Raw genomic sequence first — 56,819 nt, 5'->3', positions numbered from 1 at the left:
TCGCTGTTCGCGCAGTTGTTCAGTGGTGCGGTGCACGGCTTCGGCGAACCAGCGCTTGGCGTTCGGGGTGGCCTCGATGAGGATCCTGCGAATGTAGGCCGCCAGCATGGGGTTATCGGTCATGAGATCGTCGAAACCGGCGAGCTCCGGGCGTCCGGCATCGAATTGCGCAACGCCGACGGCTTCGGCGGCAGCCACCAGCCGCGCCAGCACCCACCCACGAACATCGTCGGCCAGATCGGCCTTCGTCTTGTAGTGGTGTTGCACGACCCCGACGGAGACCCCGGCGCGTGCCGCCACCTGCCGGATGGTCGTTGCATCCAGCCCCTGCTCGCCGACCAGAGCCAGTGCGGCCGCACGGACTCTGGCCTTGGTAGTCAGGTCGCTTTCGTCGATTGTCGCCATGGTTCTGCTCCCGTTTCTAATCCGCCACCCGCACAACGATCTTGCCGCTGTGTTTCATGGAGTCCAGTAACGCGACGGCGTCGTGCACGTGGCCGAAGTCCAGTTGGTGGCCGACGCGCGGACGCAGCCGTTTCGCGGCTATGCCGTCGCGGATGAATTTCTGTGCGCGCTCATCGCGGTCCGGTTGTTCGCCGAGCAGCATGGCGTAGCAGGCGAACGTCAGATTTTTGTTGACCGCCGCGATGACGGGCAGCTCGGTGGTTTCGGGCGACGTCGCCCCGTACAGGATGATCGTGCCGTGCGGCGCGGCTGCTTGGGCGAGCAGTCCGAAACCGGGCCCGCCGATGGGGTCGAAGATGTAGTGCGCGCCCGCACCGCCGGTGATGTCGGTGATCCGGGCGACCAAATCCTCGTCCTCGGTGACGATGACCTCCGTGGCGCCCGCCTCGCGGACTGCGGCTGCCTTCGCCCGGGTTTGGGTCACGCCGATGGGTTTGGCCCCGATCGCCAGGCAGATCTGCATCGCGGCATTGGCGACGCTGGACGATGCGGCGGTACAGAGCACCCATTGACCTGCTTCGATGGTGACCAGCTCGACGAGAGCGCCGTAGGCGGTCATAAAACTTGCCCACAGCGCGGTCGACTCTGCCGGACCCAGCTCGGCGGGACTGGGCACTACCAACCGGGCGGGAATCGTCATGGCTTCGCCGTAGCCGCCGTAGCGGTTGACCTCCATCACCGGAAGTGTCGCCACCCGGTCGCCGACGGCAAAACCGGTCACCTCGTCGCCGATCGCCACCACCCGCCCCGCCGCCTCGTATCCGATCCGGGACGGGAACACGGGTTTGATCGGATGCCACCCCTCGCGAAAGAACGTGTCGGCGCGGTTGAGCGCGAAAGCCTCGACGGCGATGGTGAGTTCACCGGGGGCGGGGTCGGGCACCGTAACCGATTCGACTTTCAGGACTTCCGGTCCGCCGTGTCGATAAAACCGGACGGCTTGGGCTTTCATGATCCGCGGTCCGGACCCGCGTAGTCGAACAAGGCCGACAACGAGCGGCGCGGCCGCTCGCCGTCCCATCCGTCATGGGCTTGCGACAGCGTGGCCAGCAGCGGCTCGAATGTCACGTGCAAATCGACCACCTCGAGGAATCCGCCGTTGAGTGCGGTGGTGTCGAACAACACGGTGCGCTCGCCGAACGCTGTCGTCAGTTCGAGCGCCTTGCCGAAACCGGCCTGCTCGCAACGCGTGACGCCCTTTTCGTACGGCTCGCGCCGCACGATGTGATGGAATCCCGGCCCCCGCGCAGCCAACGCTTCACTGAAGACCGAGCGGTCGCCGTCCAGCGGCTGGATCAGCTCGATCAGCAGCCCGCCCGAAAAACCGAACCCGACATCGATGGCCAGCGGGGCCTCTTTCCCCCGGTAGTGATGACCGGTCGGGAACCGCATCGGCGCGCTGTAAAACGGTCCGGCGCCCCATAATTCGATGAACTGCCCGATCGCGGCGTCGAGGTCGTCGACCACATGCGCGATCTCGATGACGGATCCGGGGGGCTGCAGCATGTCAACTCCTCAGAACGCGCTGCGGTGCGACCCGCCGTCGACGTTGATGAATTCGCCGTTGATGTAGCCACCGAGGTCGGAGGCGAGATAGACCACCAGGCTGGCCTCCTCCTCGGGGCGGCCGACCCGGCCGGCGGGGATGTCGGCGGTCACCCCGCCGAGTACCTGCTCGGGCGGGATGTTGCGTTCGGCGGCCACCTTGCTGACGTACTCGTGCATGCGTTCGGTGCCTATCCAGCCGGTGGCGACGGTGTTGACCGTGATGCCGTACCTGCCGAGCTCGTTGGCCATCGACTTGTTCAGCCCGACCGCGGCCGCGCGGGTGCTGTTGGCGAGCATGTGGCGCAACCCGGGCGGCGGCTCTTTGGCCGCGCCCGAGCCGACGTTGACCAGGCGGCCCCACCGTTGTTGCTTCATGTGCGGCAAGCACGCGCGTGCCATGTACACCAGGCTGATGGTCATGCGCTGGAAGGCGTCGATGAGGTTCTCATCGGTCAGATCGTCGAAGCTCGCCGGGCCCGGTCCGTGCACGTTGGATACCGCGATGTCGGGCGGACCGAATGCCTCGGTCGCCTCGGCCACCGCGCGCACCACGTCGGCTTCGACGGTGAGGTCCGCGGCCACCCCGATGGCCGCACCGCCGGCCCCCCGTATCGCGGCCACCGTCTCATCGAGCGCCTCCTTGCCGCGCGCGACGACGGCGACCTTGCATCCTTCCTCGGCGAACATCTCGGCGGCCTTGCGACCCACGCCGCGGCTCCCACCGGAGACCAGCGCGACTTTGCCGGCGATTCCCAGATCCATTTTTCTTCTCCGTTACTGTGTCGGTGCGGTGGCGCTGCGCGGCGACGTTGTCACCGGTTCCGGTGCGCCCATCGCGAAGCGTCCCTGGTGAACTCGGTCGCGGTACAGACTGAACGACCAGGCATCCTGGTCCTGGCCGTAGAAGGACGTGTCGCGGTCCTCCCACCGGCCCTCCCAGTGCATCGCGGTCACCCAGGAGAACAGGTTGGGTCTGGCGTGAAACGGTGCACCGTTGAGGGCTTCGCCGGTGACATCTAGGGTGCGCCCGGTCGCGTCGGTGCCCGTCACCCGCACCACCTCGGGACGGCCGCTGCTGTGCCGGCGCACCACTTCGCGGGTGGCGCCGGCGAGGCGACGCACTTCGCCGTCGACAAGTAGCACCCCGCCCACGCAGCGATAGTCGTCCTCGGATGAACCGGCACACATGAGGTGCCAGGCGAGCCCGCGGGAGGCGACGCCGAGTGTCGTCGTGGCATATCCCATGCCGTCGCCCAGATCGGGCCGCGGCCCCCAGGAGCGGTCGCGGCCCACGTACGAGTCGACGACGTGACGTTCGTCGTCGATCTGCAGCCACCCCCGGGCATGCCCGAGCTGGTCGTAATGGCCCTTGCCTAAAAACCGCAGCTCATGGTTGAGCACCTCGTAAGGCGGCGCGATGCCCTCCCACGTCACATCGAATGCCGTCTGCTGGCGCATCGAGGCGGGGGAGCGATACCGCAGCCGATATGTCATCAGCGGCTGCAGGCATTCGATGCTGACGCCGTTGGCGAACGTCACGTTGGGAAGCTCGCCCTCGGGCATCGGCAACTGCTGCTGCCAGTCATAGAGCCGCATCTGAAACGGCGACGTGGCGAAGCCCTGCCACACCGCCACCCCGCAGGTGGCCACTCCCAGATTGGCGCGCAGCCAGGGATAGACGATGCACGACAGGCCGGCCGCGGGCGCATCGAAATTGAAGTAGTAGGTCTCCGACCACCAGAAGTCATCTGAGACAGGCACATGCAGGGCATCGTCGGCGCTGGTGATCACCGTTTGCGTCCCGGCTCATTCGCTCGCACAAGCCGACCCTCTCACCCATCGTCCGGCATGTCAATGTTAATGTATCGAAATCAATACAAACACATCGTCGGGCGGTATGCTCGCATGGAGGCGGTTCACGAAAGGACGACGATGGCTATTGCCGATGCGGTCACCGAAGACGACAACCCGGTGCACGGGAATAGCGCACCGGACGCGTTTTGGAGTTCGTCGAACATCGGGGAGGCGATGCCCGGCGTGATGACGCCGTTGAGTTGGTCGATCTGGAGCGAGCCCGCTGAATGCAGCATGCGGGAACCCTTCGTTTCCATGGGAGTGCTGCCGCGGCGTGAACGCGGGGTACCGGCCGATCCGGCGGAGCGGACCGTCAACATCTTCTTCGGCCGGGTGGCCGGCCGCGTGGATTTCCTTACCCGGATGGGCGATTCGCTGCCGGGAACCTCGGGCGCACGGCTGGCCGAACGAATCTATGGCATCGTCCCGCCCAACTACCGGCCGCGCCGGCGCCGGCGCCGCTACCCGCTGATCGCGGTGCGCTCCACCACGGCCTTCCTGCGATTGCCCGCGCAACTGCGCGCCAACCAACGGGCGGTGGATCGCTGGTGGCGGGGGCGGATCCGGTCGGTGGCGACGATGAGTCTCACCGAGGCCATCGCCCAGCTGGCCGACGCGCGGGAACACTTCCGGCGCAGCGTGATTCTCGATGGGCAGGCGGTCGCCTGCGTCGTACAGCCGGCGTTCGAAGCGCTGTCGGCCCTGGTGGCCCGCACCGGCGTGGGCGATATGACCGACTTCATGAGCGGCTATGGCGAGCACGCCGAAACCGCGATGGTCCACGACCTGTGGGCGGCCTCGCGCGACAAGCTGACCGTCGACGAGCTGGTGGCCCGGCACGGCTACCACGGACCCAACGAAGGGGAGCTGTCCGGCCGGGTCTGGCGCGAAGACCAGGGCCCGCTGCGCAACGCGCTTGCCGGCTGGGCGGCGATGGCCGATGACGCCGATCCGCTCACCGCCGAGCAGCGCAAACGCGCGGAACGCCTCGAGCTCGAGGCGCGCCTGCTGGCCCGTCTGCCGGCCTGGCAGCGCCCGCTGGCACACGTGGTCCTGTGGATGGCGGCACGGGGAATCCCGATGCGCGGCGTCGCAAAGGCGGCGTTCCTGCAATCACTTGACATGGCGCGCGCGTGCGCCCGCCGAATCGGGACCTGCCTGGCCGAGCAGGGCGCGCTGGACGACCCCGAGGACGTGTTCTTCCTTACCGTCGAGGAGATCGCCTCGAGGCAGAGGGCCGACTGGACCGCCCTGGTGGCCCGCCGCCGGGAGCGGCACCGCCAATACCAGGCGATGGAATTGCCGCCGACCTGGCTGGGCATGCCGACGCCGCGCACCCACACGCCGGTCGATGACATCACCCAGTTGCAGGGGGTGGGAGCCAGCGCGGGCGTGGTCGAAGGGCCGGTGCGTGTCATCTTGGACGCGGCCGATCCGGACGCCGAGATCGAACCCGGGGAAATCCTTGTCACCCGGATGACCGACCCGAGCTGGGCTTCGCTGATGTTTTTGTCCAGCGCGCTGGTGGTCGACATCGGCGGGACGTTCAACCACGCCGCGATCATCGCCCGGGAGTTGGGGATTCCCTGCATCGTCAACACCAAGCATGGATCGCGGGCGCTGCACACCGGCGACTACTGTCGCATCGACGGCACCGCCGGTACGGTGCAGATCCTGCAGCGCGCGCAGCAGGGCGTGCCGGAGGCCTGAGCACGCCGGTCACGCATGGCCGGCGGTGGCTTCGTCCTCGCGCGTCAGCCCGCTCGCCGCGATGAGTTCTTCGTGCAGCTCGAACCACACGGTGTGATAGGAGTCGGCGACCGGGCGCGCCAGCCAGGTGGTGTCCCCGGCGCGGACTTTATCCAGTGCACCGCTTAACTTTTCGCCGTAGCGCGCCAGGCGCGGGAGCTGCGTTGCCGCCGCGGCGATGACCGGCAGGGCGCGCGCATGTACGTCCTCGAGCCGCGCCAGCACCGCCGCGTCGTAGTCGGCGTCGTCGTGCATGTTCGGCGAGCCGTCCCTGAGCTGCCAATCCGCTACCAAAGCTTTGAATTCGGCGTTGACAGACCGGAATTCGTCATAGGCGGCCGCCACGGCCGGCACATCGAGTTCTGTGCGCTCCTGTGTCAGCAGCTCGTTAAGCCGTGCGCGGCCGTCGGCGCTGAGCCGCAGCGAGCCTTCGCCGGACACCAACCCCGATTGCTTCAGCGAGGCGATGGCCTCCGCTACGGCGGCAGCGTCGCCGCCGACGGTGTCTTGCAAGTCGGCCGGCGCGATGCGGCCCTTGAGCCGAACCGCTTGCAATACTTGAAGTTCGAGCATGGCTTCGCCTCGAATCATCTCGTGAGGTGTATCGCCGTCAACATCGTGATCAATGGTGTCGGCGAGCAGACGTCGGACAGTCCGTCGGCCAGCGCGTCGCGGACTGCTGCCTCTGAGTCGTCACGCAGGCAAGGGTGATTGCCGCCGGCGTGCGCACGCAGAGGGCTGTGCCGGTAGGCGATCTCGGTCAGCGCGGCCAGGTCGGGGGAGTCGCTCTCTGACCACGCGGTCAGCTCGAGGGCGCCCTCCCGGACCTCGCCCTGCGTGCCATCGACGGTGATCAACGTCCCCGCGAGTCGCTCGACCAGTCCGCGTCCGCAGCCAACGACCGATGGACGACCCAGTTCGCGGCCGACCACCGCGGCATGGCTGGTTGCGCCGCCTATCTCGGTCACGATGCCGCGCGCGGCCAGCATGCCCTGCACGTCGTCGGGACTGGTGGCGGTGCGGAGGAGGATGACGTCTTCGCCGCGTTCGGCGGCATCGATGGCATCGTCGACATCGGTGTAGGCCCGGCCCGCCGCCACGCCGGGACAGGCGGCCAGGCCGGTGGCCAGCAACCGTGCCGCAAGACGTGTTTCGGGCTGCAGCGCCGGCAGCACAAGCGTGCGCACATGGTCAGGCGTCACCCGCCGCAGCGTTTCATCATCGTCGATGAGGCCCTCACGGCGCAGCGCGAGCGCCAGCCGCACCGCGGCTTGTGCGGAGCGTTTGGCTGTTCGGGTCTGCAGCAGCCAAAGCCGGCCATCTTCGACGGTGAACTCGATGTCCTGCACGTCGCCGGTGACCTCTTCCAGGGTGCGCGCCGCCCGCATGAGCTCGGCGTGCACCGACGGAAGCCGCTGCGCGAGTATCGCGATCGGTTCGACGTCAGCAACGCCCGATACGACGTCCTCGCCCTGCCCGCCGGCGAGCCATTCGCCGAATGCGGTGTTGGCGCCCGTCCTCGGATCGCGGGAGAACAAAACGCCGGTTCCGGAGTTTTTGTCCTTGTTGCCGAAAACCATGGCCTGTACCACGACCGCGGTGCCGGCAAGGTCATCCAGGCCGCGGTGGCGGCGGTAGACGATCGCGCGCTCGCTGGTCCACGACCGGAAGACCGCCTCGATGGCTCCCCGCAATTGCTGATGCGGGTCGTCAGGGATGCGCTCGTCGCCGCCGCAGAGCACAATGCTGCGGTACATCCGCAAGAATCGGTCCCGTGTGTCATGGGCGAATGCCGGTGAGAACTCTTGGGCCAGCGCGCTTTCCACTGCGTCGTCGATGCCGAGGTTGAGGATGGTGTCGAGCATTCCCGGCATGGATTGAGCGGCGCCGCTGCGCACGCTGACCAGCAGCGGCCGTGGCCCGGCGCCGAAGCTGCGCGATGTTTCGGCCTCCAGCCACGCCACCTTCTCGCACACGTGCGGCCAGATTCGTTCCACGGTGGTGTCGGGATCGTCGAACCAGCGGGCACACACGTCGGTGGTGATACAGAATGCCGGGGGTACCGGAAGGCCACGGCGACGCATCGTGTTGATGCCAAATCCCTTGTTTCCCAGCACGTCCGGCGACTGGCAGGCGGAGCCGTCGAGCAAGACCACGTCAGAGTCGCGACTGGGAAGATCGTTGGGGACGCGCGTCGTGATCGGCCCGTCCATCGCCGGGAAAATCGGTCCGACCTCACCTTCTGTAACATTACGATGTGTTTGTATCTAAAACCAATACAAGCACATCGTGCGCTGCCGGGGCAAGCGTATGCGGACAGCTATCCGGCCACGCGAGGACGAGGGCGAATTACTGTGGAGGCACACCGGGTGCCGACACGGCCTCCGACCACCAGGAAAGACGCTGACACCGCAGATGGCAGACCACACCGCAGCGCCTCACCGCGCCCCGGCGGCGGAGTCGTCGCCCCGGGAGCGGATCCGTCACGCGGCGATGGAGCTGTATGCCGAGCGAGGCCAGCGGGGACCCACGCTGAAGGCGGTCGCCGAACGCGCCGATGTTTCACCGGGATTGGTCCAACATCACTACAAGACCAAGCACCGGTTGCTGGCCGAGGTGCAGTCCTGGGTGTCGGAGCAACTGGCCGGCATCAGCGCCACGGACGGCTCGGCGCCGGGATCATTTGCCGGTCATCTGGCCCGCTACGACGAGTTCCTGGCTGCCAATCCCGTCGTTGCCGCGTACCTACGGCGCGGGCTGCTCGAATCGGCTGCGCCCGCGGACTGGTTCCGCGACGCGATCGAACATCGATGTGCACAATTCGCCGACGACGGCTCGCCGGACTCTGCTGTCGCGGCAGCCATGAGCACGCTGGTCGAAGTGGCGCCCGTGCTGCTGGGACCACTGCTTGAGCATGCACTCAAATGCCCCACGGCCGAACTGAATACACGGTGGCGCCGGGTCGAACGCACGGTGCTTGGCTTGGCGTTCGACCGCCCGAGCGAAAATGCAGGTCCCGACGATCTGACGGCCGAGCCGACACGGTGAGCTGATTCGGCTGGACGCGCACGGTAGCTAATTTGCGTAAATACGTCGTACCATAGTGACATGATTACGACAGCAGCTGAGCTTCATGACCTGCTCGGGCGGGTGAATGAAGCGACCAAGCTGTTACAGCGCTCTAAGACGGTTCCCGACGAGGTAGCCCGGCTCGTGGACAGCCTGGAACCGACGCTGGGCGCGGCGACGCCGTTGCGATTGCAGGCCGACCCCTACCTGATGACAACGCTGTGGGCAGCGGCATTTCGCGCAGAAAAAGCACTCCGCCATGACAATGACACCGACCAGCGCCGCGATATTCGGGTAGCCCTCGAACAATTCCGCCATGCCTTGCGCGACATCACCGAAAACCAGCCATACGGCGACGATGCTCCGGTGCGCGACGTACTTGGCCGTACGGCCGAAATCCTCGCGGCTCCGCAGAAGACACTCGCGGATCTGCTGGGCGTTTCGGTGCGCCAGCTTCAGCGCTGGCTCGCTTCGGACGGACCGCAGCCGGCCGCAGATGACGCCGCGCGTATCCGCATTCTCGGGCAGGTCGTGAACCAGTTACGCCACTCGTTCACGGGTCCGGGAGTCGTGGCCTGGTTTCACCGGGAGCACCCGGTGCTCGCCCGGCGCCCCATCGACCTGCTCGATGATCCGCTGTGCTACCCGAACCTTCTGGGCGCCGCCACCGGGGCTCGTGCCATGACGGGATGAGACTGACGGCATTTCGCCACGCGTCCTACGACTCGCCGTGGTGGGCGTTCCCGAGCTCGCGCTCCGGCCGTTTCAGTCGTGCACGAAGCGACACAATCCAATACCTGTGTCTTCATCCGCTCGGCCCTGCCGCCGAAATGCTTCGCCACAACGTCGGTAGCAGTGGCAATCCCGACGACGTCGTCCTGAATTTGTGGACGGCAGTGCTCGACGTCGATGGCGTCATCCACGTCGACTTCGACGATTGCTCCCGATACGGGCTCACCGCTGATGAGCTGGTCGGCGATGACTATGCCCCTACGCAGGTATTGGCCGATGTCGTTCGTGACAGCGGAGCAACCGCAATGATCGTGCCCTCGGCTGCGCTGCCCGGGACCCACAACGTGATCTTGTTCGGAGCCCGAGTCCTTAACCCCTTTCTGGGCGCACCGCTTACGCCTGAGGAAATCCCAACCGGGCACCTTACCGACGCAGCACGCGCCCCGGCCGAGGTCGCTTCGTACGTCCGATGGTTCGGCGCTCCGCACAAGGCGCTCGAGCAATGGAAGTGCACCGGCAAATACGACCTATTCGACGATCCCCTGGCGTCACGCTGGTAATCGAGTACAGCGTCGCTCTCGCAAGCTCGTCGGCTCAACAACGGCTTGCCGGTCGTCCCTGGGCACGGTTGAAGGAGTAGCGCAGGACCGGTACGTCGGCTGTCTGGTAGGAGTGGCCGCCGACGCCCGTTGTATGCGTTAGTCAATCAATGATTGACTAACTGCCCAGCGCTGCCTAATGTGACCTGCGTCTCTTTGCCGCAGAGGGTAGGGGTGCGCATATGCACGTGACGATCGAGAAGGCCTCCGCGTGGTTGGGGCTGGCCATGGTCGGCGCATTCCTGGTCATGTTCTGGTTCATTGCCGGTGTCATCCCGCCGATGCGGCCCAGTGACAGCGCTGAGCAGATCGCGGCGATCTATGCGCACAAAAGTTGGCGTATCCGAATCGGTTTGGCGTTGATGATCTTCTTCGCGTTCCTGTTCGCGCCGTTCTTCGCACTGTTGTCTCGCCAAGTCCGGCGCATCGAGGGCTACTGGGGCGTGATGTCGCTTACCCAGGTGATGTTGAGCGTGACGTTCCCGTTCGGCTTCTCACTGTGCGCGATTTTCGCGGTCGCGGCCGCGTATCGCCCCGAGCGCGCACCCGATGTGACGCAGGCACTCAACGACGTCTTCTGGTTCATCTTCGTAGGGCTCGTCGGCCCGCTGATCACGCAAGTGGTCATCCTGGCCTTCTGTGTGTTCATCGACAAGCGCGAACGGCCGAGCTTCCCACGCTGGTTCGGCTACTTCAACATCTGGTACGCGGTGCTGGGCGTGCCCGGCTGCGCGATCTATCTGTTCAAGACCGGGCCGTTGGCCTGGAACGGGATGTTCGCCTTCTGGATTCCGCTGACCGTCTTCTGCATCTGGATGATCGTCGTGACGGTGATGCTCACGAAGGCTGTCGACGTCGAAGCGGCTGAACGCGCGGAACGCGCGGAGCGCCGGGAGTGGGAACCGGCGGCGTGACCCAGATGGTCCTTCGATCGGTCGGCGATGGCGATCGGTCCTCGACGGCTAAGACCGCCCGCCACGTGCCGGGCGAGCCCGGCGTGTGGATCTTCCTGTTCGGCGACATGGTGGTGTTCGGTGTTTTCTTCGGCACCTTCATGTACCAGCGTGCACAGGCACCCGAGTTGTTCGATCACTCGCGCCACACCCTGAGCATGGGCATCGGTCTGGCCAACACGCTGATCTTGCTGACCAGCTCACTGCTCGTGGTGACCGCCATCCGGGCGATCCGGTCATCGCAGCGCGGCGCCGCGCAGGCACTGCTCGCGGGAGCCCTGATTTGCGGGCTGGCGTTCATCGGGCTGAAATCCGTCGAGTACACCGCCAAAGTCGCTGAGGGCCACGTGCCGACGCAGAACGACTTCTACCTCTATTTCTTCATTCTCACCGGCCTGCACCTATTCCACGTGTTGATCGGCGTAGTAGTGCTGCTGCTGCTGTTGACCCAGGCCCGGCGCACCGAACTGAGCGCGACCAGAATGGCCGTTGTCGAAGGCGGGGGATGCTTCTGGCATCTGGTCGACCTGCTCTGGATCGTCTTGTTCGCGCTGCTGTATCTGGTGAGTTGATCGATGACACTTCCATTGCTGCTGCGGGCCCGGTCGACACTGGTGTGGCTGGGACTTGTCATCGTCACGTTGGTGTCGTGGACGGTGGGCGCCGAGCACGGGGTCGGATCAGGTGTCGGCGTGCTGGTGTTGGCACTGGCGGCGATCAAGGTGCGTTTCGTCGGCCTCGACTTCATGGAGTTGCGCACGGCGCCCTACATCCTGCGCGGCATCTTCGAGGCATACTGCATCACGTTGTGGGTGGTTCTCGCCGGTATGTATCTCTGGCTCTGAGGCTTCGGTATGGCAGGTCAAGGCCGACGTGTTCGGCGCGGCAGTGCTCCCGGATTGCTCGAGGCGGCCGCCCGGGAGGTTTTCGCAGAGCGTGGCTACGGCGCCACAACACGCGAAATCGCCTCGCGCGCGGGCGTTTCGCACGACCTCATTTTTCGGTACTTCGACACCAAAGAGAAATTGTTCTTCGATGCCGTCGTGGCGCCGCTGCTCGACGCGGTCGGCGGGCTGCACCAGAGCTGGCTCGAAGATCCCGCGCTGGCCACGATGGATCACGACCGCCTGATCCGCCGCTTCACCACGGTGTTCTACGGGTTCATGGCGTCAAATCAGTCGATCGCCCGGGCGATGGTGCACGTGTTCGCCGACGAGTCATCTGGTGGTGAGCTCGACCGGGTGCGTAACCAAATCAGCGCGACGCTCGAGCCGTTGATAGCCCCAATGGAACGCTACGTGGCCGCCCAGGGCCTGCGGCACTCGTCGGCGGGGCTGCAGCTGCGACTGCTGATGTTGTTCGTCGGTACATCGGCGACGTTTCTGCGCAATACCTATCGCTGCGATGACGATGTTCCCGACGCCGACGCGATCGTCGAGGAATTGTCACTGATCATCGCGACCGGGTTGCAAAGGCCGGTTCAGGACTGAAGCCGATCGCCTCAGGCGTGCAGTAGGCAGCGCTGCAGCAGCGTGTCCGCCAGCCAGTCCGGTCGGCTGATCATCAGATCGTGGCAGGTGTCGACCGGGATGATCGTGTGGACACCGCCCAGTGCGGCGATGCTCTTCTGTTGAGCGCGCTGGGTCAAGATGCGGTCGCGCCGGGTGAGAATCCACGTGCGCGGGATGTCGGTGGGCATGGCAGTGCGGTCAACTTTGTCGTTGTAGAGCCGAACGGAATCGCGATATCTGTGCGACAGCATGAATTGCCGTTGCTCGCAGGTCATGCCGTTGCAGAACGCCAGTCGCGCGACAAGTCCTGGCATGCGGAAGGGCTTGGTGGCGCGCGCGCTGTATGGGGCAAAGATCGACAGCGGCCCGCCGATGGCGTCCAAGATGCTGGCCCCCTGCGGCGGGACATGACAGGCGGCGAAGATCATCTCGCGCACTCGCGCAGAGCCGAGGGCACTAGCCACTCCGGGAACCGTTACGCCAGCGATGGAATGCCCGACGATCACCACCTCGGATAGATCAGCATCGTTGGTGTCGGCGACGACGGATGCCACGGCCGCAGCGATATCCAGGCCGCGCAGATCCCCGGGTTTGCCCCGGCGCCCCGGCAGGTCGACGGCCAGGACCTGCAGCCGCGGTTCGCGCGCCGCCAGTTCGGCCACCGTCAAATCCCAGCAGTCACCCGCATGTTCACCACCGTGGATGAGGACCAGTGCGGGCAGCGCCATCAGCCGACAATGCCTTCCGCGCACTCGCTCGGATCACCGACGCCGATCATGGTTCCTTCCAGGACAGGACAGTCTTCGGTAGGGGCGACGGGTCGCGTTCGCTGCGGCTTGCCGGCTCGGACCGCCATCCAATCACTACTTCAGCATTGTCTCAGCGGCTAGGGGCACATCGAGCCCGGCTTCCCGACGGGCTGCCTGCGCTCGGTCGCTGTCGGGTGGACGGCGCGCGCCCGGGCACGTTTGAAGGTCAGTCCGGGCTTTCTGCGCGGAAAGCTTGCCGGGATTCTTGTCGCCGAAAAACGTGCGCAACCGGGTGCAACGGTCTTGCTACGGTAAATATCGACAAACCGTAGCAAGGAGACGTATTCGATGCAGTCCGGGGTGCAAGACGTCGTGCTAGAGCGAGCGAGTATCGGGCAGCCGGTCGACCAGTACGCCGCCAGGCGCGGCGTTGGTGACCTCGGCGCCGCCCATAACCACGCGACGCTCTCGGAGCTGATGGCCGCCAACGTCGACGGCGCGCGGTGATGCAACCACCTCGCCGGCTGCGGGCAGCCCGGAAGGCGGCGTCAATCGCGTGCACGACGGCACTCGTCTGGTCCGTCGCAGCGTGCTTGTTCGCCGATCACCGACATGACGCCGAGGCGATCAAAAAGCAGATAAGTGCGATGCCAGGCGTTTTCGCCACCGATATGACCTACAACAGCGGCATCGGTGTAGGTAAACGCTTCGACATTGCGGTCAGGTTGGAGCGGGCGACGACCGCGGACAAAGCCGTGGCGATCGGCCGGACTTTCACCGATCAGCGACTGCGCCGCGGCTTAGGCGATTACGACGGGTCCTTGTTCGTGTATTACCCGACGGCCGGCACATTGCCCAAGGTTCCAGGAGACGAGGAGTCCGTCGCGTTGTTCGGTTTCGGGCATTCCGACGGCTATCCCGATCCCGCCGTCGACGATGTCGCGGCGAGCATCGCTGCGTGGATGCATGCCGTCCATTCGCCGGTCGCCGAACGCGTGAACCTGAACCAGCCCACCGAGGATGATCCCGCGAGCCGGGCGATTACCGTCACGCTCGCCCGCGACGCGACGCAAGCAAGCGCCACCGCGCTGCAGCGCAGTGACCCCGCACTCGACGATGCCTTGTGGACGTTGAGCCTGGTGGTCTCCGACGTCGGCACCACCCACAACTACAGCACCAGCCCAATGCCGCCGAGCGATACCGAACGTGCGTTGTGGTCCGATATCAGCGCGGTGATCGGCCGCTACTACGACGCCGACGGAAAGACCCACCCCCGCGGCAAGACCGATCAGACTGAGACGCACATCGAAATCAACATCGATCAGAGTCCCGAGGCCGCCGAAAACATCCAACGCATCGGACGCGGGGTGGCGGCGCTGCTGCCCAGGTTTGGCCATCCCGCCGCGATGGTGGTGCAGACTCCCGATGGTCCGATCGAAATCCTGGTTGGCGGCTGCTACCGGCACCAGCCCGACCATCGCCGGCTGCCGCTCGAGCTCGAGTTGTCGAAGCTCTACGAAAAGTGTTGAGCCACTGCGGTTTAGCGATACGCTTGGTAAGCGTCTGGGAAGCTGCATCAGCAATCGGCGCTGGTACGGGCATGACCGCCGGACTTGCGACCGGGACAGGTGCCCCCGATCCTTGCGCGTCCGGCTGCCCGGTGTGTGCGCACAGCGCCCCGCCGCTACCCCTCGAACCTGCGGCGGGGCGCTGATGCTTATGCGGGAACCAAGGCGACTTTCTGGTCCCGTACGGGATAACCGTTGCGCTCGGCGAGGGAGCGCAACTGACGCAGCGCGAAAGTGCGCGCCCGACCCGATTCGGGGATCACCACCCCGGCCCACAGACCTTCCGTGCCCGGCAGCTCGCAGGCTTCCCGAGCACACAGCCACCGCCGGGGACATGCCCGGCAAATCGTCTTGGCTTCGTCGTCGGCAGCCGTCGTCCACCGTTCCGGGTCCCGTGTGCAGGCACCCAGCGGGGGCTCATAACGAGCGGTTGCAGCCATCTCCGTTTGTTCCTCCAGTGAGGCTGCAATCCGCAGCCCCGATGGGCAGAAGACTACAGCACAAACTACAGCATTTCAACACCAGGCGCTGCACTATGGATCGGGTTGTCACCGCTTCACTTGAGAGCGGGGAACCGTGTGTCGTGTCTGCCCGGTGGAATAGGTCAGCCCGCTTGATGGCGATGGTTTGGGCTGAGCTCGTCCGCCCGCGCTATCTATCACCGCAGCTCATATGGATTCGTCACACAGATTCGCGCGGCTGGTCAGGCGGCGGCTGATTCGGTAGGGCGACGTGCCACCGCGTACGAGCAGTCATCGGCGAACCGTGCTCGCCGCGACGCTTGCCGCTCCGGAACTTCCGACACGGAACGTTGGAGACGGCGCGTCCCATATCCCGGCTGGTATGTTGTTTTTAGCCGGAGACGGTAGTCATGGCATAGCGTGCTGCAGCGCGCAACGGTTAAGATTGGTGCGGCAGCTCACGCAACCCGTTCGAAGGAATCGCCGGAGATGACCAACGTCGAGTCGACTGCCGAGCCTGCCCCGCCTTCCGGCCGCACCGTAGTGGCCATCGGTGAAGGCCCCCGGCCGACTGTGCGGATCGACGACTCACCAATCTCGCGAGGTGTTGCGGCTGTCGATGAGCCGCGGCGGGTAATTGGCGGCAGCCCGAGCGGCGTGCCGGGCCGAGGTGTGCGCACTGGTTCGGTGATCATCACCGGCAATCCGCTGCCAAATTGGGCGTTCCCACGGAGGGTGGCGCACTGATGTCTGATGAGTTGGCACCGACGCAATCCGTGGATCAGCAGCGATCGAACGGGTCAGAGGACCTCGACGTCACCACCACCTGGCAGATCGATGAGGAGCTCGACCCAGGTGTGCTCCGCGCCGGGGCGGCAGCCGCAGCGCGGCGCCGCGAACTCGACATCAGTCAGCGCAGCCTTGCGGCAGACGGCGTCATCAACGCCGGAGCTCTCATCGATTTCGAGAAAGGTCGCAGTTGGCCGCGCGAACGCACCCGGGCCAAACTCGAAGAAGTGCTGCGCTGGCCTCCCGGCACAATCGCTCGCATCCGCGAGGGGGCACCCGTCCCCGGAGAAGAAGCCACCGAAGTCCTCTCCGCTGAGGATCACGTGCCGTTGATCGCGCAGGCCGTCATCGCCGCAGCCGACAGCTGCAGCCACGCCGTCGCCGCGCTGCCACCGGTCAAAGATCCCGAGTTCACCCGGGCGGCGGCACCGATCCTGGCCGATTTGCGCCGGGTAGAGGCGGTCGCTGTCCGGGCAACCGAGATCGCCCGGGTCACCCCGGCGCTGATCCGGGCACTGAGCACGGTGCGCCACCACTATGACGACTTAATGATGCGGGGGGCGCTGGCGCCGGGCGCGTCGCTGGGTCAGCGCCTCTACGCCGCGCGCCGGCAGGCCAACTTGTCGGTGTCGGAAACCGCGCGGGCAGCCGGCGTGGCAGAAGACATGATCGTGCGCGCCGAAGCCGAAGATGCACTGCCTGCCGCCACCGCCGAGGCGATCGAATCACTGATCAGCCAGATCAGCTGGCGTTAACGGCTGGACTTTCCCACGGTCCTGCGTGCTCGCAGGGATGCCTGGAGCGGTCTCAGCGCGCGTACTCGGTAATCACGGCGCGTATCCGTCGAGGACGACCTCGCCGTCGGCGGTGAGAGACCTGACCAGCGTGACCCCGGGCGCGCCCATGAGGTCGAGCGTGTTCCACGGGTCTGGCAGGGTTGCCACGGTGGCGCAGGTGGCGCGGTCGGTGACGCGCAGAAAAATATCGTGGTGTTCGGAAGCGAGGTAGACGAATTGATGCCCCAGCCACGCCACCGCGGGCTGGGCGACGGCGTGCATGTTGCTCAGTCGCGCGCTGCCAGGCACATCGCAGCGTGGGCGGCCGTCCGGCCCGTACAGGATGACCCGATCCGGCGAGCCGGCGTCGGCCACCAGGTCACCAACCCGTCGGAGTTGCTTGAGGGGGAAGGTGCCGCTGACATCGGCGACCTGGCCGGTCGCCGCATTGATGTAGGTCTTGACGCTGTTGCTGCCGAAGCGGCCCACGTCAAGCAGGATGCCTTCGCTGCTCACTACTTTCACAAAGGCAAAGTCCACCTTCGGCTGGGTCAGGATCAGGCGGTTGGCCTGCACCTGTCCGGTGCGGGGATCGACGGTGACCAGCCGGAAACTGGGATGCTGATCGGCGTCGCATTCTTCGATGCCGGCCAACCGGCTCGCGGTGTCGGCGTCCCAGCCGCCTCCGCATCCGAGCGGATTGGGTATCTGCCAGATCTGCCGTCCGGTGCGGGCGTCAAAGCCGATCCAGTCAGGTTTGTTGCGGGCCACCAGAAACGGTGACGGCGTCCAGTAGCCACCGCTGTCGAACGCGTCGGCCAGCGCGGCGCCGCTGTGCGACCACAGCTGCGCTCCGGTGAGTGCATCCAGGCCCACCAGGGTGGGAGTTTGGGTTTGGCTCTGCGATCCACTCCAGTTGGAGCTGAGTTTGAGTACCACGGTTTTGCCCTGGTCGTAGAGGTGAACCTGGACGATGCGGACCTTGGCCGGGCCGGTGCGCCGATAATGCCAGCGTTCCTGCCCGGCCCCGTCATAGCCGAACACGCCATCGGCGGCGGTGCGCCACACCACGAAACCCGCCCCGCCGGCAAATACCGGCGCGTACTGGAAGGACTCCGCTGCGTGTTCATCGTATGGGGAGAGCCCTCGGGCGAGGCTGAGATGAAAGCGCTGGTGTCCCAACGTATCCGGCACCGCCGGCACAGCCACCGGTGCCGCGGTGGTCGCCTCGACGTAGCGGGCATCGTCACCGGCCCGCACCGCCGCCGTGCTCGCCGTCACGCCGACCAGCACCGCCAACACGGCACCGGCTGCCGCGGGCCATCGCTGTCCACCGCGCGCCAGCGCGCCGGCACCAAGCCCCGCCGCGACGGCCCCCGCCGCCGCCAACGCCACGGCGACAACTGCGGTCGGCAGCTGATCAGTCACGGTGAAGTCCGTCATCGCGCGGCGGTAGAGCGTCACCAGCTTGGTCAGGCTCAGGTTCGACGTTTCGGGCAGCACCAGCAGCGCCACCAGTGCCCAGACCAGCAGCAGCACGACCCAAGCGCCCATCGGTCCACCGGCAAAGCCCCCGCCCCGGCGGCGCGCTCTGACGTATACCAGCACGGCCACCATCAGCGCGGCACAGCCAACCGCAACCCACGCCTCACCCACAGCGACATGCTCGGCCGCGGCAGCGCCTGCGTAGTAGTCCCCACACTTCCCGCACGGGATGCGTTGCGCGACAAGTGCGCTGTAGAGTCCCACGCCGATCGCCCACACCAGCAGCACCGCCCCGAACGCCGCGGCAGCGGCGCGCAGCCACGCAAACCGCGAACTTTCCTGCTCGGTTGCCACGCGATCATCCTCGCAGGTCAAATAATGCTCCACCCGCACTAATTTTTGAGGCCCCGGGCCCCCAGCGTGACTGTTTGCCCGGCGCAGCGGCGCCTGCCTACGATCTCAAAAACCCGGCGCGACAACGCCCGAGGTATCACTTGGGGTAGGGATGACTGATCAGGTTGTGGGGTTGGTGGCGCGGGTGGTGAGCGCGGTGGGTGGCGGCGCTCGGCCGGGGGAGGTGGTGGTGGCGGTTCGGGGTGGCCGGGAGACCTACATCGCGTTTGGTGATCAGCCGATCGGCGCGGGTGAGACGGTGTTGATTGTCGGGGTGCGTGCTGGTCGGCAGGTGGAGGTGGTGCCCTGGCCGGCAGCACCCGATGGTGTCGACCCGCTGAGTGGTTAGGAGGGCTACTGGTGCTTGCCACGTCGCCCAAGGCCTATCCATCCTGAACACCTGCGAGGCAACCTCGGCTCAGCCAACTACAATCCCGACACCGCCACGACGAATCGAAGCGGCCAACGGCGGATCCTGCCGCGCTACTTAGCCTGCATCACAACGGTTTCGATCGGCAGTCTGCAGTCGCTCAGTGGAAGGCGTTGCCGGCCAGGTGTATTGGCGACCCATGATCGAACTGCTCGCGGCAGAACCGGGGACGTCGGCGCTGCGGCCGGGCTGAGCAATCAATTCCTAGGATGTGCGAATGGTGGAATTTCGCGATGATCAGGGCGCCGGATGGTCGGTTCAGCGGTGCTGGTGGCCGTCGCCGGGGTCTCCCGATCTCGGGGGCCTTGACGTCGAAGGTTTCTTACTGGGTCTTGCGTTGTGGCTGGCTGCATTGGTGTGGTGGCCGCTGTGGTTCCTGGCCAAGTGGTGCGGTGTGCGGTGGAAGATTGTGGTCAGACACGAGGGCCAGATGGTCCGCACCGAAAAGGTCCGCGGCTGGGACACTTCGCAGCACCGCATCGAAGAAATCGCCCTGAGTCTGCGCGCCGGAGTCGTGGCTCACCGCCTGATCAGTCCGGACGCTCAAGTGGCAAACCCGCAGCGGTGAGATGAGCGATCCCTCCGCAGACCCGCCGCGCCGCGCCCACGCGAGGTTTATGCGACGGCCCGAAATACTGCACAAGCACCCGCTGGGGCGGCTTTAGGGTCGGTGTATGCCCGATCGCCGCGACGACAAGTTCGACGAAGTGCGTCGCGCCTGGATCGCCCGCCATCAAGGATGGTCGATGATTCAGCGCCGCCGGGCCGAGATGCTGGGTCGCAAAGTCCGTGCCCGCCAACGCGAATTGGCCGCTGCCGTCCCAGATCCGCACGACGACACACTGATTCCACCGCTGTGGCTGCGCACCACGAAATCACCGGCATCGCAGGTGGAGCTGCTGGCAGTTTCGGTGGCCGTGCTGGCGGCCCCAGTGGGTTGGCTGGCCGGGTTTGTGCTCAAACGCGTTGTCACCCAACTGGTCCCGGGAACACTACGGGCCTACCCGATCGCGATGCTGTTGTGGTCCGGTGCGGCGCTGGGCCTGGTCATCGTGCTGCTCTACGACCCGGCTCCCACGCTGGGCCAAACCGTGATGATGCCGTGGATCTGCCTTCAGGTCGCTGCCGCACCGGTGGTGGCCGGCATCTACGGCATCGTCGAAGGCTGGCCGGCGGTGTCTGGATCGGATCGGTGGTGGCCGCTGACGCCGCCCAAGCGGGCCGTCACACCCGAGGATGCCGCGCTGATTCTCGGGCCTGACGACACCACGGGTCCGGGGCTGATCGATCCGCACCCGCTGCCCCGACACGGCGAACGGTCCCAGCCGTGGTGAGCACGCCGACGCCGCTAGGCGCCCGCCTCGGCGACCGCGTCATCGAAATCCTGCAGCAGCTGGCCATCGACCATAAACTCCCCGACCAGCCGGCTGTGAATGGTGCGCAGCCGCCGCATGCGTTCCTCCAGTTCGTTCAGGTCGCGGCAGGTGCGGTTGATCTCGTCCCGGAGCTGGTCGAGCAGTCGCGTCACCACTTCATCGGCGGTCATGGGTTTGGCGGCTTGTTCTTTGGCGCGAACGCTTTTGGTGGTGCGCGCGGTGATGCTCAACGGGTTGCCGCCCAACAAGACGACGGCCGCCGAGCCGGGCTGCCAACCCAGCGTGCGGTCGATGCGCAGCAGTGTGCGCACCGTGGGGGTGTTTTGGGTGTCACGGTCGCGGACCTTGGCCAGGGTGCTCGGGTTGGGGAAGCCGCGCCGCGACGCTTCCTCCTTGCTGATGCGCAACTGATCCAGGCGGGCGTCGACGAAGTGCATCAACCGGGGGACGCCGTCGGCGGGCACGTGCATGTCCCGTACCCTACCTCCCCCGATGCGCCAAGTCGGCACACAGATTGCTGCGGCCGACATCTGTCATACCCCGGCGCTAGCTTCGCCGCATGAGAACACTTATGGGCTTTTTGGCCGTGGGCACCCTCGTGGTGCTGCTGATCGTGGGCGCGATCGTGCAGCTGCTGGTCCAGCTCATCCCCTATGTGGTGCTGGGCGCCGGGATCATCGTTGCCGCCCGTGCGCTGCATCGCCGCGCCGGTCCCCGCAATCCGTACCGCGCGCCGGCCAGCGGCCGGGGCCAGCGCAGCGGTGCCTCGCGGGGCCCGAGGGGTCAGGAAACCGCTTTGCCGCAGGGCTGGGTGATGGTGCCGGTGTGGGTGGGCCCGCGGCCGGCGCATCCGGTGATCGACGGCGAGGTCATCGAGGACGACGACCGTGGGTGGTGAGAGCAGCACACCCGTGGATGTGGAGCGGGACTGGGCGGCCGAAATGCTGTTCGGCCCTGAGCCTTCGGCGGCCCCGCCCACCCGAGCCGTGACGAAAAGCGACGACGCCGACTTCACGCACCGCGCTGCAGAAACCGCCGCAGACGGTGAGTACCGCGCCACTGGAGCAGAAGGTGACGAGGCTTCGGCGCCCCGCGACGATGGCGATGAACCGGTCGAGCTCGACCGCCCAGACTCGGCCTCGCCACAGCCGCGCACCGACCAGCCCGACGATGTCAACGCCGGGGCAAAGAAAACCGCCTGGATACTCGGCGCCGCGGTAGCGGCCGCTGCGATGGCCATCACGGCCGGGCTGGTGACATTCAGCGACCATCCCGCGTCACCGCCACCGTTGCCATCCGTGGCGCCGCCGGCCCCTGCGGTGCCGGCGTCCACCGGCACCACCGCACCGACACGCGACCAGGCCATCCCGTTCACCGCCAGCGCCCCGGGCTGTCCCACCGCCGGCTCCACCCCTGCGCAAGCATTGACCGACACGACCACCGACTCGGCCTGGGTGTGCGTGCGCGGCATACCCGGAGCCGAGGTAGACGGACAGGTGCTCTACATCGATTTCGGCAAAACCTACAAAGTGTCGGCCATCTCGGTCACTCCCGGTTGGATTGCGAAAACCCCTGGGGGAAAGGACGAATGGTTAGCACATCGAGTGGTGAGCAGGCTGCAGTACAACTTCAACGACGATGACCACACCATCTTCGTCCAAGACACCGGCAACGTCCACGGCCCTGTCACAAACCCGCTGAACCGGCCCATCCTGGCGTCCCGGGTGACTGTGATCGTGCGGCAAACGTCGCGCCCGCCCGCCGGCCCGGCGACCAGTTCAAGCCCGGTCCCAGCCGAGCAGCCGGGCTTCGTCGATTCTGTGCTCGGCGCCGGCGCCGCGCCGGCACCCGCCGACAGCACGACGACCACCGGGCCCGCAGCCCCTGCCGAGCAGCCAGGCGACCCTGTCGACTACACCTTCGCGGTCAGCGCAATGAAATTCCTTGGATACCAACCCTAGTGAGCAATGGTTATGGCGCTTTCGAAAACCTGGGAGGACCGGCTGCGGCGGCTGCGCAGCGCCAGCCGCACGGCCGGGCGGGCCGCGATCGCCGTGGGCGCGCTGCTGGGCGCCATCGCCGCGTGCCAGGTGTTCATCACCCCGCAGCGCCCTGACATCGCCGGGATCGCCCGGCAGACCGACAACCAGGCCGCCCAGGTGGGTTCGTTCGCCAAGGATTTCATCGTCACCTGGCTGACTGCCACCGCTGCCGATCGCGCAGCGCTGCAACGGTTTATCACGATCCCGGCCGAGAAGGCCCTGCCCAGCACGCCGCCATACGTGGTTACATCCCCGAACTGCCATATGGTGGCGGCACCGGACACGGTCGGAGACATGTCGATCTATACGGCGATCGTGTCGGTGATGCAACGCCCCTACGCCTCAGCACCACCCACGCTGGCGTTCTATCAGGTCCCGATCTCGATGTGGCATCGCCGCCTGCGGGTCATCGGCACCCCGACCGCCAGAAACGACCCCGGCCCGGGGGCAGACATCAAAACCGCCTACACCAATGCGCTAAGCAGCGACAGCCCGCTGTATTCGCTGGTGTCAGGGTTCGTCGCGGCCTATCTGACGTCGACGAGTGGACTGGACCGCTACGTGACCGCGGGATCGGGGCTGGCCCCGATCGGGGGTTACCAGACCGCGGTGGTGACCTCGGCGGCCACCGACCGCCGCATCCCCGAACATCCGGCGCCAAAAGAGCGTATTCACCTGCAAGCACGCGTCTCCGCACAAACGAGCCAGTTCGCCGCGATCGATTTCTCCTATCCGCTGACGGTCGAAAATAGTGACGGAACCTGGATGGTGGCGGCCATAGACTTATCACCACAGATCAGTCCGGATACTGAACCCAAACCCGTATCAGCAGGCCATAGCTGAAATGTCTGGAGTTAAACGATGATCGAGACAATTACCGCCGACGAGCAAACCTTGGCGGTGGCGGGATTGTTCTCATCCGGCAAAGGGCTTGGCCTGGCAGCGGTATGTTTTCTGGCGGTGGTTGCGCTGGTGGTCGGGACCGCCCACTCAGTCAAGGCGCACACCAGCCACGGAGCGGGGTCGGGGATCACCGGGCAAATCGGCACGATCATCCATGTGGTACTGATCGTGTTGTCGTTGGGCATCGCCGCGGCGGTCGTGGCCGAGGCCAGACACCACGGCATCCAAAACCCGATCAACGTGGAAACTCCCTGGGGCCCCTGACATGCTCGACGATGCACCGGCCGCCAAGATCTACTCCGATCAGCGCAGCCTGCCGATTTATCTGGGTGACTCCGGGGATGGGTTCACGCTGCCGTTCAAAGACAAATGGCGTGCCCCTGACGCCCTTGCCTTCGTCATCGGTTTCGTCGTCACCGGCTCGGCGGTCACGGCGAACATCACCAGCGGCCACGCCTTGCGAACCCTGGCCATCGGTGTCGTACTGACGGCGGCGGCGGTGTGGCTGCTGGGCAAACTGCCCGCGCTGCGTCCATCGCTGTCCACCCGCGCGGCCTGGCTGTGGCAGAACAGCTTCCCCAGGGTGCGCTGCTCGCATCGGCTGCGCCGCTAACGGGGCGCTGTGATGTCGTCACTGGCTCCGCTGCGCGTCGTCGGCAACCTTCGCCTGACCAGTACCGGGGTGTATGCCGATTATCTGCTCTCGGGGCTGCCGTTCATTTTCCTCAGCGAGGAATGGCAAAACATGGTGGCCGCCGAGCACGCTGAGCTGTCGCGCACGCTGCCGTCGGGCTGCTCGATCAGCGGGCTGACCGTGCCGGTGCCTACCCGCCAGGTAGCCCGCAAGATGCTGGTCACCCATCCGGACCTGCGCGCCGATGCGCCAACCGGACCCGAGACGATCCCCGAGGCCGCCCGCCGCTGGGTGCAGCACTGCTGGCACTGGGAACCAACCATCACCGGCCATCGGCCGCGCCGGCGAATCTATTGGCTGAGCCTGCCGTTGGATTACGGGCCGGCCGGCCAAAACGCGACCAGCATCTGGCGACACTGGTTCGAGCTGGCGATCGGCCGCGACAAGGACAGCGCATCATCGCTGTCGTATTACCGCGAGCTGGCCGCCCAGATGACCGCTGCGCTGCCGGGCGTGTTCTTTCCCAAACCAGCCAGCGCTGAACAGATTTGGTGGCACTGGAACTACACCGCCAGCCGCGGGGTGTGGCCACACCCGCTGCCGTCGGCGCCGCACGATCCGGATGCCAGCCTGCCCGCCTCGGCGTTTAGCCCGGTGTATTTCGACCCGTCAGCGGCCCGGTTGCGCCGGCGGCGCTGGCGTGCCGCCCGCACCGACACCGAGGTGTTCCTGCGGGCATACCGCGAGCCCGCCGACGACGTCGCCGACTCCTATCAGGTGCTGCTGCCGCTGGAGAGTTTTCCCGACACCGGGATCAGCTGGCCGCGCGCCACGATCTTCAAGGTGCTCGACGATCTGACCCGCCCGGACATCACGCTGGACTGGACGGTCAACTTCACCTTCGAGGGCGCCGAGTCGGCGGCATCGACGGCCCAGAATGTCGTCAAGAACATTCGCGACCAGTACCGCCAGCGCGGACGTCACGCGCTCAGCGACGACGAGCTGGTGCGCAAGCTGGCCTCCGGCAAAGAGCTGGCCTCCGAACTCAAACGCGGCGCCGCCGAACGCGGCGTGAACCCCTCCATCGTGATCGCCGCGGCCGGCGCCGATCCCGACAGCGTCAACCACGCGGCGGCCGGGGTGTTGCGTGCCTACCGTCGGCAAAACATCGGATCGAGCCGCTGGCGGGGCAGCCAGCCAAGCCTGTGGCGCGCGTTCAACCCGGGCACCGAGAAGTCGGCCAAGCTCGGGGAGTTCCGCAACCCAACCACCAGCGAGCGCTTCGCCAAGTATGTGCCGCTGCTGGCGAACAAGCTCGGCAACAATACCGGGGTGCCGCTGGGCATGAATCTGACCAGTCCGGGGCTGCGTGATGTGGTTTTGCTCGATTTGTTGGATGCGCCCGCCCGGGATAATCCCGCGAATTTGGTGATCTGTGGTTCGCCGGGCCGTGGCAAATCGCACGTCAGCAAAAACCTCAATTGGTCATGGCTGATGTTGGGGGCGGGCCTGCATATCTTCGATCCCACCGATGCACGAGAGCACGAATGTGCGCTGGCGGACTTCGACGACAAAATAGTGATCGATTTGTCACGGCCCGGGTTCAGCCTCGACGGGCTGCGGATATTTCCTTACAACGACGCTGCGGAACGCACGATCGATCATTTGCTGCCGCAGTTGGGGTTTTCCGCGCTGAGCCGCCAGGCGGCACGGCTGCGCGCCCATCTGGCACCGGAGACCCGGGAGGCCAATGGGATCGGCAGCACCAACCAGCTGATCCGCTTTCTGCGTGAGCTCAAAGTGGGGCGCGACAGCGCCGATGACGACCTGCTGGTGGGCTTGGAGGGTTTGCGCACCGAGCGGGTCCTGCGTGCCCTGTTCGACGAAACCCTACCTGTCCCGGACCTGGCTGAAACACAGTGTGTCATCTGGAATTTCGCCGGGTTGGAGCTACCCGCGGTCGGCGAAGAGTATGCGGCGCACCTGCATGAGCTCACCACACCGGGTCAGCGGGCAGCTCAGGCGCTCTACGGGCTGGGCGCTGATTTGGCGCAGTCGCTGTTCTTTTCCCGCCCCGAGCGTCCCGACATCTTGGAAGTGGAGGAGTGCGCGGCCTGGACCAACTCGCCCGGCGGTCAAAAATGCGCCAATAAGGTCATCCGCCAAGGCCGCAAGGCGTGGACCGGGTTTGTCGGGATCAGCCAGCATCCGATCAAAGACTTCGCGGTGCTCGAAGACGAGTTCATCGATCAACGGCTGTGCCTGGGCTTCAACAAGGTTGCCATCGCCAAGGCCACCCTCGAATGGTGTGACCGCGATCTGCAACGTCATCCCGAGTTGCTGAAAAACTATGTGGAGAACACCAGCCCGGTGCAGCTGGTGGACCACGGCGACGACGCGATCGACACCCGTTACGGGAAGGTCATCGCGGGACGCGAGGGCGAAGCGTGGTACCTCGATGAGTTCGGCGGCTTCGGGAAAGTCGGTTTGTTTGAGGCCCCCACTGCACAACTGGCCGCCCGGTTCGACACCAATCCGCAGCGGGTGATGCAACGCAGGCGGGCCGGTGCATGACTGCCCGCCTGCACTACTGGTATCTGGCCCACCCGGGGCTGGGCCGCCCGGCACTCGTGCTGGCCACGCTGCAGGGGCTGTTCATGGTGACGGTGGCTACGGCGCCGCGGGCCAGCGCCTCCACCAACGCGGGCATGCTCAACTGGACTGGCCTCAAAGACGGCTACGGGGTGCCGATCGGCGACTACTACCTGGCGATCGCCTCGATACCAGAACAGATCACCCAAGCGGGCCCGCACCTGGACTGGAATCCGGCCAGCTGGGCCCAGTGGAGCCTGCACGCCGCCACCGTGACGGCCGGCTACGTCACCACGGCCAGCATCATGACCGGCGAGGCCGGAGCTTTCATCGGCATCATCGCGTTGGCACTGTGGCTGATGAAGATCACCGTCAGCACCTACTGGCTGACCGTGATCGGTGAGATAGCCCGGGCCGTCACCGCGGCGGTCATCCAGGTCACCACCCAACTGGGCCTGCTGCTGGTGACGATCCCGGTCGGCGTGTTCGCCGGTGTGATGACGATCAGGCGCGGCGAGGCCGGTCGCGGCTGGACGATGATCGGCGTCGCGTTGACGATGCCGGCGTTGTCGGTCGCGGTCTTCGCCGATCCCGCCGGCGAAATGTACGGGCCCAACGGGCTATTGGCGTTCGGCCGTCGTATCGGGTTTTCCGTTGCTGAGGCCGCCAGGCCGGGGGGTGCGCTCACCGGTGCCGGCTTCACGGGCCAGGTCGACACGCTGACGGCGAGCCTGATCACCCACACCGTCCGAGAACCGTTGCAGCTATGGAACTTTGGTCACGTCGTCGACCGGGTCGGCGGTTGCGCGGCGGCGTGGTCGGGCTCTGTGCGTCAAGGTGCACCAGACGGCCCGATCCGGGCCATGGCAACTTGCGGCGATCGGGCGGCGGTGAGCTATGCCGAACACCTGGACGGCACCAACGTGTGGATCGGCGCGGTGTTCGTGACCGCAGCGCTGCTACTGGCTTTGTTCATGGTGATGTCGGGCTGGGCGGTGCTGAAGGTGTCGGTCAAAGCGATCTGGACGACGGCGATCCTGCTGCCCACGTTGTGGCTTGGCGGCATTCCCGGCGCTCCTCAGCGTCGCGCGATGACTGTGGTCTGGCAGTTCTTCCGGCACGGCATCGAGGTAACGGTCTACATCGTCTATGTCAGCGTGATCGGGCTGGCGGTGGAACGGATCGTGTCGCAGCCGCTGCCCGCCGAACTGGGCGGAGCCAACCCGTTTCCGCATGTGCTGATGATGGGCGGGGTGTCGATCGCCGCGTTTGTCCTGTTGCACCACATCAAAGCCGACCTTTCCGGTCACCCGGCGACACGGGGGGTGATCGGCCGGGCCACCGACGTGGCCATCGGCATGGGCATGCACGCCGCGACCGGATGGGCCGGCTCTGCGGCCATCAGCGCGGGCAGGGGATTGACCCGGCGGTCGCGTCACACCGGTTTGACCCCGTGGGAGCAGATCGACCAGGCGGCGGATAAGCCCCGTGAAGTGCTGGGGGATCCCCGGCCCGGTTTCAATCCGGTACCGGACGCCGCCGACAGACTCGACGCCGAGGCCGCCCGCGCGGCGAGCGCCCGGCCGGCGGGCAGGCAAGCACCCGCCGAGGGTCAGGGGACTGCCGGCGAGCGCCCAGGCCCACACGGGCCGGCGGCCGGGGTCCCCCCGCTCCACGAGCAACCCGGCGAGCACCCTAAATCCAGCACGGCGGCCCACCGTCGTCAGGCAGGCCGGCGCCAGGGCGGACCGGCCCGCTCACCGCGGGCTGGTGTGGACGATCACGGCGTGGCGGTGGATGCCGACGCGCCGGCCGGCACCGCCGGCGGTCAGACCCCGTCGGTGCCGCCGATCACCGAGCTCCCCGCGACCGGCTACAGCGGGGACCCACCGCCGCCCGAACCACCACCCGAAGACGAGCCACCGCCGCCGGACGATGGGCCCCCAGGGCCGCCACCGACTACCGTCAATCCCATCACCGAGACATAACCCAGGAGCGCAGGAACAGCGATGACCTCGCCGACCGAACAGCGGCGCGCATTCGATGCCGCGATGAACAGCTACAAGATGGGCGATACCGCCAGGGCGCTGGCCGCCTTCACCCAGATCACCAATGACAACCCCGCCATGTCGGATGCCTGGCTGGGGCGCATCGCCTGTGGAGACCACAACCTGGACACGCTGGCCGGCGCCCACCAGCATTCCCGCGCCCTTTATCGCGAAACCCGCCGCCTGGGCTTGGCCGACGGCGACCTGCACGGGCAGGTCGCTGCGCCGCTGTATCTGGCAATGCCGGTGTGGTCACGCCCCACCATCGCCCTTGCCTACGCGAGTGCCCTGATCGCCACCGGCAGCTACGACGCCGCCGCGGAAACGCTCGACGACCCGGTCATCACCGGCGACACCCAGGCCGCCCAATGGCAGCAGTTCATGAAGGCAGCCCTCTTCCATCAGACCCGCCGCTGGCCCGACGTCCGCGCAGTCACCGCCGTCTCACCACCGGCGAACGCCACCTACGTCCTCGACGAGGTGACCGCTGCGGTGGCGGCGTTGTCGGCGGCGGCCGCTGCCAGCCTCGGCCAGGCACAAGCGGCGCTGCAGCTCACCGAGCGCATCTCCACCAACAACCCGTACGTGGCCGCCGACGTCGCCCTCACCCGCGGATGGTGCCTGCGCGAACTCGGCGACGAGGACGCCGCCCGCGCCGCGTTTCACGCCGCCACAGTGGATGGCCAACCGCTGGAGGCTGCGCGCCAGGCATTGGACAACCCTCATTACCGGCTGATCGTCACCGACGCTGAAACGATCGCCACCCGGACCGACAAATGGGATCCTGCAACCGAAACCAGCAGAGAACAGCGCGCCGCGGCGGCGCTGGCAACCGAGCAGCAAGAAGTACTTGCCCAGGCCCAGGCCCGGCTGGACGAGTTGATCGGCCTCGATGGGCCTAAAGAGCAGATCGCGGTGTGGCGCACCGAAATTCAAATCGATCAACTGCTGGCTTCCCAGGGCCAGGAAACGTCGACGACCAATGAAAACCACATCGTGCTCGAAGGACCCCCCGGCACCGCGAAGACCACCTTCGCGCGCATCGTCGCCGAAATCCTGTTCGGGCTGGGCAAGATTCAGCGTCCGGAGGTCATGGAGGTCACCGAGGAAGACATTGTCGTCGGCTACGTGTCGCAGACCGCGCAGCGCATGAAAGAGGTGTGCGAGGAAGCTCTCGGCGGGGTGTTGTTCATCGACGAGGCATACCGGCTGGTGCCCGAAACCGAGGGCCACTCGTTCGGCAAGCAGGCCATCGACACCTTGCTGAAGTACATGGAAGACTTCCGTGACCAGCTGGTGGTCATCGTCGCCGGCTATCCGAAAGAGATGCGCCGCTTCATGAAAGCAAACCCCGGCCTGGCGTCGCGGTTCCATTTCACGCTGACCTTCAACAGCTACACCCCCGATGAGATCGTGGCGATCGCCCAACACATCGCGGCCAAGGAGAAGATCGCGATCGCCGAAGAGGCCTGGCCGCTGCTGTATGCCGAGGCGACCCGGCTGCGGAACAGCCCACTGGGGCCCGGTACCGCTCTGGATGAGGCCGGAAATGGCCGCTACGCCCGCAAGGTGGTCATCGCCTGCAAACGTGAACGGGCTCGTCGCCACCACCGTCTCACACCAGAGCAACTCGCCGAGTTGGCGACCACCGACCCCTCGGCACTGATCGTCAACGCCGACGACATGCGCCGCGCCGTGGCCTCGGCATTGACCGGCGGCGCTGGTTCGGCGACCACGGAGTAAGGCGGCCACGGCGGTATGTCTGCGGCGTGTGAAAACGTGGTCGTCAAAAGCGCCTTCGTGAGCAGACTGGCGACCTCACTGTCCGAGTGCGCGGGAAGGCTACCCAGCGATGGGGGCGGCGAACTTAGTCCAGCGACTGGCCGGTCGCCGCATAGTGTCCGGCGCGGAAGCCGAAAACCATTGCCGGGCCGATGGTTCCACCGGCACCGCCGTAGGCGCGCCCGGTTACTCCGGCCATCGCATTGCCGGCGGCGAACAGACCCGGTATCGGTGCCCCGTTGACGTGCTGCACCCGCCCGTCGCGGTCGGTGCGCGGCCCGCCCTTGGTGCCCATCGCGCCCACCGACACCGGCACCGCATAGTAGGGGGCTGTGTCGATCGGTCCCAGCGTCTTTCCGGCCAGCGTGGTGGCGCGCTCGTCGCCCCAGTAGCCGTCGTATGCGCTTGAGCCGCGGCCGAATTCGGGATCGGATCCGTCCCCGACGTTGCGGTTCCAGTGTTCGACGGTGCGGGCCAGCCCGTCGGCGTCGATGCCGGTCTTGGTGCCCAGCTCGGCAAAATCGGCGGAGGCATTGAACCAGTCCGGAACCGGCTCTCCGGGTGCGACGCCCAGGAAGCCGTAGCGTTTCAGATGCAACGAGTCGAAAACGATCCACGCGGGGTCGTTGACGTAGCCGTCGCGAGGATCGAGGTAGTGGAAGGCGCCGGCCATCGAGTTGTAGTCGCAGGCTTCGTTGACGAACCGGCGGCCGGCCCGGTTGACGATGATGCTGCGCGGACGGGTGCGTTCCAGCCGCACGCTGCGGCTGCGCTGATGCCCGTCAATGGTGTCGCCGGGGATCTGCACGATCGGCACCCACCAGGCTTCGCCCATGTTGGCCAGCTCGGCGCCGTGGGCCATCGCCATCCGCAGACCGTCGCCGGTGTTGCTCGGCGGCGAGACCGCACCGTGCATCGGCCCGCGCAGAAACGCCTTGACCCACACAGGGTTCCACTCGAAGCCGCCGGTACCCAGGATGACACCGCGACGCGCTCGAAGGGTCGACCCGGTCATCCGGACACCAACCACCCGTCCGTCGTCGACGAGAAGTTCCTCGGCGCGCGCATCGGTGCAGGGCGTCACGCCCAAGTCCAGCAATCCCTTGAGCAGCCCGGCGATCAGCGCGGTGCCCGCAACGCACAAGTCGGCGCCCTCGTCGACGTCCGCGTGCAGCCGCGCACGGGTCTCGGCGTCGAACCCGACGTTGGACCAGTCCGCGGGAAACGACGTGATCCGATCACGCCACTCGCCCAACTGCGCCAGATCGTAGGGTGCGGCGCTGAATGACCTTCCACCGGAAGGCTGCCCGCCCGGCAGCTCCGGTTTGTAGTCGGGGAAACCGATCGCGATTTCGAAGCGCAGGCCGCTGTGCGCCTCGACGAAGTCGAGCATCGCCGGGCCGGTTCGCACGAACGTCTCGACCAGCGGCTCGTCCAACGACCCGAAAGACTGTGCCCGCAGGTAGCTCAACGCGTCGTCAACCGTCAATTCGCCATCTGGACAACGGTTATGGGCCGGGATCCACACCACGCCGCCTGACACCGCGGTGGTGCCGCCGACCGTCGGCGCCTTCTCGTACACCGCCACCGAAGCGCCGTTGGCGGCGGCGGTCAGGGCGGCCGTGAGACCGGCGCCGCCGCTGCCGAGCACGACGACATCGACTTCGTGGTCCCACAAGGGCATCGAGAGTCCTAATCGCTTAGTAGGGATGGGATGTCGGTCATAGTGTCCGAGGGTCTGTTCCGTACGGAATCTGCCGCCGGGTGATGGCCGGCAAGTGCTTCGTTCGACGACTTGTGAAAGAACCGATCCAACGTGGGCATTGGCCGCCCCGCGACACTCCCCAGGAACCCGCCGCCACTTCGATGCCCGCCGCGCCGCTGGAGACTGGAACCGCCAAGCTCAACGACACCTGTACGACAAGCTTCTCGGCCGAGGGCACCACAGCCTGCAAATCAACCCGCGGTACACCGAACACCTAGCGTTTCCACTCCTTGCCTACTCGCCGCTTGGCCGTTAATCACCTGAGATGACTTTCAGCTGAGAATTGCCGACAATTCCTTGGCGGCCTTGATCACTGCGTCCTTGCCGCGCAGCACGACGTCCTGGCGGTGCGAGATCAGGTTGATACACGTTGGCGGCGACGGCGGTTGGCGATGAACCGGCACGGCCAAACCGTAGGTGTTCGGCTCGATCTCGCCGTGGGTGATGACCCAGCCCTGCTCGCGGGCCCGCGACACCAGGTCGCGTTCCCCGGGCCGCGGCGGCATGCTCGCCAGCAGCGCGATGCCGGCCGCGCCGCGGTGCAGCGGGTAGCGGCTGCCCTCGTGGAATGCCAGCTGGTAGGCGACCTGGGTGGGCACGATCACCGCGAGCGCCACCTGCTGGTCGCCCTCGGCCACCAGCAGCGACACCGTGGTGCCCAGATCGTCGGCCAGGCCCCGCAGGGTGGGCACGCACAGTTGGCGCATGTTGCCGTCGAACGACGCACCCAACACCGCCAGTCCCGCCGCCGGGCGGTACCGGCCATCGTCGCCCTTAGTAATCAACCGAAACTGCGCCAGCGTGCCGAGCAGCCGGTAGACGATCGTGCGATGCACCCCCACGCCGTCGGCAACCTGCTGCACCGTCAGCCCGGTCGGGGCATCTGCCACCAACTGCAGCGTATTGATACCCCTGGCCAGCGTCTGCGAACCGTTCATGATCTCGGCGCTTCCCTTCACACACCTCTATACATAGCGCACGCAACAGTGCGGATTTAGCACACCACTTTACTGTAAACCACGCTACGAATCCAGTCTCTCGCGCGGCCCCGCGGGTAGCGATATCAGCGAGTTGTCTTGGGGCGCGCGCGCTGTTCCGTGATAGTGAACGCAATGTATATAGAGTAGACATAACGTATAGTTGCCTGCATGTTGGACGGCGGTCTGCAGCGGAGATGCCCGTGGCAGTGCGTCAGCGAAATCATTCCGACGAGGTGAATCGATGCATTACGCGATCACGCACCCGATGATCCCGCACCCCTATCATCCGGACCTGATCACCGGGGAAGGGGTCGCTGCTGTCGCATCGGCGGCGGAATCAGCCGGGTTTAGCGGATTCCGGTTTACCGATCACCCGGCGCCCACCCAGCAATGGCTCGACACGGGGGGACACCACGCACTTGACCCGTTCGTTGCACTCGGTTTCGCAGCCGCGCGTACATCAAAGCTCCGCCTGATCCCGAATATCGTTGTGCTGCCATACCGCAACCCGTTCCTGGTCGCCAAGGCCGGCGCAACATTGGACCGCCTTTCCGGTGGCAGGTTCACCCTGGCCGTAGGCGCTGGTTACCTCAGGGGCGAGTTCGCGGCTCTCGGAGTGGACTTCGACGAGCGTGTCCAATTACTGGATGAGGGCATCGACGTGATCCGGGCGATCTGGACCGGCGACGACATATCGTATGAGGGAATGCATTTCACAGCCTGTGGCATCACGGCGCATCCCCGGCCGATGAGCCGCCCGCATCCGCCGATCTGGATCGGTGGTAATGCCGGCTCAGCCCGACAACGCGTGGCCGTACGCGGCGACGGCTGGTGCCCTTTCCGCGCGCAGCCGGCATTGGCCGACATGACCGGAACGGCGGTCCTGGACGGGATCGACCACCTGGCAGCCGGCATTGACGATTTACGGCGCCGGTGTGACGTGCTCGGCCGGGACTGGTCGCAGATCGATGTGGTATTCACCAACCACGGCGCCTCCGCCCCCGGGCGGGCGGACTTCAATGCAGACACCTACCTGAGCCGAATGGAAAAACTGGCGGCGATAGGAGTGACATGGCTGCAGGTGCCGATGCCTGGAGACAGCCTGACCCATCTCCTCGAGGCCATTGACCAATTCCGGGCGGAGGTAATCGAGGTCGACAGGCGGGAAGGCAGCGCAGATGACGGTGCAACCTAAGGCTGCATCGACGCACCGACAGGCAGCCGGGCACACCACTGCCGTAGCAGGCCTGCAGCTACAGCATCCGCGTAATTCGGTGCGCGCCTATTGGATAGGAAGGTATATGCCAGCGACGGACTATTTCCCGCTCCCGCTGACCGTCGACGAGGTGACGGCCGAGTGGCTAACGGCGGCCTTGCGCCAGCGGGCACCCGGGGTGACCATACGGGATTGCGAGGTCCTCGACGTCACTTTCACGACATGCTCGAAGATCAGATTGCGGCTGAACCGTGATGAGGCGGCCATCGCGGCGGGAATCCCCGAACTGGTCATCGTCAAGGGCGGTTTCGAAGAGCACGGGCGCGAGCTTCACCACATGCACTTGCGCGAAGTGCGCGGATATCGCGATGTGTATCCCGAGGTGCCGCTGCCACACCCCGCCTGCTACTTCGCCGATTACGATGCGCAAGCCCGCCAGGGCATCATCATCATGGAAGACCTCGTCGCCAAGGGCGTGCAGTTCTGTCACGCGACCAAACCGCAAACATACGAGCAGGTCGCCCGCCGGCTGTCTGTATTGGCTGAGTTCCACGCCAAGACGTGGGACAGCACGGAGATCAAACCCGGCGGCAAATGGGCCGACCTCGTCGATTTCTTCGACGTCATGCGCCCCTTCTTCGACAAATGCAGCTCACCTGATTACTGGGAACGCTGCATCAGCGCGCCGCGTGGAGTGGCGGTGTCAACGCGTTTCGGCGACCGGCACTGGCTGATTGACAGCTGGACCAAGGTGACGCAATACGGCCAAGCACTGCCGCAATGCGTCCTGCACGGCGACGTCCACCTGGGCAATCTCTATATCGAGGCCGACGGGACGCCCCGCTTCCTCGACACGCTGGCGAGCCGCGGGCCGGGAATGCTGGAAGTGGCATACCACGTGTCGGCGGCGATCGACGTCGCCGATCGCGCCCATTGGGAGGGCGCGCTGGTCGGCCACTATCTCGATCAGCTCAGCGCGAACGGCGTGCAAGCCCCACGCTTCGACGAGGCGATGCGCCAGTACGGCATCTTTTTGATCTATGGCCATTTCATCTGGATCACCACCGAATCGAAGTATCAGGCCGAGGCGGTGAACACGGCCAACGCCGCCAGAGTCAGCCAGGCCATGCTCGATCACGACACGATTGGTTTGATCGCCGGGCTGTGACGACGAGCCAGCGTCCCACGCCGCGCCGGTTCAGCTGTCATGTCGCCAATGACCAGGAAGGTCTCATGGGAAAAGTCGTTCCGTCCGACATACCGCTTCCGGACACACTCGGCGATCTCACCCCGCAGTGGCTGTCGTGTGCACTGTCGAGCGGGAGTCGATCAGATGTGTGCGTCACCTCAATGGAGGTTCACCCCAGCATCATTGGCACCGGAACGAAGATCCCGGTTTCGGTCACTTACGACGACACCGGTCGCGATGCCGGGTTGCCCGAGCGGCTTGTCTTGAAGGGGACGTTCGGCGGCCACGACTTATCCCCGGCGCTGTTGAACCTCCAACTACGGGAGGCCCGGTTCTATCGCGACATCGCCCCGATGCTGACGATCAATCTGCCGCGCTGCTACTTTGCGAATCTCGACGAAGCCGAGCGGCGAAGTGTCGTCGTCCTGGAGGACCTGCGCCTACGCGGCGTCGTCTTCGGCGCAATGCAGCAGCCGGTGGGCGCCGACACGGTGGCCGATCTGCTTGCCCAGCTCGCGCGCCTGCACGCCGCGACGTGGGGGAGCGCGCAGCTGGCGACGTTCGGCTCTTGGCCCGACCTGGTTCCCGAGCTGCTAACCCGGCAGGCGTGGCTGAGCTGTCTGGAGCAGCCCTACGCCGCTGCGGTACCGGCCGCGCTGCGCGACTACGAGTACACCGTTCGTGCCCTGACAGCCATGCTGGACGCCAACCGCGGATGCGCACAGTGCCTGCTGCACGGTGATGCTCACCTGGGCAACACATTTCGAGACTCAGCCGGGCGGCCGGGCCTGCTGGACTGGCAGATGGCGATGGTTGGACCGTATGCCGCTGATTTCACCGAGCTGCTGCTCAGTGCATTGACGATCGATGATCGCCGCAGGCACGAGCGGGACCTTCTCGTCCACTACCTCGATGGCCTGGCTGCATGCGGCGTCGACTCGCCGAGCTTCGATGATGCCTGGCTGTCATACCGCCAGAACGCCTTGTATCCGGTGATGTGGGTGACCGTGCCGGAAGTGATGCAACCTAGCGCTGTCACCGCGCTGGCTACCGAGCGTGCCTGCGCGGCAATCAACGATCTCGACGGGCTGGCCAGCCTCGGGCTCAACTGACCCGATGCCACGCGGACCTTGGCCCCGCCCAACGGATGTCGCAGAATCAGGTGCCGGGCAAAATCGGGATGGGGCTATGCGTTTGGCCGCCACAGCTGTTCTGTGGTGTCAACCGAAGTGACCGGTGTCCCTGCCGCCGCGAGCGCATGGAATTTGAAAGCCCGTGCCGCGCTGCTGAGTTGATGTGTCACGGCGGTGAAATCGAAATCGATATGTTCGCATGCAGTACCCCACAACGTGATGTCGGTGATACCACGCTGCAGTGCCGCGCGAAGGTTGTCTAGGGTGAGCACGCTGCAATGCAGCGCCTTCGTGGAAATCAGCAGGGCCCGCGATGTCCCGCGATCACTCGGCGCGCTATCGGACATGCTGTGAACGGAGTGAGCACCCAAGATCCTCAGTGGGCAAGGATCGACAGGCATCGACTCCATCGCAACGTCGACCTGCCAGCCGGCCATCGTGCGGTCGAATAACCACCCGCCCGCCGACCGGACGACATCGTTGAGGTCAGCTGCGATCACCGCGACCCGCGGGCGGCCACGAGCCGCTTTCGGCCACCTCACTACAGCTGCGCGGTTTTCTCGTCGTTGGGCGTCGTGCACGCGGGCGGGTTCGGTGTGATCTTGCGGCAGAGGCAATTTCATCGCTGCACCTGCACGGCCATGTTGCACCAATCCGCGACTTGTTAAGCGATGCTCACGCCTGGGCGAGCCTTGATCTGACAGGTTTGAGTGACTGGGCGTGCTCCAGGATCCGGGCTCGTGCCCGCGGCCTGGCGACAGTGAGCAAGCACAGGTCGAAGGCATGCAGCGCGCCGGCTCGTAGCTCGTCGCTGTCGATTTCACCGGCGGTCCACCGCCGCTGCAGGTGGAAAAGGACCATTCCGGCATGGTCGGCGAGCACGTCGGGGTCAAGGTCATCGCGAAGCGCACCCCGGCGAGTGGCGGCCCGGATCTCGGTGACGATCAGATCCCAACCCGTCCAGCGAAGGTTGATCTGGTTGAGCAGCCGGTCGTCCATGAGCACCGCGCGCACGACGGCTTTGGGAATATCGGCAACCACCTTGTCAATCGAGAGGGCGACAGCTTCCCAGATCCGCTCGATCGGATCGGCTGACGAGAGATGATGAACGGCAGCGTCCATGGAATCGATCGAGCGCTGGATGAGCGCGGTCAGCAGACCGTCCTTGTCGCCGAAGTGGTTGTAGAGCGTACGGACACTCACACCGGCCTCGTCTGCGAGGCGGCGCATCGACAGTTGCTCGACTCCATGCTCCTCGAGAAAGCTCCGCGCGGCATCCAGTACATGCCGGCGAGTGCGTTCCTGGGCGCGTGATGCCATGCCCACACTCTAACCAGGATTTGCACCAAGCACGCAATAATTACCACGCCGAGCTAAAAGTACAACGGTGTTGCATTTAATGCAGCGGGTGGTTAGCATCACAATGCCCACACCGGAAGACCTCCGACTGAGGTCACGACTGACGAGGGAAGGCATGGTGCAGCACCCGATCAGCTCCGACGCCGACACTTGCCCGGACGAGCCGTACATCGTCGTGTCAATCGACAGCCACGTCGGCCCGTCGGTCAAACACCAGTTGCGCCAATACTGCGAACCGAAGTTCCTCGAAGAGTTCGATCAGTTCGTCGCAGAGATGGAGCAACACGGCTTTTTCTCCTTGCGCTCCTCCGAAGCCGGCAACTCCGGCTCTGAGGAGAACTGGTCCCTGGATCAATCCCAGGCCGAAGAATTCGGCAAGACCGCCGGCATCCGCAACGCGGACCAGGTCGAGCTGGGCTTTTTGAAACGCAGTTACGACCACAGCTTCGTCACCGGTCTCCAAGACCCCGCAGCGCGCGTTGCCGACATGGACGACCAAGGCGTTGCCGCATCGGTGATCTTCCACGGAGGTCTCAACGGCGAATCGATCCCGTTCTCGACCACCGGCCTGCTCGGCTGGGGCGACTCGAAGTACAACCACCTCGAGGACCTCGGGGTGCGCATCTACAACCGGTGGCTGGCGGACTTCGTCTCGTCGGCCCCGGAACGCCACGTGGGAATCGCCCACATCCCGATCTCGGATCCGGCGGCGTGTGTGCGTGAAGTCGAATGGGCGGCCGAGGCGGGCCTGAAAGGTATCAACCTACCGGCACCGCGCGGCGACTTCCCGATGCTGAACGACCCTGTGTGGGACCCGCTTTGGTCTGCGTGCGAGGAGACCGGGTTGACGCTGAACACGCACGGCGGCGGAGGCGAACACTACCCGTACGAGGGGCAGGGCGCCCAGGCGATGTACATGATGGAGACGCTGTTTCGGACCCGCCGCGGCGTGTGGGTGATGATCCTCGGCGGGGTCTTCGAGCGGCATCCGAAATTAAAGCTGGTACTGACCGAGCAGTGGATGGACTGGGCACCCGGCGTCATGGCCAACATGGACGGGCTCTACCACAACCGAACCGGAGAATGGGTCCGCGCCGGATTGTCCCTGCCGCCATCGGAGTACTTCAAACGCAATTGCTATGTCGGGGCGAGCTTCATGTCCAACTGGGAAGCGAAGCTGGGTATCGAGCAGGATCTCACCGACCAAGTCATGTGGGGCGACGACTATCCGCACGCCGAGGGGACTTGGCCGGACACCAAAGAGGCTATCCGGTTCACGTTCTGCGACGTAGATCCGAAATACACCCGAAAGTACTTGGGCGACAACGCAATCAAGGTATACGGACTCGACCGCGACAAACTGGCAACCGTCGCGGCCAAAATCGGTCCGACACCGGAGGAAGTGGCCACGCCCTACACGCTTCCCGAGGATAAAGTCGTCGGGCTCTACGCATTCCGCACAGGGCCGGGGCGATTCATCTAGTCACCGTCGGGCACGACATGCGGGCGATCGGACCCTTTTCCCTTCCAACCTGTCGATACTGACGAGGAGACGCTGAAATCGTGACAGACGCAACCGTCGTGGAGTCGCCGTGCCGGGCGGTGACTGCCGAGGAAGTCGATCACCTACACGAATTCGGGTGGGTGAAGCTGAAGCGCTTCGTCGATCCCGACGTGGTGCGCAGGATGCTCGAGATCGCCCGCGAAAAAATGGGCGACGATGCCGACAGCAATCCGCTGGACCCGGGCGCGGGTGACGCGGCGGCTGACGGAGCGAATCAGGATCCCATCGCCTACTTCAACGTCGGTCAGAGCTCTGGCCTGACGGACCCGGTGATGCGCCCGCTGATCTACGAGGTGGGCAAGAACGCGAGGCTGCTGCAAAGGCGCAGCACGGCCGATGGCGCGGGGGTGGGCGTCAGATACTACGCAGATTACTTCGTGCCGAAGCTGCCCAGTTCCAAGCCTTCTCGGCACGGAGGAAACGGCCCCACCGCTTTTCACCAGGACTTCATCACGTTCGCCGTCGACCGCTCCGGCGGGCTGACCTTCTGGTTTCCCCTGGAGTCGTACGGACCCCAGGCGGGCACCATGTCGTTCGTGAACGGCTCGCACCGCGCCGGGGTGCTCGGCGACTACACCACCTATGGTGGCGGTGATGCTCTGGACGTCTTCCCGGAGCTTCGCGAGCTCGGCATGAGCGAGCAGATGACCTATGAACTGGGCGACATCTCGGTTCACACCCACCTCACCATCCACGGCGCGAGCGCGAACACGTTGGACCGGCCTCGGTGGGGCTACCTGCTTGCCACCCAGCCGGCCGATGTCTGCTGGAACGGCTCACCAACCCCGAATTTCGACTCGACCGCCATGACGCAGTGGCAGCCGCTCGACGACGAACGCTTCCCGTTGATCGGATGACGGTGAGGCAACGCGTCCCACATCGCTGCGCGCGAGCGGCACCAGCACAGCCCCAAGGACTTTGAAACGATGGTCACGTCGCCTTTCCCGGAATCGTTCGCCGCTCGCAGTTTCATGCAGATGTGCTGGGTGGTACCGGATCTTCAGCGCGCCATCGACTCCTGGGTACGCGACGCCGGCGTCGGACCCTTCTTCTGTTTTGACGGGGTGCAGTTCAGCCACGGTGAATACCGGGGTAGCAGCGCCGGGTTCCCGGCGGTCACGGCTGCCATCGCCTACGCCGGTGACTTACAGGTCGAGCTGGTCTGTCAGGACAACGACGAGCCCGGCATCTTCCGTGATCTGTTCTCCCGCGGGCAATCCGGCCTGCACCATCTGGCGTTGATCTGCCAGGACTACGAGGCCGAACGCGACATCTACATTGCCGCCGGGGCGGAGCTGGCATTCGAGGGCCAGCTGATGGGCAGCCGCACCTGCTGGGTGGACACCTCACCCACGCTCGGCTTCATGGTCGAGCTGCTTGAACCCAGCCCGATGCGCGACGACGCATTCGCCGCAATGCGCGCCGCCGCCCAGACGTGGGACGGCAAGCACCCGACCGCCAGCTTCTGAAATGGATGTCACCGTGTCGCCAACCACGAAAACCGTCGCCACGCCGCCGGAGATCGAACCGGTGTCAACATTTCCGAAGCTGCTCGCCCAGACCGTCGCGGCGCGCGCGGAGCACGATGCGCTGGTTGCCGCGGACGAAACACTGAGCTACCGGGAACTCGATCAGCGTTGCGCAAAGATGGCCCGGGCGCTGCTGGCGATCGGCGCCGGCAAGGGAACCCGAATCGCTCTGCTGGCGCCCGACACGGCCCTGTGGCTGACGACTTTCTACGCCGCCTTGCGCATCGGTGCGCTCGTCACACCCATCAGCACCCTGACGACACCGAGCGAGCTCGCGCAGATCCTGCGCACCAGCGACGCCCAGATCGTGATCGGCGCGCGCCGCTTTTTGAATCACGACTACGGCGAGAAACTCACCGCAGCCCTGCCCGGCGTGTGTGACGGGACGGCCGGGACGCTGCGGGTCGCCGGCGCACCATACCTGCGGTCGGTCTGGCTCGACGATGTCGCCGGGCTGCCGTGGGCACGATCGGTCGATGATCTGCTGAGTCGTGCTGATGGCCCTGACGCACCCGATGACGCGCTACTGGCGGCCCTCGAGCACGAGGTCGTTCCCGGCGACGATGCGTTCGTCGTCTACACCTCCGGGAGCACCGCCGTTCCCAAGGCTGTCATGCACGGCCAGTGGGCGGTGGCGCGCCAACCTGCGACGCTCGCAACCTATTTCGGCCTGAAGAGCACTGACCGTACCCTGTGTTTGCTGCCGGCTTTCTGGATGGGCGGCATCATGACGGCCCTGCAGGTGCTGAGCACCGGTGGGACGTTGGTGTATCCGGCCGGCCCGGACATCGACACGGTGCTCGACACGATCGGACGGTGCAACGTCACCAACATCGTGGTCTGGCATGTGTCGACCAAACTGCGGGCGGCGGCGGCCGCTCGCGGCGTCGACCTCGACGGTATCCGGGTCACCGGGGCACCGTCACGCGACGAGCACGACGAGATCATCCCGCCACACCTTCAGGCCAACCTGCTCGGGATGTCCGAGAGCTTCGGGCCGCACAGCGCCGAGCCGATCAATCACCGCCTGCCCGAGTCCAAAGCGGGCGCGTCGGGCCGCGCGGTGAACGGAATCGAACGCCGGGTCGTTGATCCACAGACCGGTGCACAGGTAGCAGTCGATGAAGTCGGAGAGCTCCAGCTGCGCGGCGGAGCGCTGATGACCGGCTTCTACAAAATGGACCGCCGCACGGTATTTACCCCCGACGGGTTCTATCCGACCGGTGATCTCGTACGGCTCGACGCCGACGGCTACGCCTACTTCGTCGGCCGGACCGGCGACATGATCAAGACCAACTCCGCCAACGTCTCGCGCCTGGAAGTCGAGGCGGCACTAAACGCGCTGCCCGATGTGGAATTATCGCTGGTGGCCGGGCTGCCCGATCCGGAGCGCGGTGAAATCGTCGCCGCCGCAGTCATTCCCGCGAACGGTTCCGCGCCCACCGAAAGCGACCTCAAAGAGGCGCTGCGCCAGACATTGTCGAGCTTCAAGGTTCCCCGCCGCATCGTGTTCGTCTCGCATGACGACGTGCCACGGACGGCGACGGGAAAGGTACGGCTCTTCGAACTTGCCGAGTTCATCGCATCGCGCATCGACATGACGCCGAATCGCGCGACCCTCAAACAACCGGAAATCGACAGGGGTGCTCAGCAATTGCCCGAAAACCGCAGCCGGCCGCCGGCAGACGAGATCGTCCGCTACCAGAAGAACCCGAAAACGAAGATCGCCACGATCACGCTCGATCGCGCCGATGAACTCAACGGGATGACCATCGATGCCGAGCATCGCTTCGCCGACCTGGTTCATCGCGCCGGCATCGATGATGACGTGAAGGTACTGGTGATCCGGGCGAACGGGCCCAATCTGGGCAGCGGCGCAGACCTGACGGAACTGCTGGACATCATGGCCGGCCGCGGCGATGTCACCATGAACCACACCGTGCGGGTGCCCGACGACGCCGACGTCAGATACCCGCCGAAAGGCTCCTATCGCCACCGGGCGTCGCACGTGCAGTTCTACACCGATCCGCGTGCAGGGATGCGCAGCCTGCAGGATTTCAAGAAGATCAGCATCTTGGAGGTGCGCGGTTACTGCTACGGCTGGCACTTCTATCAGGCCGCCGACGCCGACATCGTGATCGCTTCCGACGACTCCCTTTTCGGCCACGCCGCGTGGCGCTACGCGGGTTTCGCCGCACGCCAGTGGCAGTGGTGCACGATGATGGGCCTTCGCAAGTTCATGGAAATGGTGTTCACCGGGCGACCGTTTACCGCTCAGGAGATGTACGAGTGCAACTTCGTCAACGCGGTGGTCCCATTCAACGAGCTGGAAACGACCACGGAGAAGTACGCCCTGGCCTGTGCGCGAACCCGGCCCACCGATACGGTGTTCGCCCAAAAAACGTTCTTCGAGATCTTCAAGCAGCACCAGGGCGAGTACATGGGCAGCATCCTCACCGGCATGCTCGAGTCGACTCTCGACCAGCTCCAGCCGGACCCGGATTCGTTTGAGCTGGACGACAAGACCCGAGATCGCGGTTTGACCAATGCGGTGCGCGACAACGACGCGCAGTTTCCCCCCGAGTGGCGGCTGAGCCGGCGCGGCCGAGCGAGCGAGTAGTCCTGCCAAGACATTTCACATCGACCGAAGGGACGACGATGCTGAGACTTAACAACGCCAGGATCTTCGATGGCCGCGCAATGCTGCCGGGCACCCACAGCGTGACGCTCGACGGGAACCGCATCACGGCGATCGACGATGATTCGCAGGCAAACTCGGCAGAGGCGGTCGATGTCGGCGGCATGACCCTGATGCCCGGTCTGATCAGCTGCCACCTGCACCCCGACTTCTACAAGTTCGACATCTCCATCGCCGCCACCGAGCGGCCGGGCAAGGAGCTACCGCCCGGCGTCATGATGGCGATCGGCGTGCGCACCTGCCGCGTGCTGCTGGAAAGCGGCTTCACCGGCTACGCCGGCGCGTCGTGCGCGCACGATATCGATGCCCAGCTCAAAATGGCCATCGCCGAGGGCATCATCCCGGGTCCCCGGATTCGGGCGTGCGGGCATCACCTGGGCACCACCGGCGACATGAATAACGGTGGGCGGTGGTGGAAGCGCTACCAGACGCCGGGTACCGACGTCTGCGCTGACGGCCCCGAGGCCATGCGTGCTTTGGTCCGCGAGGAGATCAATCGCGGTGTCGAGACGATCAAAATCTTCGCCAGTGCCGGTCATGGTCAGCTGCATCGCACGACGCGCAACATGTCCCGCGATGAGATCGCGGCGATCATCAACACCGCTCATGAGCGAGGAGCGAAGGTACGCACCCATGTTTCCGATAAGGCGATGATGCTGGAGTGCATCGAACTCGGGCTCGACCTAATCGACCATGGGGATGAGATCGACGAGGAAGTCATCGAGGCGATGGTGCAGGCGGGGACCTTCTGGGTGCCGAGCCTCATCTACCCGTGGAGTCTGCTCGAAATCGGTTATGCCGCTGAGGTCGGCGTGACGCGAGAGCAGTACGACCATGTGCGAGCCATGCTGCCGGTGGCGCAGGCCGCCGGAGTCCGAATCCTGATCGGCGACGACTACAGCGGCATCTTCCGCAACCTGCTTGACGACGACCCTCTCGATCACCAGGTTGGCAACTACGGTCGCGAGTTCGCCTATTATGGTGCGATCGAAGGGCTTTCGGCGGCCGATGTGCTCAGCTGGGGCACTAGCAACGCCGGCGAGCTGCTGGTGGATCCGCCGGAGCGGGTCGGTGTGATCGAGCCGGGCGCTCTGGCCGACCTCATCGTGGTCGATGGTGATCCTCTTGCGGACCTTTCGTTGCTCGCACGCCCCAACGATGCCCTCAAGGCCGTCATCCGCGATGGCGTGCTGGTCATCGATCGACTGACTGCGCAAACGGCCGAGCGGCCCGCGAGTCCGCCACGCGCGGATCGGCAGCTGGCTCTGCATTGAGCGCCACGCCCGGTTTGTCTCGACAACAACCGATTTCGACACGCACCACCTGGTGTCGGGCCGGACGACAACAGATGAGGAGCCATGACAACCAAAGTGGGGCGCGGTATCGCCTTGGTGACCGGTGCGGGTTCTGGCATAGGTCGCGCGGCGGCAGAGGCTTTTGTACGTCGCGGCTATGCGACGGCGCTCGTCGACGTGAACAAGGAGGGGGGCCGCGAAGCCGAAGCCGAACTGCGCGAGTCGGGTGAGTGCGCGTTTTTCGGCTGTGACGTCACCGACGATGCGGCCGTGGCGGCAACCGTGGCCCAGGTTGTGGAGACCTACGGAGGCCTCAACGCCGCGTTCAATGCGGCTGGCATCGATGGCGAACATGGCAATGCCACAGCGGAATGCACCATGGAGAACTGGAACCGGGTAATCGCCGTCGACCTGACCGGCACCTGGTCCTGTATGCGCTATGAGATTCCCGCGCTCATCAAATCGGGCGGCGGTTCGATTGTGAACTGTGCATCGGTGGCCGGACTGCGGGCCGCTCCCAGCGTGCCGGCGTACACGGCCGCCAAGCACGGCGTGATCGGTCTGACGCGGGTGGCGGCACGCGAATACGGTCGGCAGGGAGTGCGTGTGAATGCGGTCTGTCCCGGCACGGTCGACACACCGATGTTTCGGCAGTCGATGTCGGCCGAGATCATCGAACAGCTGGTGTCGGCGAACCCCGTCGGCCGGGTCGCCGAGGCACACGAGATCGCCGCTGTCGCACTGTGGCTATGCGACGACGCCCCGGGCTTTCTCACCGGCGAGACGATCGCGGTGGACGGCGGCCTGTGCGCATGACCATGACCGCGCGGCCACCAGTTCGACTGCGGGGCGTGAGGCCGAACGCCGATCGCCCTGAACGTAGTTGCCGAGCATTTTCCGGCCGCCTTTTGTGAGGAGAAGCAATGTCCGCCAATGCCGCCCCGCGCACGCCGCGTATTTCCCCGATCGAGGTGGACGCACTCACCCCCGAGCAGAAATCGAGGATGGGTGGCTGGGACGAGTTGCACTTCAACCGGGTCCTCATGCACAACCCGCGCCTGTTCGACGCCTTCCTACCGCTGCTCACCAAGGTGGTCGCCCAATCGGAACTACCGCCGCACGATCGGCAGGTGCTGATCTTGCGGACCTGCGCGCTGACCGGCGAAGTGTATGAAGCCGCACACCATGTGTTGATTTCGCACGCGACCGGCTTGTCTGACGACGAAATCCGGGCGGCCCGAACAGGTGTGGGCCTGTCGCCGATCCACGACCTGCTTGCGGGTGCCGCCGGGGAGCTGGTGCGCGACTTCACGATCAGCGACAGAACGTGGAAAGCGCTGGCCGAGCACTACTCTGCGGCCGAACTGATGGAAATCGTCGCCCTGGTCGGCACCTACACCACGATGGCAATGCTCACCCGAGCGCTCGACATCCAACTCGAAGACACCGAAACCATGAAGAGCTTCACGGCGCTGCGCCAATACGTATGAACGCAGGCCGCGCGGTCAAAACTGCGGGTCGTCAGACCCAGTGAGGGCAGCGCCGCTCGGTGAGGAAAGAAAGGCACTCATGACTGAACTTCGTTTCGACGGGCGGACCGCGATCGTCACCGGTGCCGGTGGGAATCCCGGCATCGGCCGCGCTCATGCGCTCCTGCTCGCGGCACGCGGCGCCAACGTCATCGTCAACAACATCGACCGTGCGGTGGCACCGGGATATCCGAGCACTGCGTCGGCCGCCGCGGTAGCCGAGGAGATCTGCGCCTTGGGCGGTAGCGCTGTCGCGGACACCAATTCGGTTGCGACCGTGGAGGGTGCGGCCTCGCTCATCCAGACCGCAATCGAAGCTTTCGGCGGCGTCGACATTCTGATCAACAACGCCGGCATCTCGATCGCGGCCTCGTTCGAGGAGATCACCGCAGATGACATCCGGCTGCATATCGAGACCAACCTAATGGGCACCATCTGGACTTGCCGCGCCGCGTGGCCACACATGAAGGGGAAGGGCTATGGCCGGATCGTCAACACTTCCTCGGGCGCGTTCAGCGGCGCGCCGATGCTGGTCGCCTACAGCGCCAGCAAGGGCGGCATCTTCTCGTTCACCCGCGCGCTGGCCGCCGAGGGAGAGGCCTACGGCATCAAGGTCAACACCCTGAATCCCGGTGCGTTTACCCGCATGGTGGCCGCCCAGCAGCACGAGAGCTCGCCCATGTATCAGCTGTGCAAGACCAGCCTTCCGGCCGAGCTGGTGGCCCCAGTCGCGGCCTTCTTGTCGCATGAAAGCTGCCCGGTCACCGGCGACACGATCACCGGCGTCGGCGGGCTCGTCAACCGCGTCTACATCGCCGAGACCGGCGGCTTCGCCGAAAACCCGCTCACCCCCGAGACCGTCGCGGCACGCTGGGACGAGGTCATCGCCGGCACCCCGGACGACGCACTGCCGATCGCAGCCAACGATCCCCGCGAATGGGAACTCAAGCAATACGTGGCATCAGAGCACCGCTAAGTGAAGGCTGAACCGTTTGAGGTCAAAGTACCCGAGGCGGACCTTGATGATCTTCGGTTCCGCCTTGCGAATACACGCTGGGCCGACGACCTCGGCAACCGCGACTGGCGGTATGGCGTCGAGCGCGAGTGGCTCGCAGACATGCTGGCCTATTGGTGCACGGACTACGACTGGTGCGTGCACGAGCGGACCATCAACCGACTGGCGAACTTCCGGGTTGTGATCGATGGGGTGCCGCTGCACGTTGTGCACGTGCGCAGCCCCAACCCGGGCGCGGTGCCGCTGCTACTGCTGCACGGCTGGCCGTGGACGTTCATGGATTTTCAGGCGCTGATCGACCCGTTGTCGGACCCCGGTTCTCATCGCGGCCGTGTCCTCGACTCATTCGACGTCATCATTCCGTCGCTTCCGGGCTTCGGTTTCTCGACACCGCTCACACAGACGGGCCTGGCCGTGCCGCGCCTGGCGGAGCTCTTCGCAACGCTGATGACCGCAGTGCTCGGATACCAGCGCTATGCGGTGGGCGGTGGGGACTGGGGTGCGGTGATCTCCCTGCAGATCGCACACGCCCACCCGCAGCAGGTGATTGGCGCCTTCGCGACGATCCCGTTCTATCCAGGGCTCGATTTGGCCGCTATCACCGACGAGCAGTACGCATCCGATGAGCAGTGGATGCTGGCCCGCAAAGCGGAAACCCGGGATCTCATCTCCAGCCATTTCACCGTGCAGAGCCTCGATCCGCAGACACTGGCCTACGCACTCGTCGATTCGCCCGCCGGAACGGCCGCCTGGCTCTGGGAGCGCCGCCGGGCGTGGAGCGACTGCGACGGTGACCTGCTGAGCGCGTACACCCGTGACTTTCTGTGCACTCTCGCGTCGATCTACTGGCTCACCCGCACGATCGGCACATCGCTGCGAATCTATTGGGAGAGCTACCGTTTCGACCCGTTCCGACGGCTGCACGACCGGACGCCGGCGGTTGAGGTTCCGGCGGGCTTCGCCATCCACCCCAAAGAAGTCATGCTGGTGCCCCGGTCGGTGGCAGCCGCCGGCACCAACCTGCAGCGCTGGAGCCTGATGCCCCGAGGTGGTCACTTCGGGTTCGCTGAACAGCCCGGCGCGCTGGTCGAGGAGTTCCGAACCTTTTTCCGCCCACTGCGGCCGCAGATGCTGCCCGGCACGATATTTGCCACGCCGGACTAAATTTGCCACGGTGTTGCACTTTACGTCGGGATGTGGTTAGCATCACTTCGTCCACGCCGTCAGACCCGCGATCGAGGTCTGGGCTTGGGCGGGGGCTTCGAGTGCTCGCCTCCGAAGCCCTGCGAAGAATTCGACGGAGAGGTCGCCATGCTCGACGAACGCCTGACCTTTGAAAACCCGCTCGCCGCCGATGCCGGCATGATCGTCGACCGCATCGGCCAGTCTCGCGAGACCGCAAGGCTGCCCGCCGATCTCGTCCTCGTCTCGGCGGACAACCACATCGAGCTCACCGAAGACATCTTCTACGAGCGGTTCCCGGCTGACCGCCGCGACGCCGCCCCGCGGGTCTGGTTCGATCGTTACTGGCGCGTCGGCTTCAAGGACGCGATGCAGGCCTATCCGGAAAGCGCCGATGTCGACACCGCGCTCGCCCGCTCGGTCCTCAACGACGGATTCGACTTCCGCATCCGCAACCAGCACCTGGACGCCGAAGGCATCAACAAGGAGATCGTCTATCCGCACAGCCTGATGGCCTTCATCCGCTACCCGGACCAGGACATGCAGGAATTGATGTACCGCACCTACAACGAGTACATGGCCGAGCTCGACAAGAAAAATCCCGGCCGCTTCTACGGCGTCGGCATCTGCAGCAACTGGTGGAACCCTGATCGGGCCGAAAAAGCAATCCAGCAGATCGTCGATCTCGGCCTCAAAAGCTTCCTGCTGCCGTTCAACCCCGGCAAGAACGCTCAAGGCAACGTGATCGACTACGACAGCCCGGAGATGGACCGCTTCTGGGCGTGTGTGGCCGAGGCGAACCTGCCGGTCAACTTCCACATCGGCGAGGTTCCGTCATCGGGCGGCCGGGGCGGCTTCGGAACCTTCTTCATCATGCAAGCGGCTCCCTTCCGCCGGGCCTTCGGCAGCCTGATCTTCGGCGGCATCTTCGACCGCCATCCGAACCTGCAGGTGGTGTTCGCCGAGGGCGGCATCAACTGGATCGCCGGCGCTCTGCAGGACGCCGAACTCACCTATGGCGCGCACCGCGAACTGTTCGGCTGGCCGATGAAGCACCGCCCGAGCCATTACTGGCACAACAACATGTTCGCGACGTTTCAGACCGACACCATCGGCCTGAAACTGCTCGACTATCTCGGCGCTGACCGGGTGATGTGGGGGCAGGACTACCCGCACAGCGAAGGCACCTTCGGCTACACCGCGAACGCCATCAACGAGATCGTCGATCTGACCTGCGAGGCGGATGCACGAAAGATCCTCAGCGAAAACGCAATCAACCTGTACAAGCTGAACGACTGAAGTGGCGGGACACGATGGCGACGCGTTCGATACCTAACACCGGTGTTGCGGCACAACCGCCGGAGCAGCTGGCGCTGACCACACGGCTGCGCCCGATCCATTATTGGTCGGGGCTGGGTGCAGTCTTTGTGCTCGTGCAGATCTACGTGTACGGATCGTGGATCTTCTCCGGTGACCTCTACCGCCAACCGACCGGTGCCGATCCGGTGCCGACCGCGATCAAGGCGGCGGCATGGATCGTGCAGGCGACCTGTGTCCTCGGGGCTGTCGTCCTGGTCATCTATCTGTGGCGGCGCTCCCGGCGCGAAGGAAAACTTGCCTGGGATGCGCTTGTTGCCATCGCGTTTGCCAGTGTGTACTGGCAGGACCCGGTCATCGACTTTGCCAGGCCCGTTTTCTTCTACAACTCGTACCTGATCAACTTCGGCGCCTGGACTTCCCATATCCCGGGCTGGCTCAGCCCCTACGCCGCCAATCTGCCCGAACCGTTCTTGATGATCCTGCCGATGTTCGCGTGGCTGTTCGTCGTGTTCGGAATGTTGTTCTGCGCCATGGCTCGTCGGCTGCGACGGATCAGGCCCAACATCGGCAAGGTTGGGATATTCCTTACCGGTGTTCTCGTCTTCGGGGTCTTCAACATCGTGATGGAAGCAGTCTTCCTGCAGACCCGGCTCTTCGCCTACTCGGGCGTGATCAACTCGGTGTCGCTGTTTTCCGGCCACGTCTACCAGTTTCCGCTCTACGAGGCACTCATCGCCGGCGTGAACGCCTCGGTCGTGGGGATGATACGGCTCACCAGAGACGACAGGGAACGCTCGGCGGTCGAGCGCGGCGTCGACGAACTCCAGGTTTCGCCGAAAACCCAAACATCCTTGCGCATACTGGCAGTGGTCGGACTGGCCAACACGATGTTCGTCGTGATGAACCTGGTGTACATCGCGTTCACCTTCTACGTCGACCGGATGCCGCACTATCCCAGCTATCTGAAAAACGACATGTGCGGTGTCGCGGTTTCAGCCCCCTGCCCGGGCCCCGGTGTGCCGGTGTTGATTGACAACACACCGCATCGAACGGGTCATCGATAACGCGCGACCAGGTAGGGGATCGACGGCAGCGCCTGATTGGGCTTGTGTAACCGCTCCAATCTCGCCAGAGTCCTTAGCCGCTACGCCATTTCACGATCGAAATCGGTCAGCACGCTGAGCCGCTGGGCGCATCGCCGGAATGTTTTCCACGCCTCGGTCCGTCGAGAGAGACTGTCCCACACGTCTTTTGACGATGAGAAAAAGGGCAGCAGGGCAAACCCGACCGGTGACGTTTAGTTCGGATGGGTTGTGTGTGTGATTCCCAGCGCCGCGAATGACGGGTCTGCATTCGTCCGCTCGCCCGGCCGGAGCTTTTCCTCAACCGTCCAGTCCACGTCAATCGGCAGGCTGATCGACCAGTCACGCACAACGCAACGATGCTTGATGAGCCAGCGGCCATCCTCGCGCTGGAGCTTGTCGACGAATCGGCCGCCGAGTTGATTGCACATCTCGACGCCGTCGTCGCGGGTGGTCCGCGCGACCGCCAAAAAATAGGTCTCCGCACCGGCCTCATCACCGGTCACGTTGATCAGCGACTGACCCAGCATGTGCGACAGGCTGTTGGTAGTGGTAACAATCCGCTCGGTCATCACGTGCGCGAACTCAGGACCCGGGGCCCGTAGCGCACCGTGATCGTCGATGCTGTCCTCCAGATACACGCTGGCCATGTGGGCTTCGTCGCCGCGATCGCACCCATGGCAGTACTCGCTCAGCGTCTTCCTGATCTCGTAGTGGTCGAGCATCTCCTGTAACCGCTCGTTCGTCATGCGGCCGCACCTTCCTTGACGTAACACTGGCAGGATAGATACTCTACTAAATAGACACTATGTAGTGCGAACGAAATGCAGCAGCGGTAGGACTGGAGGTCGGCGGTGTTGCTCATCGGGGTCGCTGTCCTCAAATCCGACGATCCCCGGGATCGTCGGCACAACGGCCCGCCAAACCCGATCCAAGCCACAGCCATGCGGTCGAGAAGCGATGGAGTCCCCGGCCCGCGATGAGGTGTAGCGCCCACAGCGGGCCGGCGACCGATTGCGTCGCATCCAGACGTTTCAAGAATCCGGAGGCGTAGAGGGTTGAGAACCGGTGTGGCGCTGTCCGCTCAGCAAGCCGAAATGCTTGACGAGCTCAAGCGGTACCTCGACGAGAACTTTCCCGTCGAGCATGAAGGGCCATCGGGTGCAACCCCGGAATGGTCCAGCGAGGAAGAGTTCGCCTGGGTCAGGTCGTTCAACAGCCAGCTGGCACGCGACGGCTGGCTGGTCGCGCATTGGCCGCCGAGCTACGGTGGCCGCGGTCTTACCCCGTTGGACAACATGCTCATCCGCGAGGAACTCTCATTTCGGCGGGTACCGATCGCCAACCTCAACGGACTGGACATGCTCGCGCCGATCCTTCTGGAACTGGGCACCGAGGAACAGCGACAAGAGCACCTCCCCAAGATCGCATCGATGGAAAGACTGTGGTGCCAAGGGTTCTCCGAGCCCGAAGCCGGCTCGGACCTGACCTCTTTGCGAACGACCGCGCGCAGGGAAGGCGACCACTACGTCGTCAACGGCAGCAAAATCTGGACCGGTCATGCGATGCACGCGGAATGGATGATCCTGCTCGCCCGCACAGATCCAGAGTCGCGGGGTGGCCGCGGGCTGAGTCTGTTGATGGTCGATCTCAAGTCTCCCGGGGTGACCCTGCATCCGATCCGGTCACTGACCGGAGGAGTCACGTTTTGCCAGGAGTTCTTCTCCGACGTCCGGGTGCCGGTGAGCAATCTGGTGGGGCCCGAGCACAACGGTTGGCGAGCCTCCAACGTCTTGCTCCAGCACGAACGAGCGCGTGCGAACCCCGCAGCCATGTTCCGCCGGGACCTCGACGACCTGATGGCCGCGGTGGTCGAACGCGGCGGCGCAGACCCCGGCACGGAAATCGCTTTGGGCAAAATGATTGAACGCGTCGAAAGCGCACGGGCCATGGCGTACGACGTCGCTAGTGTGCTCGCCAAGGACGAGGGCCACTTCCCGCCGCATATGCCATCGGTGATGAAGATCGTCGGCGCAGAGCTGGCGGCCGACCTGTCCGAGCTGGCGACGGACATCCTGGGCCTGGACGTCGCGGAATACACGCCGAACGAGGGGAATTGGGATTTCTGGCAGGAGTTCCTCTACTCGCCGGTCGCCCGCATCGGCGGTGGGAGTTACGAGATCCAGCACGACATCATCGCTGCCATGTGTCTCGGGCTGGGACGATGACCAGTTCGCGGTCGGTCGAATTGCTGCGGTCGCTAGGTCCCGTCGTCGTTCTGGGCACCGGACAAGCCGCGGTGACCGCGGCGCAAATCCTTCGTGTACTCGGGGCGCAGGTGGCGACCGGTCCCGATCTGAATGCCGCCCAAGCTGGTCTCTCGCGGGCCGCTGATGCGGTGATCTGCGATGTGGTCGCAGAGGGTGCGAGTAGTCGCTACATCGACGAAGTCGCGGAGCGTTCATCCGGTGTCTGGGTGACGGTTTCGGCGTTCGGGCTGGACGGCCCGCGTGGTGGCCTGCCGGGTTCGGATCTTCTTTGCGCGGCCGCCGGCGGCTTGTTGTCGACGGTGTCGGATCAAAACGGCCACTACTATCCGATGCCCGGCCGGCAAGCGCTGAAAGTCGCCGGCCAGATGGCGGCACTGGCACTGCTGCACGCCATGTCGCTGAGGCTCGAGGGCGCACCGTCGGTGCACCTCGACGTCTCCGCGCAAGAGGCGGTCGCGTTCTGCTCCATTCAGCAGGAAGTCGCACACCGACTCTACGAGTGCAGGGGGCCGGCGGGGGCTTCTCGCTATGCAACTCCGTCCGGTGTTTTCCGTTGCACAGATGGCGAGATCGGGATCATCGTCCTGGACGATCATCAGTGGCGCCGAGCTTCAGAGGTGCTCGGGCAGCCCACGTGGCCAGCGGAATACCCAACGGTCATTGACCGACTCGCCAATCGCGATGTCATCAACGCCGCTGTTTCGCAATGGACCTGTGAGCGTTCGAAATTCGACTGTGAGGAGCTGCTCCAATCCGGCGGTGTCGCGGCCGTGGCACTGCGAACGCTCGAGGATGTCCGGACCTCGGACCAGTTCCGGTTGCGCGACTTCATACGCGACGACGCGGACGCCTTGCGAACCGCGACACTACCCGGGCTGGTGACTCACGGAACGCCGAGACAGCGCCGAACCAACGAGCGAAACGCCCTCAGCGCGCTGCGAGTGGTCGAAGCCTCCAACGTCCTGGCCGGCCCCTTGGCCGGGGCCATCCTGGGCGCGATGGGCGCGCAAGTCGTCCGATTGGAAGAACAGCAGCGCCTCGACATCTATCGTCGTAATGGTCCGTTCAAGCACGGGGTGCCCGGGCAGGAGCGGGCCGCCTACTTCTTGATGGCGAACTACTGCAAGCGCAGCGTGTACCGGGGTATCGGCGGGGATCAGGGCAGGGCCGAGCAGATCTGCCGGTGGGCCGACGTCCTGCTGGAGAACCTGGGCGCGCGCCGCCTGCAGCAGTTGGGGGTGCGGTCAACGCAGATGTTCGCCGACGCCGGAAAGTCGTCGGTGTCCATCTCGGGCTTCGGGCGAACCGGGCCGTGCGCGGACTACAAGGCCTACGCCCCGAATGTGCACGCATTCGGGGGATTAGCCAAAACGGTGCAGGAGAAGTGTCAGGCGGAGGTGACGGTGCGCACGTCGTTCGCCGACTATTGCGTGGCAGTGTGGGGCGCGACGGTCGCAGCGGCGTGGTGGCTGGGGGCAGACCATGGTTGCGCCTTCGACCTGTCGATGGCAGAGGTGGTCGCAGCCAAGCTCGACGGCATCGGACTGTCCGGCGTCGACGCCGACACGCCGGACGGCTGCGCCGAGCTGTTGGTCCGTTGTCCCGACGGGAGCCAGGTCGCCGTCGCCACCGCCCACACGCTGCCGTTCGGTGTGGTGGCCGATGCGCTGGGAATCGACGCGGATAACGTCGTCGTATCCCAGGCGGCCGGGGCCGTTGTGGTGGATATGAGCGCGGCCGCGGACGGGCCCACCGGCCAGGAGATTCTCGACAACGCCGCCGGTTCCGGCATTGCGATGACCGCGCTGCCTGTCCTTACCCCCGAGCAGGTCTTGGACGACAGCCAGCTGACGCAACGGGGATTCGTCGTCGAGCTGGACCACCCTGAGGTGGAAAAGGCCTTCATTTTTGCTCTTCCCTGGAAGGAGGCCGGCCGGCCACGAACGGGATACCGCCGCGCACCCCTGCTGGCCGAGGATGACGAATGGATGGACGAAATGCTTAAGCGGTCGGGAGATTTCGTTGGCACAAGTAACGCTTAACACCGGCAACGAGACGTTCGAGCGCCGAGAACTGCGAACCCAGTTCCGTCGGCTCCTTGCAAAGTCGTGGGGTGACGAACGTATTCGGCAATACGCCGATGGACACGCTGACTGCGGCGCCGAGCTGGCGAGATCGCTGCGCGACGACATGGCACTGCACGCCTTGACGATCCCGGTGGATCAAGGAGGGCTCGGGGGCGGCTGCGTCGAAGCCGCAATTGCCGCCGAGGAGCTGGGCGCCGCCATGGCGCCGTCACGACTGTTGGCCACGACGATGGTGGCTCACTTGCTGTCCGCAGCACGAGGCAGTGAGCTGGCGGAGCTGTTACCCCGGATCGCCGATGGCGTACCCGGCACGCTGCTGTGGTCCGGTGACGATGCGGTGTGGGATGTCCGGCAGGCCCCTACGGCCACGGTGAGCGGACGTGCCGTGCATGGCACGTTCGCATTCGTACCTGAGCTGGAAAACTCGGGGCTTCTGCTGGTTCCGGTACGCGACGGCGAGCGATACGGGATCGCCGTTGCCGGACCCGGAAACGATGCCCCGGGCATCCAGATTCGCCCGATGCGGGTGCTGGACGTCTTCCGCCCGCTCACAACTGTGTCGGTGTCGCTGGAGGACGTGGAGCATGTCAGCTGGACCGAGCCGGGCCCGCTCTTCAGCCAGACGCTGGCAGCCGGTGCCATCGTGCTGGCCGCGGAAATGATCGGTGCCTCGCGCGCCTGTCTGGAGCGCATGGCAATTTATGCGCAGCAACGTCACCAGTTCGGCAGGCCGATCGGGACCTTCCAGGCGCTCAAGCACCGCATTGTCGATGTCCTGGTCTCTTTGGAGGCGTCGCGAGCGCTCACCTATCGCGCGGCGGGTCGCTTCGATGACATGGTTGCCGGCAACGCGGATGCCGCTGAGGGCATCACATCGGCGCGGATGGCCAAGGCTGCGGCCGGCGATACCCTGCGCAAGGCATCGAAGGAATGCCTGCAGGTGCATGGCGGCATCGGATTCACCTGGGAGAACCCGCTGCACTTCTACCTCAAACGCTGGGCGTCTTCAGCGCGCCTGCTGGGATCGCCTAACCAGCTGCGAGCGCTGGTGTACCGCAGCGTGATTGGCGCCGGCAAGGATACGGCCGCAAAGGATGC

At 65.3% G+C, this 56,819-nt stretch carries 55 protein-coding genes and 1 pseudogene (2 of these 56 only partly in view); 40 read left to right on the top strand and 16 right to left on the bottom strand.

Translation table 11 applies throughout. The annotated features are described in order from the left end of the window. The 5 genes in view from G6N47_RS28575 to G6N47_RS28555 are tightly spaced (at most 16 nt apart) and all read right to left on the bottom strand, a layout consistent with a single transcriptional unit that may run on beyond the window. On the bottom strand, positions 1-405 hold the 5' portion of the coding sequence (locus G6N47_RS28575; RefSeq protein WP_083130635.1) for a TetR/AcrR family transcriptional regulator. 201 nt of this gene lie to the left of the window's left edge; only the first 405 of its 606 coding nucleotides appear in the window; it begins with the start codon at positions 403-405; the stop codon falls past the left edge of the window. A gap of 16 nt (positions 406-421) precedes the next feature. Continuing rightward, positions 422-1,417, bottom strand: coding sequence for a zinc-dependent alcohol dehydrogenase family protein (locus G6N47_RS28570; RefSeq protein WP_163659980.1), 996 nt, complete (start codon positions 1,415-1,417; stop codon positions 422-424). Beyond that, positions 1,414-1,971: a VOC family protein gene (locus tag G6N47_RS28565; RefSeq protein ID WP_083130633.1), complete on the bottom strand. Its 558-nt coding sequence runs from the start codon at positions 1,969-1,971 to the stop codon at positions 1,414-1,416. Before G6N47_RS28565 ends, G6N47_RS28570 begins: the two co-directional genes overlap by 4 nt. Before the next feature lie 9 nt (positions 1,972-1,980). Next, a complete protein-coding gene (locus G6N47_RS28560) occupies positions 1,981-2,775 on the bottom strand; it encodes an SDR family oxidoreductase (RefSeq protein ID WP_083130632.1) in 795 nt (264 codons plus the stop codon). Positions 2,776-2,787: 12 nt separating this feature from the next. Next, positions 2,788-3,804, bottom strand: a complete 1,017-nt coding sequence (locus tag G6N47_RS28555) for a DUF7064 domain-containing protein (protein WP_163659978.1) — start codon at positions 3,802-3,804, stop codon at positions 2,788-2,790. A gap of 141 nt (positions 3,805-3,945) precedes the next feature. On the opposite strand from G6N47_RS28555, the gene G6N47_RS28550 reads away from it, so the two are divergent. After that, positions 3,946-5,577: a PEP-utilizing enzyme gene (locus G6N47_RS28550; RefSeq protein WP_163659976.1), complete on the top strand. Its 1,632-nt coding sequence runs from the start codon at positions 3,946-3,948 to the stop codon at positions 5,575-5,577. A gap of 9 nt (positions 5,578-5,586) precedes the next feature. On the opposite strand, the gene G6N47_RS28545 is transcribed toward G6N47_RS28550, so the two are convergent. Beyond that, positions 5,587-6,189, bottom strand: a complete 603-nt coding sequence (locus G6N47_RS28545) for a MarR family transcriptional regulator (RefSeq protein ID WP_083130876.1) — start codon at positions 6,187-6,189, stop codon at positions 5,587-5,589. Between the two features lie 14 nt (positions 6,190-6,203). Continuing rightward, a complete protein-coding gene (locus tag G6N47_RS28540; RefSeq protein ID WP_179966493.1) occupies positions 6,204-7,772 on the bottom strand; it encodes a pyruvate, phosphate dikinase in 1,569 nt (522 codons plus the stop codon). A gap of 259 nt (positions 7,773-8,031) precedes the next feature. Between G6N47_RS28540 and G6N47_RS28535 the strand changes: the two genes are divergently transcribed. From G6N47_RS28535 to G6N47_RS28505, 7 genes are all read left to right on the top strand, one after another. Then, on the top strand, positions 8,032-8,664 hold the full coding sequence (locus tag G6N47_RS28535; protein ID WP_163659974.1) for a TetR/AcrR family transcriptional regulator: 633 nt from the start codon (positions 8,032-8,034) through the stop codon (positions 8,662-8,664). Positions 8,665-8,724: 60 nt separating this feature from the next. Next, entirely contained in the window at positions 8,725-9,378 is a 654-nt protein-coding gene (locus G6N47_RS28530; protein WP_139799391.1) for a hypothetical protein, read from the top strand. Then, positions 9,375-9,977 (top strand): RES family NAD+ phosphorylase, encoded by a 603-nt coding sequence (locus G6N47_RS28525; protein WP_083130626.1) that lies wholly within the window; start codon positions 9,375-9,377, stop codon positions 9,975-9,977. The genes G6N47_RS28530 and G6N47_RS28525 overlap by 4 nt, the downstream gene beginning before the upstream one ends. Before the next feature lie 221 nt (positions 9,978-10,198). Next, the gene (locus tag G6N47_RS28520; protein ID WP_083130625.1) at positions 10,199-10,930 is read left to right on the top strand and encodes a hypothetical protein; all 732 of its coding nucleotides are present in this window, start codon (positions 10,199-10,201) and stop codon (positions 10,928-10,930) included. A gap of 5 nt (positions 10,931-10,935) precedes the next feature. After that, positions 10,936-11,541 carry a cytochrome c oxidase subunit 3 gene (locus tag G6N47_RS28515; RefSeq protein ID WP_083130875.1) on the top strand — a complete coding sequence of 202 codons (606 nt, stop codon included), beginning with the start codon at positions 10,936-10,938 and terminating at the stop codon, positions 11,539-11,541. A 3-nt stretch (positions 11,542-11,544) separates the two neighbouring features. Further along, complete coding sequence (locus G6N47_RS28510) at positions 11,545-11,814, top strand: cytochrome C oxidase subunit IV family protein (RefSeq protein ID WP_083130624.1); 270 nt, start codon at positions 11,545-11,547, stop codon at positions 11,812-11,814. Between the two features lie 9 nt (positions 11,815-11,823). Next, positions 11,824-12,459: a TetR/AcrR family transcriptional regulator gene (locus G6N47_RS28505; protein ID WP_083130623.1), complete on the top strand. Its 636-nt coding sequence runs from the start codon at positions 11,824-11,826 to the stop codon at positions 12,457-12,459. A gap of 11 nt (positions 12,460-12,470) precedes the next feature. Here the strand turns inward: G6N47_RS28505 and G6N47_RS28500 are convergent, their stop codons facing one another. Beyond that, positions 12,471-13,208 (bottom strand): alpha/beta fold hydrolase, encoded by a 738-nt coding sequence (locus G6N47_RS28500; RefSeq protein ID WP_083130622.1) that lies wholly within the window; start codon positions 13,206-13,208, stop codon positions 12,471-12,473. 369 nt (positions 13,209-13,577) lie between these two features. Here G6N47_RS28500 and G6N47_RS28495 point away from each other — a divergent pair, with 369 nt between their 5' ends. Together G6N47_RS28495 and G6N47_RS28490 are read left to right on the top strand one after the other, a co-directional pair. Beyond that, a complete protein-coding gene (locus G6N47_RS28495) occupies positions 13,578-13,736 on the top strand; it encodes a hypothetical protein (RefSeq protein ID WP_163659972.1) in 159 nt (52 codons plus the stop codon). A 140-nt stretch (positions 13,737-13,876) separates the two neighbouring features. Beyond that, on the top strand, positions 13,877-14,758 hold the full coding sequence (locus G6N47_RS28490) for a hypothetical protein (RefSeq protein ID WP_139799390.1): 882 nt from the start codon (positions 13,877-13,879) through the stop codon (positions 14,756-14,758). A 188-nt stretch (positions 14,759-14,946) separates the two neighbouring features. Here the strand turns inward: G6N47_RS28490 and G6N47_RS28485 are convergent, their stop codons facing one another. Further along, complete coding sequence (locus tag G6N47_RS28485) at positions 14,947-15,237, bottom strand: WhiB family transcriptional regulator (RefSeq protein WP_083130620.1); 291 nt, start codon at positions 15,235-15,237, stop codon at positions 14,947-14,949. Between the two features lie 767 nt (positions 15,238-16,004). On the opposite strand from G6N47_RS28485, the gene G6N47_RS28480 reads away from it, so the two are divergent. After that, positions 16,005-16,802, top strand: a complete 798-nt coding sequence (locus G6N47_RS28480; protein ID WP_139799389.1) for a helix-turn-helix domain-containing protein — start codon at positions 16,005-16,007, stop codon at positions 16,800-16,802. Between the two features lie 72 nt (positions 16,803-16,874). Here the strand turns inward: G6N47_RS28480 and G6N47_RS28475 are convergent, their stop codons facing one another. Continuing rightward, a complete protein-coding gene (locus tag G6N47_RS28475; protein ID WP_139799388.1) occupies positions 16,875-18,662 on the bottom strand; it encodes a PQQ-binding-like beta-propeller repeat protein in 1,788 nt (595 codons plus the stop codon). Positions 18,663-18,813: 151 nt separating this feature from the next. Here G6N47_RS28475 and G6N47_RS28470 point away from each other — a divergent pair, with 151 nt between their 5' ends. From G6N47_RS28470 to G6N47_RS28460, 3 genes are all read left to right on the top strand, one after another. Then, a complete protein-coding gene (locus G6N47_RS28470; protein ID WP_083130617.1) occupies positions 18,814-19,050 on the top strand; it encodes a hypothetical protein in 237 nt (78 codons plus the stop codon). 420 nt (positions 19,051-19,470) lie between these two features. Further along, positions 19,471-19,704, top strand: a complete 234-nt coding sequence (locus G6N47_RS28465) for a hypothetical protein (protein ID WP_372517473.1) — start codon at positions 19,471-19,473, stop codon at positions 19,702-19,704. 101 nt (positions 19,705-19,805) lie between these two features. Next, positions 19,806-20,465, top strand: a complete 660-nt coding sequence (locus G6N47_RS28460) for a hypothetical protein (protein WP_083130615.1) — start codon at positions 19,806-19,808, stop codon at positions 20,463-20,465. A 14-nt stretch (positions 20,466-20,479) separates the two neighbouring features. On the opposite strand, the gene G6N47_RS28455 is transcribed toward G6N47_RS28460, so the two are convergent. Further along, on the bottom strand, positions 20,480-20,977 hold the full coding sequence (locus G6N47_RS28455) for a hypothetical protein (RefSeq protein ID WP_169717245.1): 498 nt from the start codon (positions 20,975-20,977) through the stop codon (positions 20,480-20,482). 89 nt (positions 20,978-21,066) lie between these two features. Between G6N47_RS28455 and G6N47_RS28450 the strand changes: the two genes are divergently transcribed. The 8 genes from G6N47_RS28450 to G6N47_RS28415 are packed head-to-tail and all read left to right on the top strand — an operon-like array spanning position 21,067 to position 30,469. After that, positions 21,067-21,405 (top strand): hypothetical protein, encoded by a 339-nt coding sequence (locus tag G6N47_RS28450; protein ID WP_139799387.1) that lies wholly within the window; start codon positions 21,067-21,069, stop codon positions 21,403-21,405. Next, a complete protein-coding gene (locus tag G6N47_RS28445) occupies positions 21,395-22,468 on the top strand; it encodes a discoidin domain-containing protein (RefSeq protein WP_232080461.1) in 1,074 nt (357 codons plus the stop codon). Before G6N47_RS28450 ends, G6N47_RS28445 begins: the two co-directional genes overlap by 11 nt. Positions 22,469-22,480: 12 nt before the next feature. Continuing rightward, on the top strand, positions 22,481-23,392 hold the full coding sequence (locus G6N47_RS28440) for a conjugal transfer protein (protein ID WP_083130613.1): 912 nt from the start codon (positions 22,481-22,483) through the stop codon (positions 23,390-23,392). 18 nt (positions 23,393-23,410) lie between these two features. Further along, positions 23,411-23,716 carry a hypothetical protein gene (locus G6N47_RS28435; RefSeq protein ID WP_083130612.1) on the top strand — a complete coding sequence of 102 codons (306 nt, stop codon included), beginning with the start codon at positions 23,411-23,413 and terminating at the stop codon, positions 23,714-23,716. A 1-nt stretch (position 23,717) separates the two neighbouring features. Beyond that, a complete protein-coding gene (locus G6N47_RS28430) occupies positions 23,718-24,065 on the top strand; it encodes a hypothetical protein (protein WP_083130611.1) in 348 nt (115 codons plus the stop codon). A 12-nt stretch (positions 24,066-24,077) separates the two neighbouring features. Next, positions 24,078-26,660, top strand: a complete 2,583-nt coding sequence (locus tag G6N47_RS28425) for an ATP-binding protein (RefSeq protein ID WP_083130610.1) — start codon at positions 24,078-24,080, stop codon at positions 26,658-26,660. Beyond that, a complete protein-coding gene (locus G6N47_RS28420; protein ID WP_083130609.1) occupies positions 26,657-28,666 on the top strand; it encodes a hypothetical protein in 2,010 nt (669 codons plus the stop codon). Before G6N47_RS28425 ends, G6N47_RS28420 begins: the two co-directional genes overlap by 4 nt. Positions 28,667-28,687: 21 nt before the next feature. Beyond that, the gene (locus G6N47_RS28415; protein ID WP_083130608.1) at positions 28,688-30,469 is read left to right on the top strand and encodes an AAA family ATPase; all 1,782 of its coding nucleotides are present in this window, start codon (positions 28,688-28,690) and stop codon (positions 30,467-30,469) included. Between the two features lie 124 nt (positions 30,470-30,593). Here the strand turns inward: G6N47_RS28415 and G6N47_RS28410 are convergent, their stop codons facing one another. Both G6N47_RS28410 and G6N47_RS28405 read right to left on the bottom strand, forming a co-directional pair. Next, a complete protein-coding gene (locus G6N47_RS28410; protein WP_083130607.1) occupies positions 30,594-32,192 on the bottom strand; it encodes an FAD-dependent oxidoreductase in 1,599 nt (532 codons plus the stop codon). A 353-nt stretch (positions 32,193-32,545) separates the two neighbouring features. Further along, on the bottom strand, positions 32,546-33,211 hold the full coding sequence (locus G6N47_RS28405) for an IclR family transcriptional regulator (RefSeq protein WP_083130871.1): 666 nt from the start codon (positions 33,209-33,211) through the stop codon (positions 32,546-32,548). Between the two features lie 283 nt (positions 33,212-33,494). Between G6N47_RS28405 and G6N47_RS28400 the strand changes: the two genes are divergently transcribed. The 3 genes from G6N47_RS28400 to G6N47_RS28390 all read left to right on the top strand — a co-directional run bounded on the left by G6N47_RS28400 (position 33,495) and on the right by G6N47_RS28390 (position 36,770). Continuing rightward, a complete protein-coding gene (locus G6N47_RS28400) occupies positions 33,495-34,448 on the top strand; it encodes an LLM class F420-dependent oxidoreductase (protein ID WP_083130606.1) in 954 nt (317 codons plus the stop codon). Positions 34,449-34,554: 106 nt separating this feature from the next. After that, positions 34,555-35,637, top strand: coding sequence for a protein kinase family protein (locus G6N47_RS28395; protein WP_163659970.1), 1,083 nt, complete (start codon positions 34,555-34,557; stop codon positions 35,635-35,637). A gap of 65 nt (positions 35,638-35,702) precedes the next feature. Next, entirely contained in the window at positions 35,703-36,770 is a 1,068-nt protein-coding gene (locus G6N47_RS28390) for a phosphotransferase (RefSeq protein ID WP_163659968.1), read from the top strand. 74 nt (positions 36,771-36,844) lie between these two features. On the opposite strand, the gene G6N47_RS28385 is transcribed toward G6N47_RS28390, so the two are convergent. Beyond that, the gene (locus tag G6N47_RS28385; RefSeq protein ID WP_139799385.1) at positions 36,845-37,291 is read right to left on the bottom strand and encodes a hypothetical protein; all 447 of its coding nucleotides are present in this window, start codon (positions 37,289-37,291) and stop codon (positions 36,845-36,847) included. Between the two features lie 175 nt (positions 37,292-37,466). Beyond that, positions 37,467-38,111, bottom strand: a complete 645-nt coding sequence (locus G6N47_RS28380; RefSeq protein ID WP_083130602.1) for a TetR/AcrR family transcriptional regulator — start codon at positions 38,109-38,111, stop codon at positions 37,467-37,469. 154 nt (positions 38,112-38,265) lie between these two features. Between G6N47_RS28380 and G6N47_RS28375 the strand changes: the two genes are divergently transcribed. The 12 genes and pseudogenes from G6N47_RS28375 (at position 38,266) to G6N47_RS28320 (ending at position 51,346) form a co-directional block, all read left to right on the top strand. Then, on the top strand, positions 38,266-39,633 hold the full coding sequence (locus tag G6N47_RS28375) for an amidohydrolase family protein (RefSeq protein ID WP_163659966.1): 1,368 nt from the start codon (positions 38,266-38,268) through the stop codon (positions 39,631-39,633). Positions 39,634-39,752: 119 nt separating this feature from the next. After that, positions 39,753-40,571: a phytanoyl-CoA dioxygenase family protein gene (locus G6N47_RS28370; RefSeq protein ID WP_232080460.1), complete on the top strand. Its 819-nt coding sequence runs from the start codon at positions 39,753-39,755 to the stop codon at positions 40,569-40,571. A gap of 69 nt (positions 40,572-40,640) precedes the next feature. Further along, positions 40,641-41,183, top strand: coding sequence for a VOC family protein (locus G6N47_RS28365; protein ID WP_083130599.1), 543 nt, complete (start codon positions 40,641-40,643; stop codon positions 41,181-41,183). A 1-nt stretch (position 41,184) separates the two neighbouring features. After that, positions 41,185-42,783, top strand: a pseudogene (locus tag G6N47_RS28360) (class I adenylate-forming enzyme family protein); the annotation flags it as partial. 114 nt (positions 42,784-42,897) lie between these two features. After that, entirely contained in the window at positions 42,898-43,863 is a 966-nt protein-coding gene (locus G6N47_RS28355; RefSeq protein WP_232080480.1) for an enoyl-CoA hydratase/isomerase family protein, read from the top strand. A gap of 38 nt (positions 43,864-43,901) precedes the next feature. Then, on the top strand, positions 43,902-45,215 hold the full coding sequence (locus G6N47_RS28350) for an amidohydrolase family protein (protein ID WP_083130598.1): 1,314 nt from the start codon (positions 43,902-43,904) through the stop codon (positions 45,213-45,215). A gap of 84 nt (positions 45,216-45,299) precedes the next feature. Next, complete coding sequence (locus tag G6N47_RS28345) at positions 45,300-46,052, top strand: SDR family oxidoreductase (protein WP_083130597.1); 753 nt, start codon at positions 45,300-45,302, stop codon at positions 46,050-46,052. A 107-nt stretch (positions 46,053-46,159) separates the two neighbouring features. After that, entirely contained in the window at positions 46,160-46,726 is a 567-nt protein-coding gene (locus G6N47_RS28340) for a carboxymuconolactone decarboxylase family protein (RefSeq protein WP_083130596.1), read from the top strand. Positions 46,727-46,805: 79 nt separating this feature from the next. Continuing rightward, on the top strand, positions 46,806-47,741 hold the full coding sequence (locus G6N47_RS28335) for an SDR family NAD(P)-dependent oxidoreductase (RefSeq protein ID WP_083130595.1): 936 nt from the start codon (positions 46,806-46,808) through the stop codon (positions 47,739-47,741). Then, positions 47,742-48,944, top strand: a complete 1,203-nt coding sequence (locus G6N47_RS28330) for an epoxide hydrolase family protein (RefSeq protein ID WP_083130594.1) — start codon at positions 47,742-47,744, stop codon at positions 48,942-48,944. It abuts the gene before it with no gap. A gap of 147 nt (positions 48,945-49,091) precedes the next feature. Beyond that, positions 49,092-50,261 (top strand): amidohydrolase family protein, encoded by a 1,170-nt coding sequence (locus G6N47_RS28325; protein WP_163659964.1) that lies wholly within the window; start codon positions 49,092-49,094, stop codon positions 50,259-50,261. A gap of 14 nt (positions 50,262-50,275) precedes the next feature. Then, positions 50,276-51,346 carry a spirocyclase AveC family protein gene (locus G6N47_RS28320; protein ID WP_083130592.1) on the top strand — a complete coding sequence of 357 codons (1,071 nt, stop codon included), beginning with the start codon at positions 50,276-50,278 and terminating at the stop codon, positions 51,344-51,346. Positions 51,347-51,579: 233 nt separating this feature from the next. Here the strand turns inward: G6N47_RS28320 and G6N47_RS28315 are convergent, their stop codons facing one another. After that, the gene (locus tag G6N47_RS28315; RefSeq protein WP_163659962.1) at positions 51,580-52,089 is read right to left on the bottom strand and encodes a nuclear transport factor 2 family protein; all 510 of its coding nucleotides are present in this window, start codon (positions 52,087-52,089) and stop codon (positions 51,580-51,582) included. Between the two features lie 333 nt (positions 52,090-52,422). On the opposite strand from G6N47_RS28315, the gene G6N47_RS28310 reads away from it, so the two are divergent. The 3 genes in view from G6N47_RS28310 to G6N47_RS28300 are tightly spaced (each overlapping or abutting the next) and all read left to right on the top strand, a layout consistent with a single transcriptional unit that may run on beyond the window. Further along, entirely contained in the window at positions 52,423-53,592 is a 1,170-nt protein-coding gene (locus tag G6N47_RS28310) for an acyl-CoA dehydrogenase family protein (RefSeq protein WP_139799384.1), read from the top strand. Continuing rightward, on the top strand, positions 53,589-55,676 hold the full coding sequence (locus tag G6N47_RS28305; RefSeq protein WP_083130589.1) for a CoA transferase: 2,088 nt from the start codon (positions 53,589-53,591) through the stop codon (positions 55,674-55,676). Before G6N47_RS28310 ends, G6N47_RS28305 begins: the two co-directional genes overlap by 4 nt. Continuing rightward, a protein-coding gene (locus G6N47_RS28300) for an acyl-CoA dehydrogenase family protein (protein ID WP_083130588.1) crosses the window boundary here: on the top strand, positions 55,612-56,819 show its 5' portion. It continues 58 nt past the right edge of the window; 1,208 of the gene's 1,266 nt are visible here — the first part of the coding sequence; its start codon is at positions 55,612-55,614; its stop codon lies beyond the right edge, outside the window. Before G6N47_RS28305 ends, G6N47_RS28300 begins: the two co-directional genes overlap by 65 nt.

The sequence above is a fragment of the Mycobacterium branderi genome (assembly GCF_010728725.1).
In the GTDB taxonomy this organism is placed as follows: Bacteria; Actinomycetota; Actinomycetes; order Mycobacteriales; family Mycobacteriaceae; genus Mycobacterium; species Mycobacterium branderi.
The sequence above is the reverse complement of the archived record's forward strand: the minus strand, read 5'-3'. Positions and strand labels throughout refer to the sequence as shown.

Excerpts from the sequence above, each read along its gene's own strand:
- G6N47_RS28430 (WP_083130611.1), top strand. The coding sequence starts at position 23,718 with ATGCTCGACGATGCACCGGCCGCCAAGATCTACTCCGATCAGCGCAGC.
- G6N47_RS28420 (WP_083130609.1), top strand. The coding sequence starts at position 26,657 with ATGACTGCCCGCCTGCACTACTGGTATCTGGCCCACCCGGGGCTGGGC.
- G6N47_RS28415 (WP_083130608.1), top strand. The coding sequence starts at position 28,688 with ATGACCTCGCCGACCGAACAGCGGCGCGCATTCGATGCCGCGATGAAC.
- G6N47_RS28410 (WP_083130607.1), bottom strand. The coding sequence starts at position 32,192 with ATGCCCTTGTGGGACCACGAAGTCGATGTCGTCGTGCTCGGCAGCGGC.
- G6N47_RS28520 (WP_083130625.1), top strand. The coding sequence starts at position 10,199 with ATGCACGTGACGATCGAGAAGGCCTCCGCGTGGTTGGGGCTGGCCATG.
- G6N47_RS28495 (WP_163659972.1), top strand. The coding sequence starts at position 13,578 with ATGCAGTCCGGGGTGCAAGACGTCGTGCTAGAGCGAGCGAGTATCGGG.
- G6N47_RS28535 (WP_163659974.1), top strand. The coding sequence starts at position 8,032 with ATGGCAGACCACACCGCAGCGCCTCACCGCGCCCCGGCGGCGGAGTCG.
- G6N47_RS28435 (WP_083130612.1), top strand. The coding sequence starts at position 23,411 with ATGATCGAGACAATTACCGCCGACGAGCAAACCTTGGCGGTGGCGGGA.
- G6N47_RS28515 (WP_083130875.1), top strand. The coding sequence starts at position 10,936 with ATGGTCCTTCGATCGGTCGGCGATGGCGATCGGTCCTCGACGGCTAAG.
- G6N47_RS28365 (WP_083130599.1), top strand. The coding sequence starts at position 40,641 with ATGGTCACGTCGCCTTTCCCGGAATCGTTCGCCGCTCGCAGTTTCATG.
- G6N47_RS28460 (WP_083130615.1), top strand. The coding sequence starts at position 19,806 with ATGCCCGATCGCCGCGACGACAAGTTCGACGAAGTGCGTCGCGCCTGG.
- G6N47_RS28325 (WP_163659964.1), top strand. The coding sequence starts at position 49,092 with ATGCTCGACGAACGCCTGACCTTTGAAAACCCGCTCGCCGCCGATGCC.
- G6N47_RS28510 (WP_083130624.1), top strand. The coding sequence starts at position 11,545 with ATGACACTTCCATTGCTGCTGCGGGCCCGGTCGACACTGGTGTGGCTG.
- G6N47_RS28340 (WP_083130596.1), top strand. The coding sequence starts at position 46,160 with ATGTCCGCCAATGCCGCCCCGCGCACGCCGCGTATTTCCCCGATCGAG.
- G6N47_RS28490 (WP_139799390.1), top strand. The coding sequence starts at position 13,877 with ATGCCAGGCGTTTTCGCCACCGATATGACCTACAACAGCGGCATCGGT.
- G6N47_RS28505 (WP_083130623.1), top strand. The coding sequence starts at position 11,824 with ATGGCAGGTCAAGGCCGACGTGTTCGGCGCGGCAGTGCTCCCGGATTG.
- G6N47_RS28565 (WP_083130633.1), bottom strand. The coding sequence starts at position 1,971 with ATGCTGCAGCCCCCCGGATCCGTCATCGAGATCGCGCATGTGGTCGAC.
- G6N47_RS28425 (WP_083130610.1), top strand. The coding sequence starts at position 24,078 with ATGTCGTCACTGGCTCCGCTGCGCGTCGTCGGCAACCTTCGCCTGACC.
- G6N47_RS28485 (WP_083130620.1), bottom strand. The coding sequence starts at position 15,237 with ATGGCTGCAACCGCTCGTTATGAGCCCCCGCTGGGTGCCTGCACACGG.
- G6N47_RS28315 (WP_163659962.1), bottom strand. The coding sequence starts at position 52,089 with ATGCTCGACCACTACGAGATCAGGAAGACGCTGAGCGAGTACTGCCAT.
- G6N47_RS28470 (WP_083130617.1), top strand. The coding sequence starts at position 18,814 with ATGACTGATCAGGTTGTGGGGTTGGTGGCGCGGGTGGTGAGCGCGGTG.
- G6N47_RS28380 (WP_083130602.1), bottom strand. The coding sequence starts at position 38,111 with ATGGCATCACGCGCCCAGGAACGCACTCGCCGGCATGTACTGGATGCC.
- G6N47_RS28395 (WP_163659970.1), top strand. The coding sequence starts at position 34,555 with ATGCCAGCGACGGACTATTTCCCGCTCCCGCTGACCGTCGACGAGGTG.
- G6N47_RS28350 (WP_083130598.1), top strand. The coding sequence starts at position 43,902 with ATGCTGAGACTTAACAACGCCAGGATCTTCGATGGCCGCGCAATGCTG.
- G6N47_RS28440 (WP_083130613.1), top strand. The coding sequence starts at position 22,481 with ATGGCGCTTTCGAAAACCTGGGAGGACCGGCTGCGGCGGCTGCGCAGC.
- G6N47_RS28400 (WP_083130606.1), top strand. The coding sequence starts at position 33,495 with ATGCATTACGCGATCACGCACCCGATGATCCCGCACCCCTATCATCCG.
- G6N47_RS28345 (WP_083130597.1), top strand. The coding sequence starts at position 45,300 with ATGACAACCAAAGTGGGGCGCGGTATCGCCTTGGTGACCGGTGCGGGT.
- G6N47_RS28500 (WP_083130622.1), bottom strand. The coding sequence starts at position 13,208 with ATGGCGCTGCCCGCACTGGTCCTCATCCACGGTGGTGAACATGCGGGT.
- G6N47_RS28405 (WP_083130871.1), bottom strand. The coding sequence starts at position 33,211 with ATGAACGGTTCGCAGACGCTGGCCAGGGGTATCAATACGCTGCAGTTG.
- G6N47_RS28530 (WP_139799391.1), top strand. The coding sequence starts at position 8,725 with ATGATTACGACAGCAGCTGAGCTTCATGACCTGCTCGGGCGGGTGAAT.
- G6N47_RS28550 (WP_163659976.1), top strand. The coding sequence starts at position 3,946 with ATGGCTATTGCCGATGCGGTCACCGAAGACGACAACCCGGTGCACGGG.
- G6N47_RS28450 (WP_139799387.1), top strand. The coding sequence starts at position 21,067 with ATGAGAACACTTATGGGCTTTTTGGCCGTGGGCACCCTCGTGGTGCTG.
- G6N47_RS28545 (WP_083130876.1), bottom strand. The coding sequence starts at position 6,189 with ATGCTCGAACTTCAAGTATTGCAAGCGGTTCGGCTCAAGGGCCGCATC.
- G6N47_RS28320 (WP_083130592.1), top strand. The coding sequence starts at position 50,276 with ATGGCGACGCGTTCGATACCTAACACCGGTGTTGCGGCACAACCGCCG.
- G6N47_RS28560 (WP_083130632.1), bottom strand. The coding sequence starts at position 2,775 with ATGGATCTGGGAATCGCCGGCAAAGTCGCGCTGGTCTCCGGTGGGAGC.
- G6N47_RS28305 (WP_083130589.1), top strand. The coding sequence starts at position 53,589 with ATGACCAGTTCGCGGTCGGTCGAATTGCTGCGGTCGCTAGGTCCCGTC.
- G6N47_RS28375 (WP_163659966.1), top strand. The coding sequence starts at position 38,266 with ATGGTGCAGCACCCGATCAGCTCCGACGCCGACACTTGCCCGGACGAG.
- G6N47_RS28335 (WP_083130595.1), top strand. The coding sequence starts at position 46,806 with ATGACTGAACTTCGTTTCGACGGGCGGACCGCGATCGTCACCGGTGCC.
- G6N47_RS28390 (WP_163659968.1), top strand. The coding sequence starts at position 35,703 with ATGGGAAAAGTCGTTCCGTCCGACATACCGCTTCCGGACACACTCGGC.
- G6N47_RS28525 (WP_083130626.1), top strand. The coding sequence starts at position 9,375 with ATGAGACTGACGGCATTTCGCCACGCGTCCTACGACTCGCCGTGGTGG.
- G6N47_RS28480 (WP_139799389.1), top strand. The coding sequence starts at position 16,005 with ATGTCTGATGAGTTGGCACCGACGCAATCCGTGGATCAGCAGCGATCG.
- G6N47_RS28570 (WP_163659980.1), bottom strand. The coding sequence starts at position 1,417 with ATGAAAGCCCAAGCCGTCCGGTTTTATCGACACGGCGGACCGGAAGTC.
- G6N47_RS28455 (WP_169717245.1), bottom strand. The coding sequence starts at position 20,977 with ATGCACGTGCCCGCCGACGGCGTCCCCCGGTTGATGCACTTCGTCGAC.